This is a genomic window from Gordonia sp. YY1, assembly GCF_009872315.1.
GTDB lineage: Bacteria > Actinomycetota > Actinomycetes > Mycobacteriales > Mycobacteriaceae > Gordonia > Gordonia amicalis.
The window spans coordinates 114637-172307 of record NZ_WXYI01000004.1 but is presented as its reverse complement, the minus strand read 5'-3'; the positions used below and the strand labels follow the sequence as shown (position 1 = coordinate 172307).

The following is a 57671-nucleotide window of genomic DNA, read 5'->3' as shown; positions in this document are numbered from 1 at the left end:
TCGCTCCGCTGCGCGAACAGCTCGGCGGCGCACAGAAACTCAGCACCGAGGTCACCGCACGACGAAACGCTTACGAGGACAAGGTCTCCGCACTCGGCTTCTCACCGCCGACCAACGCAGAGGGCTTCTGGTCGCTGCGCGAGGAACTCATCGAAGAGGCCACCAAGATCGACGGCCAGCTCGAGGCCGGCCGCGCCCACTACGCCGAGGCGCTCGCCCGCGAGGTCGCCGCCCGCAGCCGGCGCGACACCGCGCAGGAAGAACTCGGCCGCGTCGAGCAGGCCGGTTCCGCCCTGCCGCGCACCGAACACGAGATGCGCCGCGTCATCGCGCACGCGCTGCAGATCGACGAGTCCGAGCTCAAGTACGTCGCCGAACTCGTCGAACTCGACCCCGACGAGGAACGCTGGCGCCTGGCCGTCGAGAAGGTCCTGCGCAACGCCGGCCTCCGACTGCTCGTGCCGGACAAGCACTTCCGCTCCGCCCTGCGCTTCGTCAACTCGCACGACATGCGCGGCCGGATTCAGTTGCACCAGGCCGAGACCCGCCCGATGCCCGACGTCGAGCCGGGCACCCTGGCGTCCAAGCTGCGTTCCGTCGACCCCGGCCATCCGTGTGCCGCCGAGGCGATGACGGTGCTCTCGAAGCTCGGCAATCACATGTGCGTCGACAACCCGGGGGAGTTCTCCCAGTACGCCAAGGCCGTCACCGACCAGGGTCTGCGCAAGGATTCGGCGAAGCTGGCCGTCAAGGACGACCGCCAGCAGCTGCGCCGGTCGCAGTACATCTTTGTCGGCGACGTCGAGTCCAAGATCTCCGCGCTGCGCGACGAACTCGCCTACGAGGAGCGCGCTTTCGACGACGCCCGTGAGGACTGCGCCGAACTCGACCGCGAACGTTCCGCCAAGGAACGACGCCGCGACGCCTATCGCCGTGTGTGTGAGCAGTTCACGCAGTGGAACGAGATCGACGTCGATTCCGTCGATGATCGCGTCGACCAGCTCACCGACCAGTACGACCTCCTCATGGAGGAGAACCCCGACGTCGAGGCCCTGCAGCGCAAGGCCGAGGACCTCTGGGAGCAGGTGCGCCACGCGATCTCGCAGGCCGCGCTGGTCAAGGACAAGATCGCCCGCCAGGACGAACGACGCACCCAACTGCTCGACCTCATCGACCGGCTGAAGCCCGAAGACGTTCCCGCACAGGCGGAGAAGACCCTCGACGGCTTCCGCGAGGACCTCTCGGCGACCCTCGACGTGCTCAACCCCGAGCCGTACCGCCAGGAGATCGTCAAGGCCGCCGGCCGCGAACGCGACCGCATGCGCTCCGATGCACGACGCTCCCGCGACGAGCTGGCCCGGATCCTCGACACCTACGACGAGGAATTCCCCGACGCCATCCCCAACGACAGCGACGACTTCGACGAACGCATCCATGACTACGTCGCCGTCTGCCGCCGCATCGACGAACGCGAACTGCCGTCGGCCTACGAGCGGATGCGCCGCCTGATCACCGAGCAGGCACCCGGCGCGATCCTTGGTCTGCACATGGCCGCCGACGCCGAGGAACGACGCATCGTCGAGCAGATCGAACGTGTCAACACCGGTCTTGGCGCGGTGGCGTTCAACAGCGGCACCCGCCTGCGGCTGGTCCCGGGCCGCAAGAAACTCGCCGCGGTCGAGGAGCTGACCGAGAAAGCCCGCCAGATCTCCACGCGTGCAACGGCGGTCAGCTTCGGCGACGAGCAGGCCATCCTCGAGCAGTACTCCGACATCCTGCTGCTGCGCGAACGCCTCGCCGGCAACACCCTGGAGGACCGCCAGTGGACGCGCGACGCCCTCGACGTGCGTAACCGCTTCGACTTCTACTGTGAGGAGCACGACGCCGAGAGCGGCGAGACCATCCGTACCTACTCGAACGCCGGCGACAACTCCGGCGGCGAGCAGGAGAAGCTGATGGCCTTCTGTCTCGCCGGTGCCCTGAGCTTCAACCTGGCCAGCCCCCACGGCAACGACAACCGGCCGATCTTCGCCCAGCTGATGCTGGACGAGGCGTTCTCCAAGTCTGATCCGCAGTTCGCGCAACAGGCACTAAGTGCGTTCCGCAAGTTCGGGTTCCAGCTGATCATCGTCGCCACCGTGCAGAACACCAGCACCATCCAGCCGTACGTGGATAACGTGGTGATGGTGTCGAAGGTCGAGGCCGGTCCGGATCTGCGGCCGATTGCGACCGCAACGTCGACGACTATCAAGGCGTTTTCGGAGTTGCGGCGGTCAGGGAGTCAGTTGCAGGTGTAGGACGGGGAAAGTCGGTCCGGTCCGGCAAGCCGGACCGTCGGTCAGAAACGAGCTGGCGATATCAACCCGCGAGCCTCGGCCGTCGGCTGCCGATGCTCAGTTAGTGCCTCCGACGTCCCAAAGGCTTGTGCGATATGACACCAGCGGTCCGGCCGAGTAGTCTTGCGAAGGATCGCGCAAAACGTTCGCCGCGTCCGCGAAAGACTTGTCGAGTTCCCCTGTGAAGCGGTCTATTTGCGCCTTCGACTTCGTTGCGGGATCGACGACCTTCGGGCTGGTGTGCCACGACGGGATCGGCACTACGCCCTCGGTCAAGTTCGGCCTAAGTGCATCGAGTCTCGCCCAGGCGTCACGAGCGACTAAGCCGTGAAGTAGCACGGCACGGAGCCGTGGAAGCCTGTAGACAAGCTCGGCCAGCGCCTGAGTCGCATCGTCCAGGTCGGCGGGCGAGTAGGAGGCGGTTCCATCAGACCCGTACTTTTGCGACGTAGTCGCGTACCACGGAAACGCATTCCACGCCTGAATGTCACAGACGTCGATGCCGTACTTGGCGAGAAACATCTTGTATCGCTCAGCTGAGCCGTCGACGTTCTCGATACACAGCATTCCCGAGCCGTTCATGTTCTCGGGGTTCGTCTTCGGTCCGGGGTCCTGCAGCAAGGCCAGGACCCGTGCATTTTCACCGCCATAGGTTGGCGCAACGTAGGGGATGAAGCGTTCTGGATGTTCGGCACGCAACCGGTCGACGAGCTTGTTGATCCGTGCGACGTGAGGTTCGTACCGCCGACGGAAGAGATCATCGCGATAAGGCCTACTCGAGCACCACTGCATCGCCGTTCCGTTCTCGTTTGTGCCATTGATTCGGTTCTGTCACCGTGGGACGCCATCCGACACACCTATCATCTTTGTGGGTCTGTCGAGCAGTATGTGGTTTCGTCCGGCACAGCTTCTCCGCTCCCTGTGCGCTCATGAGGACCGCGTCTACTGCGAGTTTCCTGCGCCGCGTCCGAGGTAGGGCGATTGAGCTGCTGGCACTGCAGAGCGGCCTCGCGATACAACCGATCAGGTGACTCGCGCTTTGAATCAGCTCGTCTGTCGGTCATCCCCAGTAAGGTCAAATGGGTTTGGTGACGGTGTAATTGAAGGAGGATGGTCGTATGGACGCCTTCGGTGTCCTCGACGAGGTCCTGGGTGACTATGAAAGCTTCGTCAAGGGTTTCCTGGAGATCAAGGACGATCAGGTCCGCGACCGGGTCGAGAAGGAGATCGAAGACGGCCTGCTCTGGCCCGAACCGTGGCTCGCCCTGAATCCGGCCTTCGAGCCCGGCGGCACGGTGGACGCGTTGGTCGAGCGCGGTCTCCTGCACGCTGACGCGAGCACGGTGTTTCGGGCCCGCACCGAGCACGATCCCGTGGGCGCCGAGATCACCTTCCACCGGCACCAGACCGATGCCTTCGAGATAGCCGCCCGTCATGAGTCCTATGTGCTGACGACCGGAACTGGCTCAGGCAAGTCGATGGCCTATATCGTTCCGATCGTCGACCGCGTTCTTCGGGAGGGCTCCGGCAAGGGTGTGCGTGCCATCATCGTGTACCCGATGAATGCTCTGGCCAACAGTCAGCACAACGAGTTGGAGAAGTTCCTCGGCAAGGTGAACCAGAAGGTCACCTTCCGTCGATACACGGGTCAGGAGAAGAAGGACGAGCGGGAGCAGATTCTCGCCTCGCCCCCGGACATTCTCCTGACCAACTACGTGATGCTCGAACTGATGCTTACCCGCCCACGTGAGCGCCAGGCGCTGATCAACAGCGCGGAGAATTTGTCGTTTCTCGTGTTGGACGAGTTGCACACCTACCGGGGTCGGCAGGGTGCCGACGTTTCCATGCTGGTGAGACGGTTGCGTGGTGCGGTCAGCTCGACTGCGATCCAGTGCATCGGGACGAGCGCGACGCTGGCCGGCCCGGGAACCCACAGCGAGCAACGCCGGCAGGTGGCAGAACTCGCGACTCGCATCTTTGGTGTCGAGATCCCCGCGGCAAACGTCGTGGGGGAGACCCTGCGTCGCGCGACAGAGGGCGAAGCTGATCCCGCCGTGCTCGAGGCACGACTGGGAGCGCCAGCCCCGGAGAGCTGGGAGGAGCTGCGACGTGATGCTCTGGCGATCTGGACCGAGGGTAAGTTCGGCCTGCACACGACCGAAGACGGCACGCTGGCCCGTCGGCGCCCGGTGAAGCTGAGCGACGCAGCCGCAGAGCTCGCTGGGGAGACCGGGGCGGAGGAGCGGGTCTGCCGTGTCAAGCTGCAGGAATTGCTTCTCGCCGGCTCACGTGCGCGGGACACACGTGGCCGTGCGCTGTTTGCATTCAAGCTCCACCAGTTCATCGGCAAAGGTGACACCGTCTACACCACGCTGGAGCCGCCGGCCACTCGGTTCCTCACGACGCAGTATCAGCGGAGCGCACCGAACCGTCCGACGGGACAGCCGCTCTACCCGCTGGCATTCTGCCGTGAGTGTGGCCAGGATTTTCTTGTCGTCGGTCTGGAACGCGGTGGAGAGAAGTTCAGTCCGAGGATCCTCAACTCCGATCTCGGTGAACAGCCCGAGGCCGAGGGTTTGCTGTACCTCCCGGATGGACCGTGGCCAGATGCTTCCGATCGGGCACTTCTCGAACTCGTTCCCGAAGACTGGGTCGTATCCAGTGGATCCGGTGACGTCCTGGACAAGGTCCGCCGCACACGCCTGCCGGAGCCCTATCGCGTCGACGAATACGGCACCATCACTGACGACGGGTTGCCTGTGGCGTTCTTCAGGCGACTCGACTTCTGCCCTTCCTGTAAGACCAGCTATGAGAGCACCCGCACCTCGGAGTTCTCGCGGGTCGCGAGCCTCGGTACCGAAGGCCGCGCCAGCGCGGTCACCGTGCTGTCGCAGTCGGTGGTGAGGGCGCTTCGCGGAGAGTTCGATCTCGACCCTGAGGCCCGAAAGTTCCTGGCGTTCAGCGATAACCGTCAGGACGCGAGTCTTCAGGCCGGCCATTTCAACGATTTCGTGCTCGTCGCTTTGATACGCTCGGCGCTCTATCGAGCGGCGCGGGAGCACGAGAAGGACGATCCGGACGAGCCGTTGACCGACGAGGTGCTCGGACCGAAGGTCGTGAAGGCACTCCGGGGGGACACTCTCAAGTTCTTCGCACGCGATGAGGACACCGCCGATGAACCCCTCCCACGCAAGCGCATTGCCCGCGCTCTGCGAGACGTCGTGACATACCGGTTGTGGGCTGATCTCAAACGCGGATGGCGCATCACCATGCCCAACCTGGAACAGACGGGGCAACTCCGCCTCACCTACGACGGTATCGAATCGCTCGCCGCCGACGACGAGAAATGGTCGACCTGCGGGGAGCCGCTCAGTAGCGCGGCCGCCACCACCAGATCGGAGCTTATGCACGTTCTCCTCGATGAGTTGAGGCGAAACCTGTGCATCGAGACGGAGTTCTTGACCGAGGAAAAGTTCGATGCGGTTCGGCGGACGAGCAGGCAGTGGCTGAAGGATCCGTGGGCCATAGCCGACGAGACGGGAACCTACAGCGGAACCGCCTACCCGGGAAGTCGGCCCAAGACTGCCGGAGCTGGCGCTGATCTCTTCATCTCCGGTTTGGGTGCATACGGTCGGTGGCTGCGAAGGCCCCAGCGATTCCCTGGATTCGACCACGCCATCAGGCCAAAAGATGCCCTGGCCCTGATCGAGTGCCTCATGAAGATGATGGCAACTGCAGGGATTCTGGTGAGAGTCGAGAATCCTCGGCGTCCCACCGGATACCGGGTCAGGTCGGACCTCATTCAGTGGTTGCCGGGGACCGGTCAGTACCGGGCGCCAGATCCGATCCGGGGCAACCAGACACAAGGCCGGGTCAATCCCTACTTTCGTAACCTGTACATCAAGACTGCTCAAGCTTTGGTCGGCCTCGAAGCGCGCGAACACACCGCGCAGGTAGAACCCTCGAAGCGCCAGGATCGGGAGAAAGAGTTCAGCGAAGCCGCGCTGCCCGTCCTCTACTGTTCCCCCACGATGGAACTCGGTGTCGACATCAAGAGCCTCAATGTGGTGGGCATGCGGAATGTCCCGCCCACGCCGGCCAACTACGCGCAGCGCTCGGGTCGCGCGGGCCGGTCGGGTCAACCTGCGATTGCGCTGACCTACTGTGCAACCGGAAACGCTCATGACGCGTACTACTTCCGCCGTAGTCAGGACATGGTGGCCGGCGCTGTTGCGCCTCCGCGGCTGGAACTGGGCAACCAGGATCTTGTGCGGGCGCACGCCCACTCGATCTGGCTCGTGAAGTGCGGCCTGGACCTCAAGGCGAGCATGGTCGACCTTCTCGATATCGACCAGCCCGGTCAGCCGCTTCGCGCAGAAGTGCTGTCCTCGATCGTCGCCGAGAAGAGCCGTACTGCGGCCGCCGCGGCGATCACCCAGGTGCTCGCAGCGTCAGATGAGGTCACTTCTGCGCCCTGGTGGACCGAGAAGTGGGTCGCTGCCACCGTCGCCGAAGCGCCCAAGCGGTTTGATCGCGCCGCCGACCGCTGGCGCAGCCTCTATCGCGAAGCACAGAACGAACTCGACGTGGCCAACCAGACCCTCAAGACCATCGGCGCATCCGAGGCATCGAAGCTGCGTGCTCGTGGCCGTATCTCTGAGGCGCGTGCCGCACTCGATCTACTCAAGGGCCAAGTCGACGACGTCTTGCAAGGCGACTTCTACACCTACCGCTACTTCGCATCCGAGGGCTTCCTACCCGGGTATTCCTTTCCGCGGCTCCCGCTGTCGGCGTTCATCCCGGCAGAACGACGGACACGCAACGGTGAAGGCGACTTCATCCAGCGCCCGCGGTTCATGGCGATCAGTGAGTTCGGGCCGGGGGCATTCATCTATCACGAGGGTGCCCGCTATCAGGTCGACCGCGTGAGTCTGCCCGCACGGGAGGACGGCAGCGGCGTCAACATCACCGAGATCAAACGGTGCAACCTCTGCGGTTATCTCCATGAGACCAGCGACGTGGATCTCTGCCAGCACTGCGGTGGCGGCTCTCTCGACACGATGACCAGCATGATGCGACTGCTGTCTGTCAAGACCCGCCGGCGTGACCGCATCAGTGCCGACGAGGAAGAACGACAACGCGCCGGGCACGAGATCGTCACGACCATTCGCTTTGTGCCGCACGGGGTCCGGGCCGGGCAGTTGACCAGTAGCGTGTCCGTGAACGACCGTGAGCTCGCCACGATGACGTACGGCGATACAGCTCTCATCCGGCGCATGAACGTGGGACTGCGCCGGCGAAAGGACAAGGACACTCGTGGGCACGTACTCGACACCGTCGAGGGCCGCTGGTGTGGTGAGGCCGACCTCGCCAAGAACGAGCACGGGGAGGTCCCTCGGTATCAGCGTGTGGTTCCCTATGTTGAGGACCACCGCAACGCGCTGCTCCTTCATCTTGATCCCTCCGTCCCCGCCGAGGTGCGTATGGTGGCCATGTACGCCCTCAAGCGGGGGATCGAGGCCATCTACCAGCTGGAGAGCAGTGAACTCGCGGTCGAGTCACTGCCGAGCAACACCGGTGACCATGCGTGGTCGCGGCTACTGTTCTTCGAGGCTGCCGAAGGCGGTGCCGGAGTGTTGCGTCGGCTCGCAACCGAGGACGGTGAGCTCCGGGCGGTCGCCCGAAAAGCGATCGAGATCCTGCATTTCGACCCGGACACCGGCAACGACCTGCGCCGCGCCCCGCACGCTGTCGAGGACTGTGCCCAAGCGTGCTACGACTGCCTCCTGTCCTACAGCAATCAATGGGACCACCAGCGGTTGGACCGGCACTGCGTCCTGCCTCTCCTGCAGGAGCTCGCCGTCGCAGGCGTCGCCGTCGGTGCCGGCGGTGAGGACCGGGATTCGCAGCTCGATCGTCTCACGGCGGCATGCGACAGCGAACTCGAGAAGAAGTTCCTCGTCCTGCTCGACGACCGGGGCTATCGGCTACCCGACGATGCTCAGCGCATTGTCGAAGGCTATTACGTACGACCCGATTTCACCTACCACGCCGACGGTATGGATGTTGCGGTGTTCATCGACGGACCGGTCCATGACTCCGCACATCAACAGGGCCGAGATGAACAGCAGCGAAGGCAACTGGAGGACGAGGCGGGCTGGCTGGTGCTGGAGTTCGGATACGCTGACGCCGCCGACGGTTGGCTACAAATCATCGAAGAGAACATCTCGATCTTCGGGAAGGCAAAGGGATAGGGCGTGACGGCACTTGATTACCCGGCGGGCAGTCTCGTTACCGCCCGGGGCCGGGACTGGCTGGTTCTACCGGGGTCGCCCGATGGCACCCTCTTGGTCCGGCCGCTGGGTGGACACGAAGACGAGACATCCGTCCTCCTACCCGACATCGACGACTTCGCTCCCGCCTCATTCGAGCCGCCCACCGTCGACGACCGGGGCGACGCGAGTCGCGCACGTCTTCTCCGCGAGGCGCTACGTCTGTCGTTCAATGCAAGCGGCGGCCCGTTCCGGTCCTTCGCCCGGCTGGCGGTCACTCCCCGCAACTATCAGCTGGTGCCACTGATGATGGCCGCCAAACAGGACGTCACGCGGTTGCTGATCGCCGACGGCGTCGGCATCGGAAAGACGGTCGAAGCCGGCCTGATCGCCGCGGAGCTTCTCGCCACCGGAGAGGTGCAACGACTCGCCGTGCTGTGCTCGCCACAGTTGGCGCCTCAGTGGCAGAGCGAACTCCGACACAAGTTCGGCATCGACGCGCAATTGCTGCTGCCCTCGACGGTGAACCGGCTGATGCGCAGCGTCCCATTCGGTTCCAGCGTGTACGAGCACTATCCGCACCTGGTGATCTCGACCGACTTCATCAAGCAGAAGACGCGGCGTGACGAGTTCGCGATTCATTGCCCCGAACTGGTGATCGTCGATGAGGCGCACACGTGCGTGCCGCATGCGGGGGTGTCGAGGTCGTCCCAGGCGCAACTCCGTTACGCGTTGCTGCGCAGACTCGCCGATGATCCGAGCCGGCACCTGTTGCTGCTCACCGCGACCCCACACAGCGGCGACGACGCCGCGTGGCAATCGCTCATCGGCCTCCTGGACGAGCGGCTCGCAGACCTTCCGCTGGACCTGTCCGGTCCTGCCCGCGAAGCTGATCGAGTCCTTCTGGCCAAGTACATGATTCAGCGTCAACGCGCCGATATTCGCGAGTACCTCCGCGGAGACTTCCAGGAGAACACGCCCTTTCCGGAGCGGGAGACCACGGAGACCGCCTACAAGCTGACCAGATCCTACCGTGACCTGTTCGACGACGTGATGGATTACGTCCGGGAACAGGTGCACGACCCCGCCCTGAGCGTCGTGCGTCAGCGGGTCCGCTGGTGGTCGGCGATCGCGTTGCTGCGCTGCCTGGCCTCCAGTCCGGCCGCAGCCGAACAGACCCTCCTCAACCGCTCCGCCATGGCCGGCGCCGACGACGAAGCCGAGGTCGACGCCTACGCCGAGCCGCGTGTCCTCGACACCGATCTCGATGACTCCGTAGAGGCCGAAGACGTGGCCGTCGGTGCCGACACCGGGGATACGGACGCTCACGACACCAAGGCACGCAAAGAGTTACGGCGACTGGCAGCCGCCGCAGCTGCCCTGAAAGGCCCACGCTCCGATGCCAAGCTCAAACGGGTGATCCCTCTCGTCAAGACGCTGATCGACGACGGCTACCATCCAATCATCTTCTGCCGCTACATCCCCACCGCTGAGTACCTCGCCGAGCACCTCGCAACGGCGCTGGCCAAGAACAAGGCACTCAAGATCGGCGCCGTGACCGGTACGTTGCCCCCGGAAGAACGTGAGGCCCAGGTCGGTGCCCTCACCGGCCACGAAGGTCCGCGACTGTTGATCGCCACCGATTGCCTCTCCGAGGGCATCAACCTGCAGGAGGGATTCACCGCTGTGGTCCACTACGACCTTGCGTGGAACCCCACCCGTCACGAACAACGCGAGGGGCGCGTCGACCGGTTCGGTCAGCAGGCGCCAACCGTGCGCACCGTCACCTACTACGGCGAGGACAACGGCATCGACGGCATCGTGCTCAAGGTGCTGATCCAGCGGCACGAGAACATCAAGAAAGCCCTGGGTGTTTCGGTGCCGATCCCGGTCGACTCCACCACGGTCATGAAGGCGATTTGGGAGTCGATGCTGTTGCGCGGACGAGACGCCGAACAGTTGACCTTCGACTTCGGCGCCGCCACCTCGGCCACACTCGCCGAACGGGTGGAGACCGAATGGGTCAACGCCGCCGAACGGGAGAAGGTCTCCCGAACCCGGTTCCGGCAGGCCGGCCTCAAACCCGAGAGTGTCGAGCAGGTGCTCGGGGAGATGCGCCATGCACTCGGCGGCCCTACGGATGTCGAATCGTTCACCCGCACAGCCCTGTCTCTCATGGGAGCGACCATCAGCGACGACGCGGAGGGATTCACCGCACTCGTCACCACGCTGCCCGCCGCCGTCCGCGACCAGCTCCCGCCCGGCAGAGATGGACGGATCCACTTCCATCGTTCGCTGCCGGTCCCGTCGGGTCACAGCGTGCTCAACCGCACCGACCCGACCGTGGAGGCGCTGGCGCGCTACGTCCTGGAAGCCGCCCTCGATCCACGGCTCGAAGCGGTCGCCCGGCCCGCGCGCCGTGCCGGAGTGATGCGAACGCGCGGCGTCAGCAAGGTCACCACGCTGCTCATGGTGCGGTACCGGATGGAGGTGACCGTTCCCGGGGCGAGCGCCACCGTCACCCAGGTTGCCGAAGAGGCCCGATTCCTGGCATACACGGTCGCCGGAGGTTCGCTCACGTGGCTGCCACGGGCCGATGCCGACGCACTCCTGTCACTCACACCGTCTGGCAACGTCGACGATGCTCTCGCCCGCAAGCAGCTCGGCCGGGCGCTCGAGCGGCTGCCCGAGCTCAACCGGCATCTGGCAGACACGGGCCGAGACGCCGCGAAAGACCTCGTGGCAGAGCACAAAGCCGTACGCAAGGCGTCGCACACCACCGGCAGGGCGCCCGTGGTGCGGTTCCTTCCACCCGTGGACGTGCTCGGTGTCTACGTGTTGCTACCGGAAGGACGTGCACAATGAGCACACTGTCGGTCCACCGGGCTGTCCGCGCCGTCGGCACCGCGTTGCCCGCCGAGGCGTTACCCCGCGCGGGTGACCAGCGGATGCCGGGCCAGCGGGCCGAGGACTACGAACTCCCACCAGGGATGACGCTCAGCGGCGCCATCGCCCGCGCCTGGGAGGCCATGGTTGCCGCCCATCGCCGGTGGATTGCCGCACTCGACCGTCTTCCGGCACACGACCCCGCGACCAAACTGACCCGCGACAAGTGGCTGCTACCACTGCTCTACGAACTCGGTTGGGGCCGGCCCGATGTAGTTGCCGGTGGACTTCCGGTCCCGCTCGGCCTCGGCGAGGAGCAGGCACCGCACTTTCCCATCTCACACCGGGTCACATGGGGTGACTCCGCCGATCCCACCGTCTGGGTCCCGTTGCATCTCGTCGGTGCCGGCATCGACCTGGACACCAGGACCGCGTCGGTGACCGCACGGGCACCGCAGGCCATGGTGCAGGACTACCTCAACCGCGAAGACCGGGCCCTCTGGGCAGTGTTGTCCAACGGCCACCAGCTGCGGCTGCTGCGCGACGCCTCGAGCCTTACGCGCCAGTCCTACGTCGAGTTCGACCTCGACGTCATCTTCTCCGATCAGCTCTACGCTGATTTCCGCCTCCTGTTCCTCACCGTCCACGCCAGCCGATTCGCGCCGCGGCTCGATGTCAAGGCTGCAAAGGTTGCAGCCGACGCCGAGGAGGCCGACGAGGCAGACGCGGAGCAAACCGAACCCAAGCTCGACAATTGCTGGCTGGAACGATGGCGAACCACCGCCATCGACGACGGCGCCCGCGCAATGCTGAACCTACAGCACGGGATCGCTGCAGCCCTCCAGCAACTCGGCACCGGGTTCGTCTCGCACCCCGCCAACATCGAACTGAGAGAGACGCTCGCCGCGGCGTCCGACGCAGACCGCGACCTGCAACGGGCGCTGTTGCGTGTCGCCTACCGGTTGATCGTGTTGTTCGTCGTCGAGGACCGCGGCCTGCTTCACAGCGCCGAAGCGCCGGCAGCCGCGAGGACTCTGTACGCCGCCTACTTCTCCACCGCACGGCTACGCAAACTCGCCGCGTCACCCATCGGCGGCTGGCACACCGATCTGTGGGAGTCGCACCAGATCGTCACCGATGCTCTTGCCGGAGAGGGACTTCCGAACCTCGGCCTCGGCGGGCTGGGAGCAAGTCTGTTCACCCGAGACGCATTGAGCATCCTGGACGGCGCGAGACTGCCCAACCGGGCCTTCCTCGCCGCGATCCGTGCTCTCTCGCAGATCGACGACCCCGTCACCGGCGTCCCGCGCCCCGTCGACTATCGAAATCTCGACAGCGAAGAACTGGGCGGCATGTATGAGGGCTTGCTCGCCTACACTCCTCGATACCACGCCGACGACCGCACCTTCACCCTCGAATTCGCTTCCGGAAACGACCGCAAGAAATCCGGTTCCTACTACACGCCGAGCGACCTCATCGCGCTCGTCCTCGACGAGGCCCTCGACCCGCTCATCGACGAAGCACTCCGTTCCGACGATCCGGAGAGCGCTCTCCTCGATCTCACAGTGGTCGATCCAGCGTGCGGCAGTGGTCATTTCGTTGTCGCGGCGGCTCGTCGTCTGGCGAACGCGCTCGCCACGGTCCGGACCGGAGACACCGAACCGGCCCCTGCTGCGCTCCGCGAGGCCACCGCCGATGTCATCGAGCGCTGCGTCTACGGCGTCGACATCAACGACCTCGCCATTGAGATCGTCAAAGTCGCACTCTGGCTCGAGGCATTTGATGCTGACCGGGCATTTCCCTTCCTGGACGCCCACTTCCGTGTGGGCAACACGCTGCTCGGCGCCACCCCGGAGCTCTTGCGCCACAACATTCCTGACACGGCATTCGTGGCCCTCGGGGATGACGACAAGGAATGGACCAAGAAGCTCAAGTCCCGCAACAAAGCAGAACGCAATGCCGACGCGGAGCAGCTGACGATCTCGTTCGGGTCAGAGAGCCTGGACGTCGAGACCCGTCAGTTCACCAAAGCGGCACGCGATGCCGACGCCGGCACAGCGGCCTCCGTAGCAGCGATGCGCGAACGAGCCGACGCGTGGCGGCGACTCGAAGAAGACCCCGATCTCGTCGCCACCAAACTCGTCGCGGACGCCTGGTGCGCGGCATTCGTTCAGCACAAGACGGAGACGTCAGGGCAGGGCATCACATATGGCACTCTGCGGCAATTGTCCGAGAGTCCGGAATCTGTACCGGACACTGTCATCGCCCAGATCAACAATCTGGCGCGACAGTATCGATTCTTCCACTGGCACCTGGAGTTTCCGGGGATCTTCACTGTCGATGGTGACGACAACGCGAACAGTGAGGCAGGATGGGCCGGCGGGTTTTCGTGCGTCGTGGGAAATCCACCGTGGGAGCGAGTGAAGATCCAGGACAAGGAGTTTTTCGCCAACGCGGGCCGCCGTGACATCGAGGGCGCGAAGACGGCAGCCATCCGCAAGAGCATGATCGAGGAACTCGAAGACACCGACCCGGACCTGTTCCGCGAATACCAAGACACTCTGCGGCAGTCGGATGCCACCGCTCACTTGCTTCTCAAGAGTGGGCGATATCCATTTACTGGGCGAGGGGACGTCAACACTTACAGTGTGTTCGCCGAGACCATGCGTACAGTCGCGGGTCCCGCCGGCGCAGCGGGGATCATCACGCCGACCGGGCTGGCCACCGACAAGACCACGTCGGAGTTCTTCGCGAATACGCTGAGTCACCATCGGCTGTATGCGTTCTACGACTTCGACAACGAAGCGAAGATCTTCCGCGATGTCCACCATTCGTACCGGTTTGCTGTAACCGTAATGAACGGGGCAGAGCGTCGAGTTCGACGCACCAAGTTCGCTTTTCTCAACCGGCATATCTCCGACGTCGCCGAGAAGCGGTTCCAGTTGGCGGCTAAAGAAGTTTTGGCGCTGAACCCAAACACTGGAACCCTGCCGATGTTCCGCAGTCGGACGGATGCAGACATTACTCTCGGCATCTACTCGCGCCATCCCGTGCTGATCCGTGACGACGACCCCGACGGAAACCCTTGGGGACTATCTTTCCTGGCAATGTTTCATATGGCGAATGATTCCGGGCTGTTTCACACGCCCGACGACTTGGTCGATGCTAAATTCAACGGCTGGTCGTATAAGCGGCACGGCAAGGAGTACGTACCGCTTTACGAAGCAAAGATGCTCAGCCACTACGACCACCGGTTCTCGACCTACAAGGGCGCGACACAAGCGCAACTCAATGTCGGCTCGCTGCCGCGCCTCACGGATGAGGAGCACGACGATCCACGCGTCGAACCGTTGGCGAGGTACTGGGTAGATCGGAGTGACGTTAACGCCAAGCTCGAGGGAAAATGGGATCGACGCTGGTTCTTGGGTTGGCGAAGCATCGCACGCGCGAGTGATTCTCGCACTTTTGTGCCCGCGGTCTTTCCCGCATCGGCAGTTAGCGGCAAGCTACCCGTGGCATTGCCTGCGGATCTGCTGAGTTCGCCTTTGCTTCATGCTACTTGGTCAACAATGATATTCGACTATGTTACGAGACAGAAGAGTAGTGGCGCTGACGTAGCTTTCTTTGTGGTGAAGCAACTGTCAGTTCCACGTCCTGGCATGTTTGCGGAGGCTGCTCCGTGGAGACGCAGTTCGGCGCTCTCCCTTTGGGTTCTTCCCTACGTTGTCGAACTCACCTACACATCGTTGCGTGTCAAGCCATACGCCGAAGATCTCGGCGACGCGGGGCCGCCCTTCAGGTGGGACCCCGAGCGTCGAGCTCTGCTCCGGGCCGAACTCGACGCTGGGTTTCTGCATGTTTACGGCCTCGGTCGCGCAGAGGCTGAGCACGTGCTGGATTCTTTTCCAGTCGTCCGGAAGTTCGAGGAGCGCGATCTCGGTGAGTACCGGACACGCCGTCTGGTCCTCGAAGCCTACGACCGGATGTCCGTAGCGATCGAGAACGGGGGCACGGGGTGGAAGTCCCTGGTAACCCCCGCCCCTGGACACGGACCACGCCACCCCGAATAGTCAGGAGAGGACGAAGGTTGCCCACACTCGCCATCGACAAGGGATTCCTCAAAGACCTGGGCAAGCTGGAGAAGCCGGTCTACAGACGCGTCACCGAGGTCTTCGACGAATTCGACGCCGCCACCCACACAGGCTTGCACCTGGAGAAGATCGCCAACGCCCGCAACCCGAACTTCCGCTCGATCCGCATCGACCAGTCGTGGCGGGGTATCGTCCTCGCTCCCAACCGTGGTGACGTGTACACCCTGCTCAAGGTGTTGCCCCACGATGATGCCTACGCGTGGGCACAACGTAGCAACGTCTCGGTCAATTCGGCGACAGGCGTCATCGAGATCCGCGACGAAGCCGAACTCGACCGCCATCTTCCCGAACAGCAAGAGCAGACGATGGGCGCGAGTGCGCCCATCTTCGCTGGGATCAAGGACGGCGAGCTGACTAAACTGGGTATCGACGAGAAAGTGCTGGCGTTCGCCCGGACCGTGACTAACCCGGCGCAACTCGATGCCGCGAAAACGTTTCTCCCGGAACTTCAATGGGACGTGTTGTTCGGTCTTGCCGCAGGTTACACACCTGAGGAGGTGTGGGCCGACCTCGGTGCGCACATCCTCAGTGAGCCTATCGACACCGAGGATCTCGACGCGGCGATCTTGCGCAGCAACGAGCGAGTCGTCTTGGTCAGTGGCCCCGATGAACTGATGGACGTCTTCGCCTACCCGTTCGCGACCTGGCGTGTGTATCTGCACCCCACGCAGCGGGCGGCCGTCGAAGCCGTATACAAGGGACCCGCACGAGTGACCGGCGGGCCAGGCACCGGAAAGACCGTCGTCGCGCTGCATCGTGCGTACACACTCGCCAAACGCGGAGCCGGCAAGGTGCTTGTCACGACCTTCACCTCCACACTGTCCGACAGCCTGCGAACGGGTCTGGACATGCTCGTCGACGACGACACGGCCGACAGCCGGATCGAGGTGTCCCACGTTGACCGAATCGCGCATCGCGTCTTCCGGAAGAAGCACGGTGCTCCACACATGATCACGTCCGATGACGAGACCGCGTTGTGGACGGAACTGATCGGAACGTTGGGGCTCAGCTTCAGCGCAGTCTTTCTCGCCGAGGAATGGCGTCAAGTGGTGTTGGCGCGCCGAATCTCCTCCGCGAGCGATTATCTCGCTGCCAAACGGACCGGCCGTGGCCGCGCTCTGGGTTCGGCCCAGCGCGCCCAGGTGTGGCAGGCGATCTGGGACTTCGAACAAACCCTTCTTCAACGGAGCCTCTGGACTCACGAGACGATCCGACGGGAGGCCACCCGTCTCCTCGAAACGGCGTCGGACAAGCCGTTTCGGCACATCGTCGTCGACGAAGCCCAAGATCTCAGTCCCGACCAGTGGCGACTCCTCCGCGCTTCGGTTGCCGAAGCTCCCGACGACATGTTCATTGCGGGGGATACGCACCAGCGCATCTACGACCATCGGGTCAGTTTTCGCGAAGTCGGGATCAAGATCGCCGGTCGCTCCACGCGACTGAACATCAACTACCGCACGACCGCGGAGATCCTCGGGTGGAGTCTGGGCCTGCTTCGGGGCGAGCCGATCGACGACATGGAAGGCGGCCTCGATTCGATCGCTGGCTGCAAGTCGTACGTACACGGTGGAAGGCCACGACTGAGCGGCCTAGCGAGCGCGGAGGACGAGGCCGATCACATCGCTGGCGCAGTTCGCGCGTGGCTGGACAAGGGAATAGGCCTGTCAGAGATCGGCATCGCGGTCCGCGCCAGATGGACCGCGTCAAAGATCGAACAGGCAATGACTACGGCAGGAATCGACTACATCGACCTGGCGAAAGCCGATGAGGACGACGACGCCGTGCGGATCGGGACCATGCATCGGATGAAGGGTCTCGAGTTCCGATGCATGGTTGTCGCTGGCGTCGGCGCGAAATTCGTACCCGCGGCGAATGCGGTGACCGCAGCCGAGGACGACAAGCAGACCCACGACCAGGACCTCGAACGGGAACGCTGCCTGCTCTTCGTGGCATGCACCCGCGCCCGTGAGGAACTACTCGTCACCTGGCACGGCCAGGCCAGTCCATTCGTCACCGCGCTGCAGAAGAGCTGAACAGGAGAACGCCATGACCCGCCTCTCGACCTTGCTCGACGAAATCGATTCGGGCGCCGTACTGCTTCCCGAGTTCCAGCGCGGTTACGTCTGGAACCGAGACCAAGTGCGCGGTCTGATGAGGTCGCTTTACCGCGGATATCCGGTGGGTGGGTTGTTGATGTGGGAGACCACCTCAGATGACATCACCGTGCGAGGCCGAGTCGGGGGCAGTGGAACGCGTCAGCTGCTGCTGGACGGTCAGCAGCGAGTGACGTCGATGTACGGCGTCATCCGTGGCACACCGCCCCCGTTCTTCGAAGGAGACGCCAACGCCTTCACCGGACTGCACTTCAATGTCGCCACCGAGGTGTTCGAGTTCTACACACCGACCAAGATGGCAGGCGACCCGACCTGGGTCAGCGTGACCGAGCTGTTCCGGAAAGGTCCGTTCGAGTACCTGACCGCGTTCCCCGACGTTGAGCGAGAGGTGCTCAACACCTATCTGGAGCGATTGAACCGCATCAAAGAAATCGAGAACCGAAACTTCAACCAGGAGAAGATCACCGGAGCGGGTAAGACAGTCGACGAGGTTGTCGACATCTTCAACAAAGTCAACTCTGGCGGTACGAAGCTGTCCAAGGGCGATCTCGCACTCGCCAAACTGTGCGCCGAGTGGCCGGAAGCGAGGAAAGAGCTGAGGGATGACCTGGAGCGATGGCGCAGAGCCGGCTTCAAGTTCTCCCTCGAATGGTTGCTGCGAAACGCCACTGCGGTTGCACGGGGCCGAGCGTTGTTTTCGTCTTTGAGCGAGGTGTCGGCTGACGAGTTCCAGCGTGCGTTGAACCTTTCGGTCAACTACATTGGCACCTTTCTTGATGCGACCTCCGGACGTCTCGGGCTCGATCACGACCGAGTTCTGATGGGGCGTTACGCAACGCCGGTCGTCTCTCGGCTCCTCCACACGAACGGAGGCGGATTCTCCGACAGCGTGCATCGGGACAAGGTTCTCTACTGGTACGTCCATTCCGCTCTGTGGGGACGGTTCAGCGGCTCGACCGAGACGGTGCTCCAGCAGGACTACGACACCATCGAGAGAGGCGGCGTAGATGCACTGATCGCCGCACTGGAGCGTGCTCGCGGCGGGAATCTGTCCATCGGTCCGGACGATTTCTCGGGGGCAACGAGGGGCGCGCGGTTCTATCCGCTGCTCTACATGCTGACGCGTGTCGACGGCGCACGAGACTTCGGCAGCGGATTGGAGCTCCGCGCCGAGCTGCTCGGAAAACTGACATCGCTGCAAGTGCATCACATCTTCCCGAAGGCATTGCTGCGCAAGCACGGATTCGAGCGAAACGAGATCAACGCGCTGGCCAACTTCTGTTTCCTGACTCAAGACACCAACATCAAGATCGGTAAGCGCGATCCTGCCGACTACCTACCCGAGGTACAGACAAAACACCCGGGAGTCCTGGAATCGCAATGGATTCCCACGGACCCCGAGCTGTGGCGAGTCGATCGTTACGCTGATTTCCTCGCAGCTCGCCGCGAACTGCTCGCCGAGTCGGCACAACGATTTCTCGAGAGCCTTCGCAATCCGGACGGGCCCCACGTAGAGGCGTCACTGCAGCGTCTCGATGTGGCTGAAGAAGTCGTCGACGATCCGCGCACCGCGCAAGTCCAGGCGCTGGTCGACGAGCTGATGCGCCGAGGGTTCGCAGCGCCCGTCGTGGACACCGAAGTCGCCGATCCCGTGACGGGAGTCGAACTTGCTGTGGCCGAGGCATTCTGGCCTGACGGACTCCAGGCGGGAGTCGGCGTACCGGTCGTCCTCGAGCTCGATCCCGAAGAGGCAGATCTGCCTCGGCTGGAGGAACTCGGATACCGAGTCTTCACGTCGGTGGATGCGCTGCTGGGTTTCGTGGAGAACGAGAGCCTTGCAGCGGTTGGCGGGGAGGTGGCGGAGGAACCCGCGCCATCCTCAACGGCCCCTGATCTCGGAGCTGTTGCCGATCGGTTCGCGGAGCGTATGACGGAGGTCTACAGTCGTGCCTTGGCAGAGGTTGGGTACAACGCCACCCAGTACCGTGCCATGCTCGCCCAACTCGGACCGCACGAGACCGCACGCCGGTTGTTGGCAGCTCCCGCGGTATCTGACGGTTTCGCTGTGCTGTGGGAGCACGGACGGATGGACCTCACCGTCGAGGCAGTCGTAGTCGAGCCAGAATTTGCCAAGCTTTTTTCCGAAGGGGAGTTGGCGGTGGCCAGACGACGACTCGACCAGTTCGGTTACCAAGCAAAATCTTAAGCTTGAACATAGTAGATCCAACAAGGCCGATCCGCCTATCGGAAGTGTGCCCACATTCGCTCTAGCGGGATGCGACGTAGCGACCTCAACGCGCGCTCGACGGCGGAGGCGACTACCCCGCCGACCATGCATTGCCTGCCTAAGACCGGAGCCCATGAACTAGTGCCCTGAGTCATTAATTGTCATTCGGTTGTTAGGCTGGGGAATGGCAACCCGGGGTCCGCGAGCAGTGGATGTTGTTCTGACCGATGATGAGCGCCGTGAGCTCGAAGGGTGGGCGCGTCGGCGAACGTCGGCCTCGGGTTTGGCGATGCGATCACGAATCGTTCTCGCTGCCGCTGATGGCGGGTCGAATACCGAAGTGGCACAACGACTCGGCCTCAACCGAGGTACCGTGCGGCGATGGCGAGGCCGGTTCGTCGAGCACCGCTGCGAGGGGTTGCTCGACGAACCCCGGCCCGGGCGACCTCGAACCGTCGGCGACGAGCAGATCAAAGACCTGATCACCGCAACTCTCGAGACCACGCCGAAGAATGCGACACACTGGTCGGCTCGGTCGATGGCTGAGCATCTCGACATGTCGCAGTCAACTGTTTCGCGTGTATGGAGAGCGTTCGGATTGGCTCCACACAAACAGGAGTCGTGGAAGCTGTCGAAAGATCCCATGTTCACCGAGAAGGTCCGCGACGTCGTCGGGCTCTACATGAACCCACCCGAACGTGCCCTGGTGCTCTGCGTTGACGAGAAGACCCAGATCCAAGCTCTCGATCGCACCCAGCCGATCTTTCCCATGCTCCCGGGCACCCCGCAACGGGCCAGCCACGACTACGTGCGCAACGGCACCTCCAGCCTGTACGCGGCGTTGGACATCGCGTCGGGCAAAGTCATCGGTTCGCTTCACTCACGGCATCGCGCAACGGAATTCATCGGATTCCTCCGCAAGATCGACGCCGAGGTGCCCGACGAGCTCGACGTCCACCTGGTCATGGACAATGCCTCCACCCACAAGACACCCGCGGTCAAGCGATGGCTGACCGCGCACCCGCGGTTTGTTGTCCACTTCACTCCCACCAGCTCATCCTGGATGAACCTCGTCGAACGCTGGTTCGCCGAACTGACCACCAAGAAACTCCAATGAATCGCCCCGGGTTTGTCGGAGGCTCTCGAACCTGTGAAGGATGGAGAGTATGGCAGCACCACGGAAGTACAGCGTTGAGCTGAAGGAGCGGGCGACGCGGATGGCGGTGGAAGCCCGCAAGGACCCGGCCACGCGGCCGGGGGCGCTCAAACGGATCGGCGATCAACTCGGTGTGCACCCGGAGGCGCTGCGCACCTGGGTCAAGCAGGCCGAGATCGATGGCGGCGTTTGACCGGGTACCACGACCAGCGAGGCTGAACGGATCGCGCAGCTGGAACGGGAGAACCGTGAGCTGCGGCGGGCGAACACCATCTTGAAGCAGGCATCGGCTTTCTTTGCGGCGGAGATCGACCGCCCACAGCGCTGATCGTGGAGTTCGTCGCCACTCATCGTGGCGAACACGGAGTCGATCCGATCTGCGCGGCCTTGCGCGATACGGCCGCCCAGATCGCTCCGTCCACGGTGCGAGCCCATCTGAGTTCTCGCCGAGTCGAGGCGCCACGGGTGGTCCGTGACCGCGAGGTCCTCGGCGAGATCCGCACCGTGCATGCCGACAATCTCGGCGTCTACGGCGCCCGCAAAGTCCATGCCGAACTACACAGGAAGGGTATCGGCGTGGCCCGCTGCACCGTCGAACGATTGATGAAAGCTGATGGGCTACAGGGGATAACGAGGCTGAAGACACCCACGACCACGCACAGCGAGGGGGCCGAAACTCCGCAGCCGGCAGATCGTGTCGAACGGCAGTTCACCGCGGCGGCGCCGAATGCGCTGTGGGTGGCCGACCTGACCTACATCCGCACCCACTCGGGGTGGGTGTATGCCGCGTTCATCCTCGATGTCTTCTCGAGGATGATCGTGGGCTGGCAGGTCTCGACCACCATGCACACCGACCTCGCCCTCGACGCCCTGGACATGGGGTTGTGGGCCCGCTCGCGTGCCGGCCAGGACGTGGCCGGGCTGATTCACCACTCCGACCGCGGAGTGCAGTATCGAGCCATCCGTTACACCGAACGCCTCGCCGAAGCCGATGCGGTGACTTCGGTTGGCTCCAAGGGCGATTCGTACGACAATGCGATGGCCGAGGCGTTCAACTCGCTGTTCAAGGCCGAATGCATCCGCAACCCAATAATGCGCCCTCGAGGTGGCTGGGGCGGTGTCGGCGAGGTCGAGATCGCCGTCGCCGAGTACATCGACTGGTTCAATCACCGCCGCCTGCACGGCGAGATCGGACACGTCCCACCCGTCGAGTACGAGACCACCTACTGGTCGACCCACACAGTCACCAGCTACCGTGAAAACCCGGTCCCGGCAACCGCTGGAACCAACTAACCGAGCCTCCAACAAAGCCGGGGCGATTCAGTGTCGCACCTCCCACGCGTCTGGCAACGGTTTTCCAGTACCGACCCACTCGTGGTAGGCGCCCGTCTTGCCGGGAGGAAGCGCACGTGCTCCATACGAGTCCCCGTCACGTCCCATGAAACCGCCGTCGCTCGAACCTATCCTGTCCAGACGAGTGCCTTCGGGGATGTTGTCAGACACGTGGTAATCGCCCTTGAAACCGTTGTTGGGCGGGTACGCCCAGCCCTTGCCGTCAACCCAGTAGCGGTCCAGGATCTGCTCCGGAGTGAGGTTGCGGTAAGGGTTGTTGGCGATCGCGTCGTCGATGACGTTCTTCGGTACGCCGCCGGCCTCCAGTGACTTGCGGAGGAAGTCCGGATCGACGGCGCGTTTGAGTTCGTCGTGAGGGGGTGTCAGATGGTCTGTGTAAGTCCAGTGCTCATCAGTGAGAGGAAGATGTATGAGCATGGCGTTAGACGATACGCAGCGGGGCCACGACGACGAGCGGTTGCCTGAGCTGGCCGAGCCGCGCTCGACTGCGGAGGTGGCCGAGGCTTTGCAGGCCTCAGGCATGGTCGATGAGCTGCTCGCTCAGATCGATTCCGGGCAGGTCCAGATCACCGGCGAGGGCGGGTTGATTCCGGGCCTGATCAAACTCGCCCTCGAACGCGGCCTCAAGGCCGAGCTGACCGATCACCTCGGCTATGAGAAGGGTGACCCGGCCGGGCGGGAGCTGCCCAACGCCCGCAACGGTTCGAGCCCGAAAACGGTGGCCTGCGAGGCCGGACCGGTCCAGCTGAACATCCCTCGCGATCGCGATGGCACCTTCACCCCGCGACTGGTGCCGAAGGGCTCGCGCCGGCTCGGCGGCTTGGATGACATCATCATCTCCCTCTACGCCGGCGGCATGACGCTGCGCGACATCCAGCACCATCTGGCCTCGACGATCGGCACCGACCTCTCACATGAGACGATCTCGAAGATCTGCGACGAGGTCCTCGACGCGGTCGACGAATGGCAGAACCGGCCCTTGGAGGCGTTGTATCCCGTCATCTACCTCGACGCACTGGTGGTGAAGGTCAAAGACGGAGCCCACGTTCGAAACAAGCACGCCCACATCGCGATTGGCGTTGACATGGCCGGGATCAAGCATGTGCTGGGGATCTGGATTCAGGCCGAGGAAGGCGCGAAGTTCTGGGCCGGGGTGTGTGCGAATCTGGCCAATCGCGGCGTCAAGGACGTCCTGATCGTCTGCTGTGACGGGCTGACCGGATTCCCCGAGGCGATCGAGGCCACCTGGCCGCTGGCCACGGTGTAGACCTGCGTGGTGCATCTGATCCGCAACTCGATGCGGTTCGTGAACTACAGAGACCGCAAAGACGTCGCCCGGGCGATCAAACCGATCTACACCGCCCCCGACGCCGACACCGCTCGCCGCGAGTGGGAAGCCTTCCGGGACTCCGAGCTCGGGCTCAAATATCCGAGTGCGGCATTGGCTTTCGATCGCGCCTGGGACAGATTCATCCCGTTCCTAGCGTTCCCGCCCGAGCTACGCAAAGTCATCTACACCACCAACTCGATCGAGTCGCTGAACTACCAGCTACGCAAGGTGATCAAGAACAGGGGACACTTCCCCAACGACGTCGCGGTCCGCAAACTGTTGTGGTTGGCGATCTGCGACATCGAGGACAAACGCGCCAGGCAACGCGAGAAAGAACGCGGCACGCCCGCCGCCACGCGCAGAGCTCCCGGACGACTCGTCGAGGGACAGGTCGTGACGAACTGGAAACAGGCCCTCGAGCAACTCGCCCTGGCCTACCCCGACCGCATCGAACCCCACCTCAGCTAGACCCACCAACAACCACAGGAACACCAGGAGTCACGTTCTTACACAGACATCTTGACAAGCTCCGTCGTGAGCCCAGGCGGGGATCCTCTCCAATGCCGCCGCAAGCTCGGCCGCCCGCACGGACCCTTTCGACATGTTCATGCCGAACATCGCGGCACGCGACCCCATCAGTGCGCCCAGATCACCAGCGGCAGCGCCGACCGGATCCAGCACGTACGCAACCGGTCGTAAGACGGGGCCGACTGCGGTCACCAGAGCGCGGATCACGCCAGCGATACGTGCCCCCGTTTGCGTTGCCTTAGCCACTCCTGCCGCGGTTGCCAGAAGGCTACTGAGCCCAGAAGTCACCAGCATCAACGCGACGCCCACCGCAGCCGCTACCAGGAGCTCGCACGTCAATTCCCGGACAAGGTCGGCGATCCTGTCTCGGGTCCCACGCACTTCTTGTGCGAATTGGTTGCACAGCTTGGCGGTGGCATCACACGACTCCGCAATCCCGCCGAGGTGCTGGTCGATCAGGGATGCTTGATCTTGCGCTGGGACAACCTCGGCCGACCGTTCGCCTGCGATCGGTTCAATCGCAGATCGAACCGTATTCTGCTGCTTGCGAAGTGAAGTCGCAGCACGTGTCCACGCCTCTCCCGCCTTCTCGAGCTTGTCGGGATCTCCATCAGGGAAGATTTCCCCTTCGATGAACTCCTTCAGCCTCTCCCAGTTGCTCGGTTCTCCTGGCCCGCCGAAGGACGAACCCGCCGACAGCGTTGGAATCTTATCGAGCCTCTTGAGGTTCCCGGTGGGTGTAGCCGGCGTGCACAGTCCGATCGCGCTGTTCACGTTCGAATGGTTGAGCGCCGAGGCGTCCAGTAGCTCGGCCATCTTGGCGCACGCGTTCCCCATGAGCGCAATTCCTGCCAAGAGACTCTGCTCGCCGTTGACCGTCTGGTCATAGGAGGCGGCGAAGCTTCGGCCGGCCCCATCTTGACCTGCCATCCGGCGACAAGACTGCAGTGAGGAGTACAGGTCGTTGACTGTTCGGCCGATTTCGGCATGGACTTCCAAGAACGCATTTGCTGCTGTCGAGAACGATGCTGGGCGAACCGCTATCGGTGGCGTCAAGGCCACATCTTTCGCTGATGCTCCTGTAAGCCGCTGAACGCCGAGTGAGACCGATTCGCCGCCCTTCTGATTTCGACGATCGCCTCGCGAATGTCCTTCACGCCCTCGCGCCACTGCGTGTGCGCATCACGATGGGCCACTGCGCCTGCGCCAGTCCACACAAGGTGAAGGTCATCGACTCGCTTGTCCAGAGTTTGAATTCGCTCGTCGACCGCTGTCGCGAACCGTGCGAGGTCTTCGACGAATCTCTCCACAGCTGCCAACTCGATGCGGTCGGCGTCGTCAGAGGTCACGGCAACCTCAACGGCATGTAACTAGGCGAGCTCTCAATAACTTTCGCACCCGACGTGTCGCTGGCCGCATACGTCTGAGTAGCCGACAGTAGTAGTTGTCCCGTGGTCGCAAGGCCGTTCAAGACATGGTCGACGCCTTCGCAACAGTGCGCCCACGGCTCTTCGTACGAGTTTGCGGCCGTCCCAGACCAGCTGACGCCGAACAGATCCTCGGCGCGCTTGGTGATCGTCGACCACTCCTCACTGATGTCGCCATACAGAGTGGCTACGTCCTGCGATACAGCGCGCAGCGTCGCGAGATTGGCTGCCAGTTCTACGATTTCCCCCCTTTGACCGCTTGGCATGCTAGCGGCGCTTGTGAGGATATCGAGGACGTTGTCCACAAGGGAGTCTTGGGTGAGCGGATGTTGCGATACTCGCGCTCGGCACAACGTCTGTGAGAGCAGCGGACCGGAAACATTGGTCATTACGCCGGACGTAGCACCGCCACCAAGAACTCCGAATCCGCGGTGAACGGGCGGACATCCCAGGCCGACAGCAACACGTCGGGGTCAAAGCCAGCCGACCTCGCGTCGTCGAGGAACTCGTCGAACGGATAGTCCCGGCCCGCCCCGAAACCGATGACCGCGCGACCGTCGTCGCGCAGATGCGCACGCAACCGCTTCAGCACGGTGACGCGGGTACTCGGCGCCAGGAAGGTCATTACGTTGCCTGCGGACACGATGATGTCGAACGGTTCATCGATGTCGCGGGCAGGTAGGTCGAGTTCGGCGAGGTCGTTGACCAGCCAGCGCGGTCCCGGGTGATCTTTCTCGGCTGCGGCAACAAGGACCGGATCGACGTCTACACCGACAACGTCATGACCCATTGCTGCCAGATATCCGGCGATGCGTCCGGCTCCGCATCCGGCGTCAAGGATGCGCGAGCCGCGGGCTGCCATCGCGTCGATGAAGCGGGCCTCACCGACGACGTCCTTTCCCTCACGCTCCATCGTGCGGAATCGCTCGACGTACCAGTGGGAGTGCCCGGGATCGGCGGCGACCTTCTGCATCCAGATGCTCTGTTCGACCATGCGTCGCATTGTCGCAAAGATGCCTACTGATCCTGAGGTGAGGGAGCTGGCGTCGCATGCGACCGGTCGCCGTCGCTGTCACGACGGCGACCGGGGAGCGCACGTGAGTCATCCATTCGGCGAATGCCGTCTCTAGGAGCAGGTGCACTGTTTGTGATGGGAGGAGGCGAGTCTAGGCCTTCGACGCGAGCTCCTTTTGGTACTTGCGCGTCATGTGGTCGACCGCCTCGAGCTGCTTGGCGGCATGGCCTTCCCGTACCGCGCGGGCGTGCTCGGCGGCGTCGAGCGTCGCCTGCGCCTGGCCCTGGAAGTGCGGGAAAACCTCTTGCGCGAAGAGTTCCGCGGAACGCTTGGTGTCCTGCGGGTTCGCCCAGTCGTGGCCCATCTGCAGCAGGCACCCGAAACCTTGGGACTGATCCCACAGACGCTGGACCTGGGCCCGGGCCTGTTCTGGGGTGCCGATGACGCCGATGCCGGCCTGGTTGATGAAGTCGATCATCTCGGTGAGTTTGTTTCCGGAGACAGCCATCTGGGGGAATGCGGCGACGTGTTGGAAGTAGTCGAACCACTGCTCGATTCCGTATTCGACCTGGCGGTACGCCTCGGCCTCGGTCTCGGCGATGTGGAACGGACCGGCGAGGGTCCACTTACTGCGGTCGACCGTGACGTTGTTGGCCGCGGCCCGTTCTTCCATCACGTTCCAATGGTGGCAGGGCGTCGAAGCCGTCGGCAGACAGCGTCGCGCCGATCGACAACAGGCCGAGACCATGGGTGCCGGCCAGGCGTGGGCCGGTGGGGGAGGCCACTGCCGCGACGACCACGTCGATCCCGTCCGCGGAGTACGGCGCGAGCTGCAGCTTGGCGTCGTAGAGGTCATGGGTGCGCGTCTTCGCAGACACTGTCTCGCCACGCAGGAGGCGTACGACGATGTCGAGGTTCTCCTGCAGGAGTTCCCGGGTGTCGGTGGGGTTGAGGCCGATCATCGCGGAGTCGGTGGGCAGGGAACCGGGTCCGACGCCGAAGATGGTGCGGCCGCGGGTGAGGTGGTCGAGCTGCATGATGCGGTCGGCCGCCCACAGGGGGTTGTGGTAAGAGAGCGAGGTGACGCCGGTGCCGAAGCGGATGCGCTTCGCCCGCTGTGAGGCGGCGGCGATCATGATCTCCGGCGAGGCGATGATCTCGCTGCCGGCGGAGTGATGCTCGCCGAACCAGGCTTCGTCGTAGCCGAGGTGGTCGAGGTGTTCGACCAGGTCGAGGTCACGTTCCAGTGCGGCGGTGGGGTTGCGGCCGGGTGCGTGGAACGGCGCCATGAAGTATCCGAAGCGAAGCCTGCTCATGCGAGTCTCCTGTCGATCTGTCGGCCGGCGGTCTGTCGGCCACGACGAAAGACTAGAAAGAGTGTGACTGACGCCACAGTGCACGAAAGTGGACGGTTTGCTTTGGGCCTGCTGCCGCAGCGCCCGTTGCATGGCGTTGCATGTGCTCCACATCACAATTGAACCGGTACAGTTCAGGGATCGCGTCCGGAGGAAGGAGCACGGGATTGGCCAGTCAGTCGGTCGTGCTACCCGTCGATGAGTACGAGCGGGTCTTCGCCATCCTGGATGCATGCTCGCAGGCAGAAACTCTCGAGGCGTTCAAGAACGTCTTGATGGGTGCGCTGCACGAGCACTACAACTGTCTGAACACGACGTTCTTCACCGGCCCGACCTTTGTCACCGCGTTTTCGGATCCCAACCCCGTGGTCACGGGGCGGATCATGCCGGTGATCGACGAGTATCAAGCACGGTGGTATCCGAAGGACGTCTTCGCGTCCGCGCAGTCGCGGGCGGCGTTGTCGAAGAACCCGGCGATCTCGGCGGACAAGCTCGGCGGACTCGCCAGCGACTCCGTCAGTTATCTACAAGACTTCCTGTATCGCAAGCAGTTACACAGTGCATCCGTGATGCATCTCGACCTCGCGAACGATTGCCACGGGCTGGTCGGGTTGTTCGACTCAGAGGGTAGGCAACCGGACCGTCTGCGGTTGCATGCCATGGGGCTGCTGTCCCGGCAGCTGTCGAACCTGGCGAAATTGCTTCCCGGGGAGCCGCTCCCGTCGTGGCGGGAGTGTCTGTCGCCGCGGCAGATTGAGCTGGCGGAGCTCGTTGCGGATGGGCATACGAACGAGGAGATTGCGTCGATACTCAACCTGGGAGTCGACACGGTGAAGAAATACGTCAGCCGGGTGTTCGCGGCAACGCGGGTCCGGAACCGGGCGGAGTTGGTGAAGTTGGTTTGTATGGAAGGGCTGGCAAGGGCTTCCATCTAGCTTGCAGGGGCCTCAAACTAGCCGTTTCGCCAAGTGTGTATGGCGAGTGTTTAAGGGATCGAGTCGATGGTCTGATCCAAGAATTGCTCGACTGACGAGCATACGGTCTCTACTGGCGGGCGATCCGCGTCGTACCGAACGATCGTCGTGACTACGACCGCGTCGCCAGACTGAACGATCATCGAGCATTCTCCGGGGCCCATAGATCCAGACAGCACACGGCGACCTTTGATTGCCGTATCTGCGAACCATGTCGACCCAGCCTTGTTGAGGTCTTTGTATCCATCTAATCCAGCCTCAGGACGTAACAAATTGCCGACGAAGTGAGACAACGACGAAAGTCGGTCGCCTTGAAACTTCCATGTGCAACCGCGTGCCGTCTGGTGGTTAGAAGCCGCGACGTCTTCGACTGTGCTGGAGTCAATATCGATCGTCTGAAGCGCGACGGCGGAGACCTGCGTACATGGCTCGTAAGGAGTGCCGTCATTGTTGTTGCTCCAGCGGTCGGGAAACCTGTTCTCGAACGGCAACGGGGTTCCCGCGTCATCTGTCTGCCGGATTCCGGTTGGCCCACCTGACGTCATTGAGGTGGAGGGGGAGGCCGATTCAGCTTCGCCGGTTGTGGTGCACGCCGCCAACGGCGGGAATGCAAGCGAGACCGCTAGGAGAAGCCCAACTACATTCCTCATTGGACTAGTTCTCAATACCTCGAGCGCCATCTCGATCGGCGTTCTCGATGGTTGAGGCCGCAATCTCGCACTGGGATCCGAGATCTCGTGCAAGTTCTGCCTGGGCGAACAATTCTTTCTTCAGTGATGTGACAGCCGTCGTTAGGCCGTTGTACACGGAGAGTCCTTCGACGCAGTCACCTAAGTAGTTGGCACGGCCGATGTTACCGAGATCTGAATTAGCCTTCGCGAGGTCAGCCGCCGCATCAGCCGCAACCGCAGCTCGTCGCTCCCATAACGCGCGCTCCGAGCTGAGTAAGTACTCGCTCCCGTGCGGACTCACCGGCATCGCCGGTGCCGGTTGTGGCAACAGCGAGTCGTCCGAGAACGGTGTCGTCACAGGTCCCCCTCACGCTCGCGCGCCCCGACGGCGCCCCACCCTCGCCGATCAGACTAGCGTGACCCGCTGATTCCGACACCTGACCCTGCTGGCTGTGGAGTCCGGAGCGGAGATTCCCACGAAAGCCAGTCAGCCGCCGACACCCCTCTTGCTTGCGTATGCAGGTGCGACCCACACCGACCAGGGGCCGACAGTAGTGCCGCATCGACGGGTGTGGCCACCGAGCCCAAGCCTGGTGGCCACACCCATCTACGACGCACTATCCCCGCCGACGCCCGCGCTTCCGGTTCGCGAGGTGGTAGGAGTCCCGCGACATCTTCGACGCATACCCCGCACCCTCGACCCTTGCCTGCGCACCCAGCACCTCGATGCTCCGCAGCTCCTCCTCGATCGCCATGAACTCCTCGGGCGAAGCAAGCGCCGACGCCCGTCGAAGCTGCGACGCCGACTCGCCCAGCATCTCGTTACCGGCATCCAGGTCGCCGGCCTCGAACGCCTCCGAGGCCCTGAGCTTCGCCGCCTGCCCCTCCTGGTACAGCCGCTCCGACTCCACCTTCGGATCCGGCACGCGACCCGACGCCTCATCACCCGGAACCACATTCACCGAAATCGGCAGCGACACCGTGTGTTCGGTGAGCGTCGCGGTCTCTACGTACCGCAGCTCGAGCGTCGCGATCTGAGCCAACCCGAACGCGGCCAGTCCGTCGACCTTCATCCGCAGCAACAGCTTCCGCTCTTCGAGTGCATAGAAGTCGCCGAGTTCGATCATCACCTCGCCGTCGGCGGTCTGGTGTGCCGGCAGGTCGTTGTACAGCGACAACTCCTGCACCTGCGGGACAAAACGCACGGTCAGCGTCACCACCTGCGCCGACTTCGACAACAGACCCTCGATCTCGCCGGCGATCGCCGCACCCGCCGCGTCCGGGTTGTCGGCGAAGACGTGGTTGCCGTTGCCGGCGCGCGCCATCGCCGACAGCAGCGTCTCGTCGTAGCCGCGCCCGTAACCGAGCGTGGACGTGACGATCCCGTCGCCAGCGGCCTTCGACGTAACACTTTCGAACTTGTCGACCTCGAGAAGGCTGCGGTTCACGTGGCCGTCGCTAATGATCAGCACGGTGCCGCCCTGGAACCCGGTCGTCTGGGCGCTGCGCCGCAGTTCCCGCAGGCCGAGCAGGTAGCCCGACGACAGATCCGTGCAGCCACCGGCAGCGATCGACGCGATCGCGTCCACCGCGCGCTGCTTGTCCGACAGGGGAGCGGCCGGCACGACGACCTGCGCGTCGTCGTCGAAGGTGACCACACCGAACACATCCGACGGATCCAGCTGGGCGACAACGCCGGCCAGCGCCTTCTTCGCACCCTCGAGCGGGCTGCCGGACATCGACCCGCTCCGGTCGAGCACCACCTGCACGGCAGTAGGGGTGCGTGTGGTCTCGGGTCCCGCGGGAGCCTGCAGCTCCAGCAGAACGGTCACTTCATCGGCGGTCTCGTGGGCCACCATCTCGACGTCCAGAGCAGCGGAGAGTTTCATCATTCTTCCTTCCTCCGTCTCGGCCTTCGATCGAGACGGCGACTTTGCGCGAATCTGAGAATAGACCTTTGCGCAGACATTCGCATAGCCTTTTGCTGTGACCACTCGTTCGACGCCGCTCACCGACTACCCACGACCGAACGTGGCCGTCGACATCGCGGTCCTCACCGTTTCCGACGGCGCGCTGAACGTGGTGATCCAGCGCGACGAGCAGGAGAGAGCCGCGTTGCCGGGGCGGTTCGTCCGAGAGCGACGCACCGTCGAGGAGACGGTGCGCGAGGTACTCGAACTGAAACTGGGGCTGTCGCCCGATCACGTCCGACCGCACCTGCTGGCGGTCTTCAGTGATCCTGACCGGGATCCTCGGGGATGGACGATCTCGGTCGCGCATGCCGTGGCCCTGCCGGCCGCCGAATTATCCGACGTCACGGGCGAACTCGCGCCGGTGACACCAACCGGTCAGCTGGCATCAGGGGAGCGGGTCCTTTACGACCACGCCGAGATCATTGCAGCGGCCACCGACAAACTCCGCGAACGCTACGAAGACCAGCCCGACCCGGACAACCTCCTACGGCCCCCGTACACGCTGTCGGAGCTGCGGGAACTGCATGAAGCGATCCTCGGACGGCGGCTGATGCGGGACTCGTTCAACCGACGCGCGCAGCCACTGCTCGCACCGCAGCTCGACGCCGAGGGCAAACCTGCGACGCGGGTCGGCGGCGGACGCCCCGCACGGCTGTACGCGAAAGACGCGCCACCGACCGCGACCTTCGGGTGGCGGTTGCCTAGCCCGAGGCCCGACACTCATTAGCGGCCACGCGACAACACCGGACGACGCCCAGGATTCGCAGCGTCGTGCGACCACTGAACAAAGGAACTCGATGACGGACTCCACGGGCTCGCTGCGTCGCGCCCTCGGTCTCCACGACGCGGTGCTGGTCGGGCTCGGTGCGATGCTCGGCGCCGGAATCTTCGTCGCACTCGCGCCGGCCGCCGCCGCTGCCGGGTCTTGGCTGCTGGTCGGCCTCGCGATCGCGGGCGTCGTCGCTTATTGCAACGCAACATCTTCGGCGCGGCTGGCTGCTCTCTACCCAGTCTCGGGTGGCACCTACGTGTACGGCCGGGAGCGCCTCGGCGAGTTCTGGGGCTACCTCGCCGGCTGGGCGTTCGTCATCGGCAAGACCGCGTCGTGCGCCGCGATGGCGCTGACGGTCGGGGTGTACGTGTGGCCGGAGAATGCCCACGCAGTTGCGGTTGCCGCCGTGGTCGCCTTGACTGCGGTGAACTACGCGGGAGTGCAGAAAGCGGCGTGGCTGACGCGGATCATCGTCGCGTTCGTGCTGGCGGTGCTGGCCGCGGTGGTGGTGTCCGCGTTCACGTCGGACGTCGCCGCCCCCGATCGTCTGACGCTGGGCTCTGACACCAGCGTTCTCGGCGTGCTGCAGGCGGCGGGTCTGCTGTTCTTCGCCTTCGCCGGGTACGCCCGGATCGCGACGCTGGGCGAGGAGGTCCGCGACCCGGCCCGCACCATTCCCCGCGCGATCGGCATCTCCCTCGGGCTGACCCTCGTGGTCTACGCGCTGGTCGCGACCGCGGCACTCAGCGTTCTGGGGGCCGATGAACTCGGCGACGCCGCAGCACCGTTGACGGCTGTCGCCGAATCCGTGGGCGTCGACTGGCTGGTCCCGGTGGTCCGCGTCGGCGCTGCGGTTGCCGCGATCGGCTCCCTGCTCGCACTCATCCTCGGCGTCTCGAGGACCGTGTTCGCGATGTCCCGCGACGGTCATCTGCCGCGTCCACTGGCCGCCGTGCACGCGCGGACGCAGGTCCCGCATCGCGCCGAGTTGGTGGTCGGCGGAGTGGTCGCGGTGGTCGCCGCCACCGCCGACGTCCGGGCGGCCATCGGATTCTCGTCGTTCGGCGTGCTTCTCTACTACGCCGTCGCCAACGCGTCGGCGCTCACGCTGACCCGCGACGAGAACCGTCCCGCGCGAGCCACCCCCGTGGTGGGTGTGACCGGGTGCGTGGTGGTGGCGTTCACGTTGCCACTCACCTCGGTGCTCGCCGGGGTGATCGTCCTAGCAGTCGGAGCCGGCGTGTACGCGTTTCGCAGTACACGCCGGCTCCGACAATAGGGCTCAGGAAGGAGCGTTCGTCACGGGTGGACGCCGCGCTGGTTCAGCCACACCTGCGGGTTGATCTTGTTGCCGTTGGCATCCCAGAACCTCGTAGTGCAGGTGAGGACCGGTGGACTCGGACGGTGATGACCATCCCCGGTCAGGCGCCCAAGAGTGATTCCACCGCGAAGACAGACCGCTCGCATGACTGAATCGGTGCCGAACCCATCAGCGATGTCGGATCAACTCGGTACAGTGCCTGCGACAAGCCAGGACCGACCGAGGATCTCCATGACTGAAGTGACCGCGAACCAAGTGGTTGAAGAACTCAGACTCACTCCACTTCAAGTGCTGACTGTGCGCTCGCTGCAGGCGCGCATGCTCATGGCTGACCTCGAAGCGGAACGTAAGGACCGGAACACCATTCAGAAGACGAATGACCTGCATCGCTTCGTCTTGCAGTCCTTCGTGGATGTCGTGCCGGTGGGTGGAGCCGACTGGCTTCCCGACGAGCTGGAGAACTTCGACCGTGGATCGATCGACGACAAGGTCGAACTATTCGTCAACCTCGCCGCTTCGCTCGCGCCGCAGGTCCATGTCCGATCAGCGGCGCTGGTGATCCTCGTCGAACTTCTGACGCTGGAACCCTGGACCGACGGGAACCGATGGGACAAGAAGACACGCGAGTCGAGCCTTGAACTCGCAGCCCAAGATCTTGGGGGGTTGAAAGACGGCGACCTCAAGTCTGCGAACGGTGAGTTGGAGAGCGTACGGAAGGCGTTGCGACTCAAGTCAATCAAGTGGGGTCGAGTGGTCGCCGCGACTGCTGTCGGCGCAGGAGTCGGCATCGTCACCGCAGGCTGGGCAGCCCCTGCGATCGGCGCCGCGATCGGAAGCACCATGGGTCTGACGGGGGCGGCCGCGACGTCGGCGGGCTTGGCGGCTCTCGGTGGTGGTTCGCTGGCAGCAGGCGGCTTCGGCGTCGCCGGCGGGACAATGCTCTTGACAGGAATCGGGGGCGTCGCCATTGGCGGTGCAGTCGCTGCCGGAACGGGATTCAGTCCGCTCGCTTCTCAGGCGATTGCCGCCGAAGCAGTGAAACTCGATCTGATCGCCAAATTGGTACTCGCAGACTCGCCCAACCGAGACGAGAAGGTGCGACGCGTGGTCGAAAGCCTGCAGGAGAACATCAACACCCTGACCGACCGAACCAGGTTGCTGGTGGAGAAGATCGACAGCCTGCGCGCCGAGAATGCTCAGACCAAAGCCGAGAACTCCTCGCTCAAAGCGCAAATCGAAGAGATGAAGGTCGAGCTCCGCGAACTTCGTTCCGCGACGACGACCCTGACTGTGGTGCGCGACCGGTTGCCAGCGATGGATGTGGAATGACTGACGACGAGATCGAGCTCAACCTCGATACCCAAGCGCGACGCCTCAGTGAGCTCGACGACATCATCGGCTCCGCACTCAAGGACGAGGAGTCGATGGTCGAACTTCCAGAGACGTCCCATCGCCAGTCGTATGACGAACTCACCGCGTACAACAAGCAACTCAGGACGCAACGGGGTTGGGAAGAGGTCGACCTCGACCAAGCCCTGACAGCAAGTCAGCGTGAAGCGTGGGAGAACTGGCTCACCAAGCACCGCCTCGAGTGGAGGACTTCGGACTATCTTGCAGTCGGCGCGGCCGGTCTGATCGGCCTACTGTGCTGCTGGTTCGACTCGACGATCGACCGCGCAGTGCGGGATCGACTGAAGGGTCTCAAAGATACTGCCACATTGCAGATGTGGGAGAGCGCCAGGAAACGGCTGCCCATCGACTACATGGGCCCCGGATTCGGGGGCCGCGCGCACCGCGTTAAGTCTGCCGGCCATGACCTTGCACGTCCGATCGAAGCGATCCGACAGGTGATGGAAGGTGAATTCCGTGGGGTCCGTTGGGTGGATGGAGTTCCGCAGGCGGTAGACCAAGTCGGACGCTTCAGAGGACCACTACCTACCACGGAGGCCGCGTCCCGGTTAGGCCAGCATCTACTCGCGGATGTGATCACGGAGATGAGCCTGCCGATTCCAGGGATGTCCCTGCTCTACGAGAGCGATTCGACCGCGCTTCGGGACTTTGCGCTCCACGCGTACAGCGGACTCGCTAATGGAACCGGCTGGAACATTCGGAACGGAATCGCCAACCCCTCGATGACGGTCATCGTCGTCGAAGTTCTCATGCGGACATATGTACATGGCGAAGCCCTGCACCGAACTGGAACCGCTGAACTCGACTGGCCAGGCCAGCGTCGCCGCACGGAACTGCTCCTGGCCGCCCACGGTCTTGTATCGGCCATCTCCTTGGGCAAGGTCACTGCCCAGATGGCGGCGCACGCGGCTACCGGAGATTACTTGCGCGCGCTGCATCCGTCTCACATCCGGCACGCGAACATTCCGGCGCTGCTCCGCACCGGCACTCTAGCCGCGACCGCCGTCAGTGACGCATATCGCGCATCACAAATTCCAAGCGCTCGATCATGGGACGAACTCGTCATGGCAACCGCTCAGCCGTGGCAACTCGGTCTAATCGATCGCGTTGAGCAACTGAGTGATACGGATGCCAACCTGATCGGACCATTGCAGGATCTTGCGTAAGGCCCGTAGCCTCGCGTGCCTGTGTCGACCGGTTGTCGACGATGTCCGCGCTCGGCACGTCTATCCCGTGCTTTGTGAATAATTGATGAAGCCAGACGGAGACTTGCCTCAAATGCTCTCGACCGCGATCACAAGATGATCGCGGTCGAGAGCTGGTGAACACACCGCAAGACGCTTGGCGCGAGCGATGCTCTCAGGCAGGAGCGTTCGTCACGGGTGGACGCCGCGCTGGTTCAGCCACACCTGCGGGTTGATCTTCTTGCCGTTGGCATCCCAGACCTCGTAATGCAGGTGGGGGCCGGTGGACTGGCCGCGGTTACCGACGGTGGCGATCTTCTGGCCGGCAGTGACGTGCTGACCGGGGCGGACGAAGCTCTGATCAACGTGGCCGAAGACGCCGGTGGTGCCGTCGTCCTGCTTCACGCGGACCCACTGCCCGAAGCCGGAGGCCGGGCCGGACTCGAGGACGACTCCGTCGGTCACGGCGTAAATGGGGGTACCGACTTTGTTGGCGATGTCGACTCCGTTGTGATTGGTGCCCCAACGCGGGCCATAACCCGACGTCACGGTGCCGCTGACAGGCTTGACGGCCTTGCGGATGCCCGGGTGGCCGGGCACGGCGGGAGTGAATACCGACGGCGGCAGGATGTCGCGAGCGAACTTGTCGAGCTCGGGCGGCAGGACCAGTCCGGCCGGCATCTTCACGCTCTCCGGCAGCGCGATCTTCGCCGGCTGAGGCGCGGGCTGGGCTGCAGCCTGTGCGGCGTTGCCAACGGTGAGGCCGATCGCGCCGACAAAGGCGACGAGCGCACCGGCTCGCACCGCCTTGCGGGTGCGGGTCTGCGTCGAGTGATGAGCGTTCATGGGGTGTAGAGGCACAGCTTTTCCGTCTCGGTAACGATTTGGTATCGGGCAGGACACGGCGAGGTTACCCACACGGACCTGAGCTGCTCCTTAGAAAGCGGGCTCAAGGTGGGCGAGCTCACTTCTGAGCGACTGATTGCCGAGGTCAACGTGGGCCCGGTCGCCTTTCGGGCGTCGTCGAGATGGCGTTTGTGCAGGTCGCTTCTCCACGTCGCTGGGCGATGGGTGCGGTGACCGGGTCGCAAGAACACGGGACGCGATCTCGACGGTCGGGCGGCGGCCGCGACGACGCGGTGGAACCGATGCTGTGGACAGCCGCCGCGAGGACCTGGGCCGGGTGATCTAGCATCATCCGGCACGGGGATGAAGGTCGGGGGATTCGATGACTGTCACGTATGCGGGTGAGGTGCGCGCCTACCTGTCCGGGTTCGGCGATCCGCCGAGGCTCTACGACGCCCTGCGCGAGGCGCACCTGTCGGTGCCGCTCGACGTCCACGGACGATTCTTCACCCTGGTCCAGGGCGGGCTGCCCTGGATGCTCGCGTTCACGACGCCCCAGCGTCTGCGCGACTTCGCCGACCTGACCGACCGCGACCCCGCCGAGGTCACCTACATCGACGTCCAGGGCCAGGCACTCATCGACGAGGTGCTCGACAAAGCCCCGGAACCGACGGGCCTCGTCGTCGACCCGATGACACCCACGCAGATGACTTTCCCTCCGCTGAAGGACTTCACCCCGCACTGTTACTACGACGACGAGGGCGAGATCATCCGATGACTGAGAAGCTGACTGTCGATCCGGACGACATCAAGAAGGCCGGCGAGGGAATCAACGGCGTGATCGACGGTCTCGGAGACACCGGCGCCGCGGCCGGGTACACCGCAGCGCTCGGCCGGGGATACGGGGATCTCGACCTCGACGGCAAGTCGATCGGTCACGCCGATCCCAAAGCCGGACTCGAGGAATACTGCGATCGCTGGGAATGGGGGGTTCGGGCGCTCGTCACAGGCGCGGCCGAACTGTCGCGCGGACTCGGACTCGGGGCGAGTCACTATGAGCGCGAGGAGAAGTGGGCCGAAGGTCAGTTCAAAGACATGGTGATGGACATCGCCGGTGACCCGAGCCTGACTGCCGAGGACATCAAGAAGATGTCGTGGGGCGACCTGTGGGATCACAACCGCAACGTGCTGACGAATCCGGAATGGTCGCTGAGCGACGCCGAGAAACAGCGTCACCTCGACTTCGCCGAGGAGAACCGCGAGAGTTTCTTGAATGACCTCGCGACCATCAAGCGTCACCAGATGGACCCGCGAACCCTGATCGAAGACACCATGGATGGATTCGAGAGAGATGGTTTTACGGCCGGCGAGCCCCCGGGCGACGAACGTACGGTTCGAGCGCCAGATTCAGCTGGGACACCGCATGACTGAGGTCGCCTGAATGGATCCATTCGGCATCATCGAGGGCGGAAGGGAATTCGTCGGCGGACTCGTCGACGGTGCCACCGATCTCGTCGGCAAGGGTCTCCGTGCAGTAGGGCTCGAGAAGATCGCGATCGAAGTCGAGGACTTCGGAGATGACATCGCGAATTCTATGGGCGCCATGCCCGACGAGAAAGAACTGGGAAGGACGAACGACCCGAAAGAACTCATCCTCGGGGATCCCGGCGCCATCACCGCAGCCGCTGGCACATTCGAGGGATTCGCAGGCAACTTCACGAAGGCCGGCGAAGGACTCCGCGGAATCTCGGCTGGCAACTGGGTCGGTGCCGGCGCTGACGGATTCCACGACGCCATGGGCCAGCAGGTTCCGCGGTGGTTCGCCGCCGCCGAGGCCGCGTCGAATGCCGCTGCAGCTCTGACGAAATGGACAGGCGTCGTCGAGTTCGCCCAGCAGAAGGCACGCGATGCCATCCGAATATGGGAGGAGGGCGAACGTCTACGCGACGAATGGAAAGCCAAGGCCGAAACCTACAACGCCGAACTCGACGACTATCGGAACGACCGCCGCGACACCCCGCCCGTCCATCCCGGACCGAACCCCTGGCCAGGGTATGAAAGCGAGGCACGACGAGTCCTGAAAGTTGGTCGTGATCACCGGAATTCGGCTGCACCAGGCACGAAGTCCGAACTCAGCGCCGCCGCGAACCTGGCACCGCCCATGCCCTCAGCCTTCGAACAGGCTCAGATGGAGGCCAAAGACGTCGGAACCGGCGCCGTCACGGCGTTCAATCATTTCGAGTTCGGACTCGTCGGCGCGGGGACCGAGATGTTCAAGTCGCTGTGGATGCTCGCCCCGCAGAATCCGTACAACGTCGCCAGACCGCATCAGTACGTACGCAACTCCGCCGGGCTGATCATTGGCATCACCAGCCAGATCGCCCACCCCGACGCCGCTGTCCGAAACTTTGTTGGTGGCGGATGGTCTACCGATCCGGCGAGCAGCTTCGGCACCCTGCTCGGAAATGTGGCGGCGACTGCCGCTCCGGGACCCAAAGGTCTGTCACTTCTCAAGCTCACCAAAGCGGCGCCCGACGTACCGACACCGTCCCCCAGGCCGCACGCCGGAACAGCTCCCGATGCGCCGGCGCCCACCGCCCCGACGCCTCCCACCCCGTCTGCGCCCCACTCGGCATCTCCCGACGGCTCGGCGCCCACACCCGGAGCCACCCCGTCCCGAGACCTGCCTCCCCATCACGGACCCGATCTATCCACTCACGAGAGACCGCTTCCACGAGAGCCCGACCCCGGTCCCACTCCTGCAACGCCAACCCATTCCGAATCGACGTCCACGGCGCCCGTGCCAGATCATGCTGCCCCGCCACCGGGTCCACCCGAACCCACACCCGCAGCGGGGCCACCGCACTCGCCCACACCACGTTCCGATTCCGCCACGCCCGATCAACCCGTCGGTGGCGGTACCTTCGACAGTCCATCACCGACCTCGCCACACTCAGGTGACCCAGCTCCTACATCCACACCGGCAGCCCCTTCGGCGACGCGAACAGACGCACCGGACGCGTCCACACCGGACGCGGGGGACACCACACCGGGCGGTAGGGGATCAGGTGAGGACGACCCGCCAGGTCCTGATCGCGGAGAAACGACCACACCCGCCGTCGAACACAGTCCCGGTGGCGATTCGCCGTCAACCAAGAACGACGGTGACGCCGGCGGACAGAACGTAGGGCATCACGACGACGCAGCTGCCCGCGAAAGCGACGTCACACCGACCAATGTTGACCACGCCCTGACCAATTCGGATGGCGACGGCACAGGGCAACCGGTCGTGCGCACCGACGAACCTTCAGGTCCCTATCCGTCCAAACCCGTCGACGACAACGCGTCGCCTGGACCGCACCCTGTTCGTCCGGATGCGGACACACCCGGGCCCAACGCGCGGCCGACACCGACGGTCCATCCCGAGTCACCTGTCGGGTCACACAACGGACCCGACGCCCCGACGAGGACTCCCTCAGATGGTCAGTCACCGAACGGGACGCCGGTCGTACCTGTCTCTGGACCGCACCCGGTGTCGGGGCCGCACGCTCCTTCACACGCCGTGCCGGACGCAGGCCAGCCGAAGCCCACCAGCGCACCGGTCAGTCCTGGTGCTGCCGCCAGAGCCGACACGCCTGCCGCACCTCCACGGGCCCCCGATCACACACCCGACCGCACCACACCGGCGCGGACCACCCCGGACAACGCCACCCCTGCACGCGATGGCGCTCGGCCGACTCCGTCGAACGCTCACAACGTGCCGGAACCGACTGGCCGGCACACTCCCGACCGCGACGCCGGGAGTCCCACCAACACGCGGATCATGCCGGACGACCGGCCGATTCCGCCGGCTGCGTTCCCGGACCGTCCGATCCCACCTGATCGTTCGCCCACACCGAATCACCGCGACACGACGCCGGATTCGCCCTCATCGCCGCGACACCCCGACCAGTCGAATGGTCCCGACTCGGATAAGCCCGAGATCGACCACGACACCCGTGAGCCCCACGACCCGGCGAACCCCGGGCGCACCGACGAAGGTGCTCCCGATCGTGCCGATACCAGCGAGGGCAACGAGGCGCCGACGCAATGCCGCAGCGACGGCGAACCGGTCAACGTCGCGACGGGGGAGTACTTCCTGCCGCTGACCGACGTCGAGCTACCAGGTGTGCTGCCGCTGCGCCTGACGCATCGGCACCGTTCGCGGTATAGATGGGGCCGCTGGATGGGTCCGACGACACCGTCGACCTTCGACGCGCGGGCCCTCGTCGGCGACGAACTCGTCACGATCGTCGACGCCGACGGCACTTTGACGAATTTCCCCAATCCCGAAGGTGATTCGGTGTCGCGGAGTGTCAACGCGACCGATTGGGAGCTACGGACGACCCCAACGGGCGGTTATCGGGTCACTCACATTCGCGACCGTCTGAGCTGGTTCTTCGTCCCGATCCCCGAACTCAACGGGGTCGATGTGCGCGCCGGGGACATCGCGGTCTCGGCGATGACCGACCGCCACCACAATCGGATCGAGTTCGTCTTCGACGAGCGCGGCCGACCGTCGGCAGTGGAACATTCGGCCGGCTACCGGATCGAGGTGCAGTGCGACGGCGCCCGCATCCTCGGCTACCGGCTGACCGCAGGCGTGGACGGTGTCCCGGTCGACCAGCAGTTGTGCACCTTCGACTATCACCAGGGCAATCTCGCGGCGGTTACCAACGCAGTCGGTGGCACAACGTATTTCGGCTACGACGACGCCGCGCGCATGACCTGGTGGCGTGACTCGCTGGGCATGGAGTACTGGAACCGCTACGACGACCTCGGACGCGTGACGATCCAGTCCGGCATGAACGGTGTGTGGTCGGGCCGATTCGAGTACCACCTCCGCCCAGATGGCCTCGGCTCGTACACGACCTACCGCGACGCCGTCGGCGCGACCACCGTATACGGCATCGACACCGACGGACGCGTGCGTCAGGAAGCCGACGCGGCCGGACGGATAACCTACACCGACTACAACGCCAACCGTCAGCCGCTGTCGATCACCAGTCCGGGTGGCGCGCGGACCATTCTGCGCTACAACGGTATCGGTGACGTGGAGTCGATCACGGCCCCGGACGGCAAGGTCACCGAGATCGCGTATGCCGGACCCGACTGTCCGGAGCGGATCGTCGAACCCGGCGGGATCACGACGCGGATCGCCTACGACGACAACGGCTTACCGACAAGCGTCGTCGACAACGCCGGTGCGGTCACCAGCTACACGTATGACGAGCACGGCGCGCTGACGTCGCGCACCGACCCTGACGGCGTTGTCGTACGTTATCGCAACAACGCTGCCGGGCTTCCGGCCGCGATCTCGGACACTCTCGGCCACACCACGCACGTCAGTTGCGACGGCTTCGGGCGTCCGACCGAGGTCGTCGATGCCGAAGGCGCACGGACCGTCGTCACCTACGACGCGATGGGTAACCGAACGAGTGTCACGGCGCCGGATGGCGGTCAGTCTCGATGGCAGTACGACGGCGAGGGCAACTGCGTCGCATACACCGATCCCGTCGGCGCGGTGACCCGTTGGGAGTACGGGCATTACGACCTGCCGGTCGCACGGATCGACGCCGACGGGTCTCGCACCGAGTTCAGCTACGACGCCACACGTCGCCTGGTCGCGGTCACCAACCCCGACGACCTGGTGTGGACCTACACCTACAACGCAGACGGGTCCCTGGCGTCGGAGACGGACTTCAACAACGCGACAACGACGTATATCTACGACGATGAGGGTCGACTGGAGTCACGCACGAACGCCGCGGGGCAGACGGTGTCGTTCACCTACGACGCAGTCGGTCGCCTGATCAGTGACCTCACCGCCGATCCGGTCAATCCCGACCTCGACGGCGAGACAACGGAATACAGCTTCGATGCCGCTGGTCGACTCGAGAGCGCGGCCGGTGTCTTTGGGCGCTGGCATACGAGTTACACCGCTGCTGGGCTGCCGCAGCTCACCGGTGTTGAGGACGCGCAGAGCGATTGGGTCATCGAGTCTGCCTGGACTGGTGCAGGACGCCTGGCCTCGCTCACGTCACCGACAGGTGTCAACACCCGGTACGGCTACGACCCGCGCGGGGTTCTCGACTTCCTGTCCAGCGCGGGACGCTCCTGCGACATCACTACGAGTCCGACAGGTCGTGAGCGGCGTCGGCGCTTCGAGGGCTCGGCCATCGACTCGACGTGGGATCCGGTGGGCCGCCTTATCGGGCGGACCGTCATGGCTGTGGCGGAGCGCCCGTCGGGCTTGAATCTCGGGGTCGGTGGAGCGAGCGCGGGGGAGAAGCGCCCCGATCGGACTGTCGCAGCTGCCGAGTACAGCTACCGTTCTGACGGCATCCTCACCAGTTTGACGTCGACACTGACCGCTGGTCGTACCGACTACCGGGTCGACGTGCTCGGGCGGGTGGTCGCCGCGACGAGTCCTGCGGGGTCGGAGCAGTTCTCGTACGACGCGACCGGCAACATCACCGAGTACGCATCCACGGGTGAGAGTAACCACGACCCCGAGGTGCGAGGCGCCAGCGACCCATCGCTCCCTGAGGTGCGAGGCGCCAGCGACCCCTTGCTCCCTGAGGTGCGAGGCGCCAGCCGAGCCTCGAAGGGCCGCCGCCGCTACTCCGGCACCCTCCTCGTCGACGACGGCCGCACCTCCTACCGCTACGACGCCGCCGGTCGGGTTATCTCGATGAGTCGTCGGCGGCTGTCACGCAAACCGGATGTCTGGCACTACGTCTGGGATGCCCACGATCACCTGCGGTCGGTGACCACCCCGGATGGCACGGCGTGGTCCTACACCTACGACCACGTGGGACGACGACTGTCGAAGACGAACCAGTCGACCGGCGCAACCACACGCTTTCACTGGCACGGCGAGCATCTCGTCGAGCAGATCGACATCGCGCCTGGTCCCGAGCAGGAGTTGCAGGCGACCACGTGGAGTTATTCGCCGGCCGCCTTCGTCCCGCTGGCGCAGACTTCCACATCCGAGCCGATCAGCCCGATCGAGGATGGGCCAGGGCCCGGTGGCACAAGTGGGCAGGACGGCGATCTCAGTCTGAATCTCGGCGGCAGGACTCCCGCTACGCAACCGGCGCTGCAGTGGTCGCAGTCAGAAGTCGACCGGGAGTTCTTCGCGATCGTGACCGACCAGATCGCCGCACCGACCGCGCTGATCGAACCGAACACAGGCGAAGTCGCCGGCCGATCGGTCAGGACTCTGTATGGCAAGACCGCATGGACCGGAGCATCAACACCCTGGTCGTACCCCGGTCAGTACTTGGACACCGAGACCGGACTGCACTACAACCGTCACCGCTATTATCACCCGAGCACCGGTCTGTACCTCAGTCCGGACCCACTCGGGCTGGCGCCGGCGCCGAACCCTTATGCCTATCCGCGTAACCCAACGATCTGGGCCGACCCTCTCGGATTGGCGCCGACCGGCTCTTGCGACGACTCGAGTAGGAGGCGCCGAGGTCGCGACGTCCATAGCGCCGATGACGCGCAACCCAACCGACCTCCGGATAGATCTCCGGAAGGTGCAGGACGTCGTGGCGCGTTCCGTCAGGCCAAGCGAGATTGGGGAATCCCGGTGTCACAGCATCCGTATGAGGTGCTCGAGAACCTCGATAGACGGGAAAATAGGCAGCCCGGTTACAGGTATAGGTTTAGAGTGAACGGTCGGACAATCGAAATCCGTGACGATGCTGGCGGACACGTCTTCGCAGATGATCCCCGCCAGAATCGGGGCCCACATTTCAATACCCCAGATGGCGAACACTATGACTATTGAGATCGAAATTGAGGATGCGAGCACGTGGAGAAACTTCACGCCACTAGAACGTGCTGATTTATTCGTCCTGGACATCAATGTCAAGCGCCGCAGTATTCACGAAGCGCGAGGTCATGAAGAGATCGCCGAGATGATCGTGGACCGGATGGGCGACAACCCAGAGTGGAAGTGGCAGCTACGAGTGTTCACCGTCCACGACGTGATCCCGAATCGTCTGGCTCGGCTGCGGCTTGAGCGTAGCGGGCCTTGGTCTCAGTTTCCGGAACTATTAGCGGACACGGGGATACAACGAGTCTCATTACTACACGACTATGACGATGGCACGACTCAAGCGCTCGGTTATGCTGACGTACCCCTCACGGTGGCGTACTTCGGAGCGGTTTCTCATGGGAATGCAATCGGTGTCGTCCGTCGTCGCGACACACCAAGCAGGGCCGTAGGAGCGTTTGGCCACGAACCCGTTGGCCGCGAGAAGCTCCTGTTTGAGTCGGTGAGACTCATCGAAAAGGGCGAGCTGGTTATACGTTCATATGGTGCATTTGACGATCGAGACCACGGGTTTCAGTTTTTCGGCGACTACGACACAGTAAGCGCGATGAAAGATGTTATTCAGAAGAATTAACTGCAGTTCGAAGAAGAAGCCGAACACCGGTAATCTGGCTCTTCCCGATTGACGGTTGGATCTGACCCCGGTAGTCGATGTGGCAGGTCCCCGATAGCCGGTCCAGGCAGTTCTAGAGCCAGTTCCTTCTAGCTGTCGGTCAGTCGATCTCGCAGCCCACGGGGTGATGCTGGTGGGTGCATCGGGCACTGTACTCGGCCGGCGTCTGGTAGCACAGCGCCGAGTGGCGGTGCCGGTGGTTGTGGTCGTCTTTGAAATCGCTGATCACCACGCGGGCTTCCAGCAGGGTGGGCCAGCAGTTGCGGTTCAGGCACTCGTCGCGGAGCCGGTTGTTGAACGACTCGATGAACCCGTTGTTCCACGGCGTGCCGGCGGGATGTAGGAGATCCCCACCGAGATGCCCCGAAGGGGACGATCGACTCCTACCTGCAACTCGATTCGGTGAACAAAGTTGGCCTCGATCAGATCCATGCCGACCTCGGGTACGGCTGGGCCTTCACAATTCGACCGACGTTGGTTGAGTTGGATGACGACCTCTTCACCTTGACCATTTGGGGCACCGGCCTCGAATTCGCGACCACCTCCGCCCATCGCTTATACCGCGAAGCGTGGGTGCGATTTTTTGTCGTACCGAATACAGACAGGACGGACCGAATCAGGACAGAAAGGGGAGCGAGGCTACGAGCGCTTCAGAGCTAGGCGTCGTTTCTCCACTTGAAGTTTATGGTGTCCGTTTGCGACGAGTACCCGCTGACCGAGCCCTGCTGATCCCGCGAGAGGATCACCTGCAGGCTCGGCGACGACTGCCGATCTTGCGCGTCGCACTGATCAGAGGGGTAGTCATAGCGCCGTCGTCGTGGGCCGACGATGACGGGTACACCACTCTCCGATTGAGTGGGTCCCCCACGTGCCCACGTGACTGACATATCCGGTTCGGAGCGGGGACCGTTCGTCGCCGATCGAAAATGCAGTTACTCAAGCGTTCAATGCGTTTGGGCACGAAGAAGCCGACCATCGTCGGGAGAGGTTGTTCGATGACGGATACCGATGGGGACCCTCAGTCCCGGCTTGATGGCTTGAAGCTACGACTAAACGAAGCCGTTCGACACTTCGAGCAGGTCGCTGGCGAGAAAGTCCGTCGAGCAGAGCTTCCTGGCGAGTTTCCGGACAGTCCTGGCGGGTTCTTGAGCGTTGACCCGGACGGCAGATATCGCTTTGAGATCAGAGAAAGGGGCGAACCTGCGGCTCTGATCGTCTCCGACCGAATCGACGAAGTCGTGCTCGGCGTTATGAGCGATGTCGCCAGCAGCCATGCTCAAAGCGCTGCGCTGCGACATCCGGACTATGAAAGCGTCAATGACGCTCGGAGACTATGGTTCCCGCGGTGGAGCCGACTGATGCACTCTCTGTCTCCCGAGTGGGGCAGGCACACCGATCTTGAAATCAGTGAGATCTTGAAGACGTACCCGTTCGACTGAACGTCTCGGCATGCCTAACACTCTGCAAGGGCGATGTATCGATTTAGTGCGTATCTCGGGAAGCCGTGCCCGCTACCGCGGGAGTCGGAGCATCGCTGGATCTGCTGTGGCCAGGATGACGCGGTCGTCTCTATTTGCCGACTGGCCGGCGCAGAGTCACACCCGCTGATAAAGCCCCGTCGGTCCCACGGGGAACGTCACGTGCGAGCTTGACGGCGGTTCCCGACCTTGCGCATCACACCGATCAGCCCGAGACCGACGCTGGGCGCGAGATCTCCGGCCCGGCTGAGGACCCCACGCCACCGCGGCAGTACTCGGAAGATCTGGCGGCTGTTCATGAGTTCCATACCGGCGCGAACGACCGCCGCCTCGTCGAGCGGTCGGGGCCCGGCAAAGAGCATCGCGGCACCCAGGTCTTTCGCGTGTGAGGTCACCATCTGCGTGTTCACGACATCCGGGCACAGCGCGCGAACCCGGATGGGCAGACCCGCGTGCCGCAGATCGCCCTCCAACGAGGTCGTATAAGACAGCACTGCTGCCTTGGTGGCGGCGTACAACGCCAACCCCGGCACCGGAGCAAGCGCCGATAGAGATGCGACGTTGAGGATGACCCCGCCACCGGTGTGGCGCATTTGCGTAATCGCGGCAGCCGATCCCGCCATCACGCCACGCACATTCACGTCGAGGATGGTCGCGATCTCGTCGTCGGAGTGCTCCCACGCCTCTCCCGCATAGAGAACGCCGGCATTGTTCACCCAGACTCTCAACTGCCCGAGTGCAGCAGCTTCCTCGGCTATCCGGCGATGCGACGAGATGTCTCGCACGTCCTGCTGCAGGCCGACTGCGCCGCTACCGATGCCGGCTGCGGCACTTTCTGCCGCTGCGCCGTCGACGTCGGTCAGGATCACCCGATGTCCCTCCTCTGCGAGACGACGGGCAAAAGCAAGGCCGATACCGCGACCGGCGCCGGTGACAACTGCTGTGGTGGGCATGCCGGGACTCTACTGTGCGTCCCTCGGCCCAGGCGTGGCATGTCTCGACCCGCCCACGTCCGGTGATGTTGTTGCAGAAGTCGCCAGAGCCTGAACGCCGAGCACTTATGGTGGCCCCATGGACACCGACGCCACTCGTCGTCTCGATGAACTCGCGTACATCGAGGCCATCAAGCAGCTCAAGCACCGCTACTGGCGGGCGTGTGATGCGAAGGACGTCAACGGCTTTCGATCCTGCTTCATCGCTCGCGGTGCACGCATCGACTACGGCCAGCTCGGCACCTTCGACGACGCGGAGCCGATGGCGAGGATCTTCGAGCAGGTCGCGCTGCACCAGGTCGACGGTCGGTACGTCATCTTCGACATGCATCACGGCTTCCATCCCGACATCACGCTGACCTCAGACACCACGGCGACGGGCCGCTGGACCCTGAAGTTCCGTCAGGTGAACCTGCTTGACCGCACCGAGACCGTGATGACAGGGGAGTACGACGACGAGTACATCGTCGAGGACGGCGAGTGGAGAATATCGGCCAGCACGCTCACCGAACGCTGGTCCCTGCGGCGACCGCTCGGTGACGACGCCACAGTGCACGCGGGAACCTTCCAGGGCTGACCTACCACTCGTCACGTGGCAACGTGGAACCCATGTCCGATCCCGAGCACACCCCCGACGGCCATCACGTCGTGATCAACGGCCGCAAGTGGCGTGCCACCGACCCGCTCATACCGGACGAGCGCCGATCCGAACTGCAGTCGATCCTCATGGCGTGGCGACGGGACGTGAAACGGACACAGGGTGCGCCCGAGTCGCGCGCCGGCGTCCAGGCGGCGAAAGTCGCGTTGGGGGAGCGAGGTACTCCCTGGTGGGAGCAGACCGACGATGAGCGTCGTGCTCGCTGGGAGAACGAGGTGCCGCGACCGAAGGACGCGTGACGCTCAGCGAGGAACGATCGACTCGGCCGCGTATCGTCCTGCGCGCTCGAATGTTTCGGTGATGTCCAGGTCGGGATCGATCCGCCAGTATCGCATCGTCGACAGGTAGATCGCCGCCACCATCTGGGCGAGGAACTCGACCGGATGGTCGGTGCGCACGTCGCCTTGTTCCAGGCCCGGCTCGATCAGACGCCGCACTTGAGCGGTGAACAGATGGCTGCGCTCGCCAAGGCCCTCCGACGCCGTCGCCAGACGCTCGATCTCTCCGGTCACCACACGCATGTAGTCGGGATCGGAAAGCGATGACTGCGCGAAGTCGATGAACACGCCGACCACGCGATCGTGGGTACTGACCGGTCGTCGCAGCATCGAGTCGACGACGCGCCCGAAGACGCTCATCAGCTCGGCGTACAACGCAGTGACGAGATCATCCTTGCTGGGGAAGTAGTTGAAGAAGGTCGCGCGGGAGACCTCGGCACGCTCCGCGATCTCCTCGACCGTCGCATCCGTGCCGCGGGTGGCGAGGAGGTCGCGAGCCGCGGTCAGCAGTCGGTCGCGCGTCTGCTGTTTGTTCTTCTCACGACGTCCGACGGGCGCAGCCTCGGTCATCTGTGTGCCTCCATCCGGTCGACGAGCCACCACTCCGTGCCCGTGCCGACCAATTCTTGCATTCGCCCACCGATTTCTGGATGGTCGTCTAAGTTTTGCCTCTAAGTCCACTGTGACGTAGGACACGGGCTTCGATACGCGACGTACTCGCTGCGTTCGTTCGGCGCTACTCAGCCGGCGGGAACAACGAGACGCGGTTCAACGAGGGGTGGTGAGAGCTCATGCGGGTCTGTCGGCCCCGGCGGGGAGGGGCCATCGCCAAGCGCTGGAGGGTCGGCGCCCGAGCCGGCAACGGTCGTGGAGTCGTTGCGCCGCCTGTTGTTCTGACTTCCAATCCAGTTGCAGCCCAGCACAATTAGCCACCCGAATTTTTCCCGAACATCCGCATATCCGACACGGTCGGGTCTACAGTCACCACGACGCCGACCACCGATCACGGCTTCCGCAGCACCCCGCGCGCGGCGTCATCTCCTATCGAAGGGATCGCAGTTGAAATCACCAGTTGCACTCAAACGCGTCGTACGCACGACCGCCGTCCTCGGCTGCGCGAGCGTCCTGACTCTCGGCACACTCACGGCATGCGCCGACGACAGTTCGGACAGCTCGAGCGCCGGAGAGACCAGCTCGCTACCCAGCAACGCGGCGACCGGCGACCCGATCAAGATCGGATTCATCACGCCCGAGGGCGGTGCGGTGACGACGCCGATGGTGCGCGAGGGAGGTGAAGCGGCCGTCGAATACCTGAACAACAACGGCGGCGGCATCGGCGGGCACAAGATCGACCTCGTGGTGTGCAAGCAGCAGGAGGAGCCGGCCTCGGCGACCAAGTGCGCCAACCAGATGGTCGAGGAAAAGGTCTCGGTCGTCGTGTCACCGCTCGGCGCGCAGGGTGCGGTAATGCTGCCGATCGTCGCCGGCGCCGGAATCCCCTACGTCGCACAGGCTCCGGTCTCACAGGCCGAGATGGCGACGCCCGGGTCGTTCATGCTCTCCGGCGGCATCGTCGCGGTGCTCGCCGGCCAGGCCGCCACCGCCGCAAAGGACGGCCTCAAGAAGGTCAGCCTCATCATCGGCGACTCCGGCGACGCGGCCGCGTCGGTCAAGGCACTCGGTGACCCGATGTTCCAGCGCGCGGGCGTGGCCCTCAACGTCGTCACGATCCCGACCGGTGCCGCGGACCTGACCCCGCAGATCACCGCCGGCCTCGCCGACAACCCCGACGCGGTGAGCATCCTCGGTGACACCCGCCAGTGCATCTCGGTGCTCAAGACGCTGCAGACCGTCGCACCGGACGCCAAGAAGTACCTGATCGCCAGTTGCCTCGACAAGCCCGTCCTCGACGCCGTCGGCAACGAGGCCGTGTCCGGCTCCAAGGCGTTCACCACGGTGAACCTCAGCTCCGACGACCCGAGCGTCACCCAGTACCGCAGCGTCATGGCGCAGTACGCCCCGGACACCGATCCGGCCGGCCTGGCCTACATCGGCTACCAGGTCGTCGCCGCGCTCGGGGAGCTCAACGGCCTCGACGGAACCGTCGACGCGCAGACGTTCAAGAAGGCGCTGGCCGGGGCCAAGGACGTACCGCTGCCGGCTGCTCCGGGAATCACCTTCACCTGTGACGGCAAGGCCTTCCCGCCGCTGACGTCGCTGTGCAGCAAGGCGATCCTGGTCAGCGACGTGACCGCCGACGCCAAACTCGAGAACACCGTCGCCACCAACACCAACTGATTCCGAACAGATCGGGGCCGCGTCCCGGCGCGGCCCCGATCGAGGAGTTCCATGACCGACCATCTCGCGTTCCTGATCCTCGGCCTCGGCAACGGGGCCGTTTTCGCCGCACTCGGTCTCGCCCTGGTGATGACCTTCAAGAGTTCCGGCGTGGTCAACATCGCCACCGGCGCCGTCGCCCTCTACGCCGCCTACACCTACGCCTTCCTGCGGAAAGGGGAACTCCTCAACCCCATACCCGGCTTCCCGACGACCATCGACCTGGGGTCGGATGTCGGAGTCGCTGCCGCGGTAGCGATCTCCGTGGTGATCGCGGCGATCCTCGGTGTCATCCTGTACCTGCTCGTCTTCCGCCCGATGCGGACAGCGCCCACCCTGGCCAAGGCGGTTGCGGCCATCGGCCTGATGATGGTGATCCAGGCGCTCATCGGACTACGCGTCGGGGAGAACACCCCGAGTGTCGGACCCATCTTCAAGGTCTCCACGTTCAAGATCGGCTCCAGCGCCGTGCCGACGGACCGCCTGCTGCTCGCGGTCGTCATCGTCGGTCTGGCAATCTGCGCCGGACTCGTCCTGCGCTACACCCGATTCGGCGTCGCCACCGAGGCCGCCGCCGAATCCGAGAAGGGAGCGCTGGTCACCGGGCTGTCGCCCGATCGCATTGCGGTCGCCAACTGGGCCCTCTCCTCGGCAACCGCCGGACTCGGCGGTGTGCTGATCGCTCCGATCGTGCCACTCAACCCCGTCGCCTACACGATGTTCATCGTGCCGGCGCTGGCCGCCGCACTCGTCGGCAACTTCACCGCCATCTCGGTGACCGTCGCCGCCGGACTCGTCATCGGCATGCTCCAGTCGGAGGCCACCAAGCTGCAGACGACCTGGGACTGGATGCCCGACGCCGGTGTGGCCGAGGCGGTTCCGCTGATCCTCATCATCGGATTCCTCCTCGTCCGCGGACAGCCCCTGCCCGGACGCGGAGCAGTCATCCGCCAGGACCTCGGCCGCTCACCCCGCCCCGAGCATCTGCTGGTCCCGGGGATCATCGCCATCGTCGTCGCCGTCATTGCTCTCCTCACCACCTCCGGCAGTCTGCGGCTGGCCGTGATCGCCACCATGATCTACGCGATCATCGCGCTATCCCAGGTGGTGGTCACCGGATACGCCGGACAGGTGTCACTGGCACAGCTGACCCTGGCAGGAGTCGGGGCGTACGCACTGAGCAGGCTGACCGACGACCTGAATCTGCCCTTCCCGATCGCACCGCTTCTCGCCGCCTGCGCCGCGACGGTCATCGGCGTCGTCGTGGGACTGCCGGCCCTGCGTGTGCGTGGTTTGCCCCTCATGGTCGCAACCCTCGCCCTCGCGGTCTTCTGCGAGGCGTTCTGGTTCCGAAACCCGTCCCTCAACGGCGGTCTGCAAGGCGCACCGGTGGATTCACCGTCGATCTTCGGCATCGACCTCGGCATCGGTGCGGGCGAGGGCTATCCGCGTCTCGCGTTCGGCATCCTGTGCCTCGTCGTCCTGACGGTCGTCGCCTACGGCGTCGCGGCGCTGCGTCGTAGTGGTCTGGGAGCGTCGATGCTCGCGGTCCGGGCCAACGAACGGTCGGCGGCCGCCGCCGGTATCAACGTCGGGGTCACCAAACTGGTCGCCTTCGCGTTCGCGTCGTTCCTGGCCGGCCTCGGCGGCGCGCTTCTGGCCTACCAGCAAACCCTCGCGACGGCCGGCACGTATGCGGTCTTCGCCGGCATCGGCCTCTTCGCGGTCACCTACGTCGCCGGCGTGACGTCGATATCCGGCGCGCTGCTGGCGGGAGTCATCGCACCCGGCGGCGTCATGTACTTCGTCGCCGACAAGTACGGCTCCTTCGGCGACTACTACATGCTCATCAGCGGAATCCTGCTGGTGCTCACCGTCGTCACCAGTCCCGACGGGCTCGCCGGGTACCTCCACAAGGTGCCGTACCCGGGTCATCGCGGCACCCCACGCCGGTTGAGCCGACACCGAGCGAAGCGAGGCGTCGCGTCGAAATCGTCGACGGAACAACCGGTCGCCGTGCCTGCGACGCCGACCACCGACGTCACGGCGCCGCCGACCGGGTCGACGATCCTCTCGGTCCGTGACGTCACCGTCCGCTACGGTGCGGTCACCGCGGTCCACGACGCCGGCTTCGACGTCCGGTCCGGTGAGATCGTCGGCTTGATCGGCCCGAACGGCGCCGGCAAGACCACACTCATCGACGCCATCAGCGGTTTCGCGACGGCAGACGGCTCGGTCACCCTCGACGGTGTCTCGCTCGACGGTCTGGCTCCGCACCGCCGCAGTCGTGCCGGACTGGGGCGTACCTTCCAGGACATCGAGCTCTACGGTGAACTGTCCGTCGCCGAGAATCTGGCGATCGCCGCACGACGCGCACCTGGCGACACGTCCGAGAACGTGCGAGATGTGCTGCAGATGCTCGAGATCGAGCAACTCCGGGACATTCCGGCCGCAGATCTGTCCCAAGGGCAGCGGCAGCTGGTGGCGGTCGCGCGGGTACTCGCCGGTCAGCCGCGCGTGGCCCTTCTCGACGAGCCCGCAGCCGGACTCGATAGCACCGAGAGCCGTTGGCTGGGAGAAAGACTGAGAGCTGCTCGCGCTCACGGTGTCTCGATGATCCTGGTCGATCACGACATGGATCTGGTGCTGAACCTGTGCGATCGGGTGATCGTGCTCGACCTCGGTACCGTCATCGCCGACGGCACACCCGATGAGATCCGGAGCTCGCCCGCAGTCGTCGGGGCCTACCTGGGCACACCGTCGTCGGCGATGGCCGGCCCAGAGGACGCCGGGACAACCGGGGAACCCGAAGGCGCACAGCCGAAGTCCGAGGTAGTGGGGGAGATGTCGTGACCGTGCTGGAATGTCGCAACCTCGACGCGGGCTACGGCCGCGGGAACCCCTGCGTCCACGGGCTCGACCTGTCCGTGAACGCGGGAGAGATCGTCGCCCTACTCGGGCCGAATGGAGCCGGGAAGACGACGCTGCTGACGACTCTCGCGGGGTTGCTGCCCCGACTCGGCGGGGACGTCACCGTCGCCGGGCAGGCGGTGCGCTCCGGCGATGCCCGTGCGGCGGTCCGCGCCGGTCTTGTGCTGGTGCCCGACGATCGTGCGCTGTTCCGCCGTCTGACGACCCGTCAGCACCTTCACCTGGCAACCCACCTGAAGGGCAGGACACGTGCCGAAGCGCTCGACAAGGTGCTCGCGCACTTCCCGTCACTGACCAAACGTCTGTCGGTGGCGGCCGGGGATCTCTCGGGTGGCGAACAGCAGATGCTGGCCATCGCGCGTGCGCTCCTGCAGAACCCGAAGGTCCTGCTCATCGACGAGCTGAGCATGGGTCTGGCACCCATCGTCGTCGAGTCGATCCTGCCGGTCCTGCGCGACGTCGCCGACACCGAGCAGACGGCGGTGATCCTCGTCGAGCAGCATGTCCGGCTGGCTCTCGGTATCGCCGATCGTGCCGTGGTGTTGGTCCATGGGGAAGTGGGTCTCGAGGACTCGGCAGCCGCGTTGTCGACGGACATCGAGCGGATCGAGGAGGCCTACCTCGGGACGGCACGCGCGTAGACGTTCGCGACCGCGCCTCGCGGAGCCGTTGACCGGCGTACCCGGCGGTGTCGCCTCAGGCGGTCTCGGGCGGGGGCCGGTAGATCGCGTCGGTGATGCGGTTGGCGATGTCGGCGTGAGTCAGAAAACGAGCGGGAGACATGAGTTCGGCGCACACCGCGCTGACCATGAACTCGACGGCGGCCTCGGCGTTGGGCGACAGGTAACGAGCCACGGGTGACTCGGTGATGAACGCCAGTGCCCGGTCGGTGACGATGTCGATCAGTGTCGGGTGTCCCTCGCGCCGGATCAACCAGGGTGTCAGCGACGCCGCGTCGTACCGTAGAGCAGCCTGGACCAGTTCGCTGTTGGCGTTGTAGTCGAGGACCTCGCGGACCAGCATGTAGATCGTGTCCCGCGGATCATCGGCAAATCGCAAGCGGGTCAACATACCCCGTTCCAGCGCATCGAGCTCGGACGATACGATGGCCGAGAGCAGCTGATCGCGGGAGGCGTACCGGCGGTAGATCGTCGCTCGGCTGATGCCGGCCTCCTTGGCTGTTCGCCGGAGACCCGGACAACCCGGGTGAGGGACGCGGCTGGTTGCTGAGCCTGGAGCACCGCCCGTCGGACAGACGGTCACGGTTGATCGTGCTGCGTGCCGATCGTCCCGGCGACGGGCCGGTCGCGGTGGCCACGCTCCGTCATCACGTGCCCATGACGTTCCATGGGGCGTACAAGGCGTCGCCCTGAACAGCGATCGGGCGAAGCAATGTCGTCAAGTCACCGTCCGGGTACGTCCCATTCCAGAGTCAGGGACGTCATTCCGGACACCTGTGCGACATGGTCCTCGATCACGGCATCGGACGGCACGCGGTAGTTCGGAATCCGCTTGTGCCATTCCTCGATGACGATCTCGAGTTCCAGGCGTGCGAGGTGGGAGCCGAGACAGCGGTGGCGACCCGCCCCGAATGCTATGTGGCGGTTCGGGTTTCGTCCGAAGACGATCTTGTCGGCGTCCTCGAACTCACGGCTGTCACGATTGGCGGCCGCAGTCGACAAAATGACGCGATCGCCCGCCTTTATCGGGCAGCCACCGAGTTCGGTATCGGTGGTCACCACTCGACCTGTGTTGACCACCGATCGCGCGCGAAGCATTTCTTCGGATACCTCGCGCGGTGTGACGGTGCCGTCGACGACCAACGCACGCTGGTCGGGATGCTCGGCCAGGTAGTGGAAGATGTATGCGAGTGCACTCGCCACCGTGTCGAGACCCGCCATCCAGAGCTGGAACAGCATCGACAACGCCTCTTCGTCCGACATCGGACGAGCGCTCTTGAGTGGTTCATTCACGATCACACTGATGAGATCGTCCTGCGGCTCTTCCCTTCGGGCCGTGATCATCCCGGCCAGATACCCCATCACTTTGCGACGCACGCCGGTCCGGACGGAGAAGTCCGGATCGTCTTCGGTCTTGGTGTGCATGATGACGTCGATCCAGTCGAGCAACATCGGCGCGTCGTCGATGGGTAAACCCATGATGTCGAGGAAAATTCGCGTCGGCAGGTCCTTGGCGAAGTCTGCTACGAACTCGATCCGTCCCTTGTCTGCAAGCGCGTCGATCAGTCCACACGCCAACCGGCGGATGTCGTCAGCGCGGTCGGCGATCGCCTTGGGGCCGAAGTGCGAGGAGATCAGTGCGCGATACTCGGTGTGCATCGGAGGGTCGATCTCCACCGGTATCCATCGCTTCTTCGTCTCGAAGGCTTCATCACTCTCGAACGCCTCAAGGGAGGTGCTCGAGAACGTCTCCCAGTCTTGGAACGCTTCGAGGACTTCGTGATAGCCGAGGACGTACCAGACCGGCCGGGGGGCCGCGGTTCGGTTCACCTGTACGGGACATCTGTCGCGCTGCACGTCCCACTGACCGAACTGGTCGAGGCGGATCGCCTCGTCGGTTCGATGATCAAACGTCGTTTCACAAGCGGAGGGTGAGACGGTATCGGACATCAGTGATTGCCTCGCAGTCGGGTGACACGGTCTTCGGTGGAGCCAAAGCTACCATCGGCATCGCTAACATAGTTACCCTAGTTGAAAGTTCGATCCGGTGCGCCGCTCCGCGACGCCTTCACATCCGATCCACCCAGAGGGAGACACAGTGAGACTACGACTCGACCGAGAGCGCTGTGTCGGACATGCGCAGTGCCATGCGACCGCTCCGGAGTTCTTTCCCATCGACGACGAGGGTTTCAGCGTCGTGGAGGACCAGTCGGTGCCAGACGACGAGCTCCCCGTCGTCCGCGCCGGGGTGAACGCTTGCCCTGAACGCGCACTCATCCTCGATGACGAGACCTGAACACCGGAACCCGGTCGGACCGATCTATGAAAGTACGATCGACGTCGGGAGCGACGAAGTACACTGGGTAAACCTTGTGACGTTCGGTGGCGATGAGAGGGGCCGCAGTGCGCGTGTTGATAACGGGGGTCAGCGGTCTCGTCGGCCGCACGACTGCTGCACGTCTGGTCGGGGCGGGTCACCAAGTTGTCGGAGTCAGCCGAAGCGCGCCGCTCGAGT

39 protein-coding genes, 8 pseudogenes and 1 other annotated feature (2 of these 48 only partly in view) are annotated in these 57671 nt (G+C 64.1%); of the genes and pseudogenes, 28 read left to right on the top strand and 19 right to left on the bottom strand.

What is annotated here, in order from left to right:
- A protein-coding gene (locus BPODLACK_RS07815; protein ID WP_201450600.1) for an ATP-binding protein crosses the window boundary here: on the top strand, positions 1–2297 show its 3' portion. Its footprint begins 1042 nt before the window's first position; the window shows 2297 of its 3339 coding nt (coding positions 1043–3339); the start codon falls outside the window, past its left edge; it ends in the stop codon at positions 2295–2297.
- Positions 2298–2393: 96 nt separating this feature from the next.
- On the opposite strand, the gene BPODLACK_RS07810 is transcribed toward BPODLACK_RS07815, so the two are convergent.
- On the bottom strand, positions 2394–3128 hold the full coding sequence (locus BPODLACK_RS07810) for a uracil-DNA glycosylase (protein ID WP_159405040.1): 735 nt from the start codon (positions 3126–3128) through the stop codon (positions 2394–2396).
- Positions 3129–3454: 326 nt separating this feature from the next.
- Between BPODLACK_RS07810 and BPODLACK_RS07805 the strand changes: the two genes are divergently transcribed.
- The 7 genes and pseudogenes from BPODLACK_RS07805 (at position 3455) to BPODLACK_RS07775 (ending at position 22435) form a co-directional block, all read left to right on the top strand.
- Positions 3455–8590 (top strand): DEAD/DEAH box helicase, encoded by a 5136-nt coding sequence (locus tag BPODLACK_RS07805; protein WP_159405039.1) that lies wholly within the window; start codon positions 3455–3457, stop codon positions 8588–8590.
- Positions 8591–8593: 3 nt separating this feature from the next.
- Positions 8594–11473, top strand: a complete 2880-nt coding sequence (locus tag BPODLACK_RS07800) for a helicase-related protein (protein WP_159405038.1) — start codon at positions 8594–8596, stop codon at positions 11471–11473.
- Positions 11470–15564 carry an Eco57I restriction-modification methylase domain-containing protein gene (locus BPODLACK_RS07795; protein WP_159405037.1) on the top strand — a complete coding sequence of 1365 codons (4095 nt, stop codon included), beginning with the start codon at positions 11470–11472 and terminating at the stop codon, positions 15562–15564. The genes BPODLACK_RS07800 and BPODLACK_RS07795 overlap by 4 nt, the downstream gene beginning before the upstream one ends.
- A gap of 17 nt (positions 15565–15581) precedes the next feature.
- Positions 15582–17678 carry a UvrD-helicase domain-containing protein gene (locus tag BPODLACK_RS07790; RefSeq protein ID WP_159405036.1) on the top strand — a complete coding sequence of 699 codons (2097 nt, stop codon included), beginning with the start codon at positions 15582–15584 and terminating at the stop codon, positions 17676–17678.
- 13 nt (positions 17679–17691) lie between these two features.
- The gene (locus BPODLACK_RS07785) at positions 17692–19965 is read left to right on the top strand and encodes a GmrSD restriction endonuclease domain-containing protein (RefSeq protein ID WP_159405035.1); all 2274 of its coding nucleotides are present in this window, start codon (positions 17692–17694) and stop codon (positions 19963–19965) included.
- Positions 19966–20170: 205 nt separating this feature from the next.
- Positions 20171–21100: pseudogene (locus tag BPODLACK_RS07780) on the top strand (IS630 family transposase); the annotation flags it as partial.
- Between the two features lie 52 nt (positions 21101–21152).
- Positions 21153–22435 (top strand): annotated as a pseudogene (locus tag BPODLACK_RS07775) (IS3 family transposase).
- Positions 21431–21559: a sequence feature (AL1L pseudoknot), on the top strand. Its footprint overlaps the pseudogene before it by 129 nt.
- 27 nt (positions 22436–22462) lie before the next feature.
- On the opposite strand, the gene BPODLACK_RS07770 reads toward BPODLACK_RS07775, so the two are convergent.
- Positions 22463–22912, bottom strand: a complete 450-nt coding sequence (locus BPODLACK_RS07770; RefSeq protein ID WP_236577633.1) for a glycohydrolase toxin TNT-related protein — start codon at positions 22910–22912, stop codon at positions 22463–22465.
- Here BPODLACK_RS07770 and BPODLACK_RS07765 point away from each other — a divergent pair.
- Positions 22905–24293: pseudogene (locus BPODLACK_RS07765) on the top strand (IS256 family transposase). The gene BPODLACK_RS07770 and the pseudogene BPODLACK_RS07765 sit on opposite strands and share 8 nt — an antisense overlap.
- A gap of 30 nt (positions 24294–24323) precedes the next feature.
- Here the strand turns inward: BPODLACK_RS07765 and BPODLACK_RS07760 are convergent.
- The 5 genes and pseudogenes from BPODLACK_RS07760 to BPODLACK_RS07740 all read right to left on the bottom strand — a co-directional run bounded on the left by BPODLACK_RS07760 (position 24324) and on the right by BPODLACK_RS07740 (position 28111).
- On the bottom strand, positions 24324–25352 hold the full coding sequence (locus tag BPODLACK_RS07760) for a WXG100-like domain-containing protein (RefSeq protein WP_236577632.1): 1029 nt from the start codon (positions 25350–25352) through the stop codon (positions 24324–24326).
- Between the two features lie 53 nt (positions 25353–25405).
- Positions 25406–25702, bottom strand: a complete 297-nt coding sequence (locus BPODLACK_RS07755) for a WXG100 family type VII secretion target (protein WP_159405034.1) — start codon at positions 25700–25702, stop codon at positions 25406–25408.
- Complete coding sequence (locus tag BPODLACK_RS07750; RefSeq protein ID WP_236577631.1) at positions 25699–26169, bottom strand: WXG100 family type VII secretion target; 471 nt, start codon at positions 26167–26169, stop codon at positions 25699–25701. The genes BPODLACK_RS07755 and BPODLACK_RS07750 overlap by 4 nt, the downstream gene beginning before the upstream one ends.
- Complete coding sequence (locus BPODLACK_RS07745; RefSeq protein ID WP_159405033.1) at positions 26169–26774, bottom strand: class I SAM-dependent methyltransferase; 606 nt, start codon at positions 26772–26774, stop codon at positions 26169–26171. Before BPODLACK_RS07745 ends, BPODLACK_RS07750 begins: the two co-directional genes overlap by 1 nt.
- A gap of 172 nt (positions 26775–26946) precedes the next feature.
- A pseudogene (locus BPODLACK_RS07740) lies at positions 26947–28111 on the bottom strand (LLM class flavin-dependent oxidoreductase).
- A gap of 206 nt (positions 28112–28317) precedes the next feature.
- Here BPODLACK_RS07740 and BPODLACK_RS07735 point away from each other — a divergent pair.
- Positions 28318–29085: a helix-turn-helix transcriptional regulator gene (locus BPODLACK_RS07735; RefSeq protein WP_159405032.1), complete on the top strand. Its 768-nt coding sequence runs from the start codon at positions 28318–28320 to the stop codon at positions 29083–29085.
- A 50-nt stretch (positions 29086–29135) separates the two neighbouring features.
- On the opposite strand, the gene BPODLACK_RS07730 is transcribed toward BPODLACK_RS07735, so the two are convergent.
- The 3 genes from BPODLACK_RS07730 to BPODLACK_RS07725 form a co-directional block, all read right to left on the bottom strand.
- On the bottom strand, positions 29136–29774 hold the full coding sequence (locus tag BPODLACK_RS07730; RefSeq protein ID WP_159405031.1) for a DUF3558 family protein: 639 nt from the start codon (positions 29772–29774) through the stop codon (positions 29136–29138).
- A gap of 4 nt (positions 29775–29778) precedes the next feature.
- Positions 29779–30153, bottom strand: a complete 375-nt coding sequence (locus BPODLACK_RS23520) for a hypothetical protein (RefSeq protein ID WP_236577630.1) — start codon at positions 30151–30153, stop codon at positions 29779–29781.
- Between the two features lie 259 nt (positions 30154–30412).
- The gene (locus tag BPODLACK_RS07725) at positions 30413–31684 is read right to left on the bottom strand and encodes a vWA domain-containing protein (RefSeq protein WP_159405098.1); all 1272 of its coding nucleotides are present in this window, start codon (positions 31682–31684) and stop codon (positions 30413–30415) included.
- 97 nt (positions 31685–31781) lie between these two features.
- Here BPODLACK_RS07725 and BPODLACK_RS07720 point away from each other — a divergent pair, with 97 nt between their 5' ends.
- Complete coding sequence (locus tag BPODLACK_RS07720) at positions 31782–32495, top strand: NUDIX hydrolase (protein WP_159405030.1); 714 nt, start codon at positions 31782–31784, stop codon at positions 32493–32495.
- 70 nt (positions 32496–32565) lie between these two features.
- Positions 32566–33819 carry an APC family permease gene (locus BPODLACK_RS07715; RefSeq protein ID WP_159405029.1) on the top strand — a complete coding sequence of 418 codons (1254 nt, stop codon included), beginning with the start codon at positions 32566–32568 and terminating at the stop codon, positions 33817–33819.
- Positions 33820–33839: 20 nt separating this feature from the next.
- Here BPODLACK_RS07715 and BPODLACK_RS23515 read toward each other — a convergent pair.
- Positions 33840–33939, bottom strand: a pseudogene (locus BPODLACK_RS23515) (M23 family metallopeptidase); the annotation flags it as partial.
- Between the two features lie 153 nt (positions 33940–34092).
- Here BPODLACK_RS23515 and BPODLACK_RS07705 point away from each other — a divergent pair.
- Positions 34093–35190: a cell division protein ZapB gene (locus BPODLACK_RS07705; protein WP_159405028.1), complete on the top strand. Its 1098-nt coding sequence runs from the start codon at positions 34093–34095 to the stop codon at positions 35188–35190.
- On the top strand, positions 35187–36437 hold the full coding sequence (locus BPODLACK_RS07700) for a hypothetical protein (protein ID WP_159405027.1): 1251 nt from the start codon (positions 35187–35189) through the stop codon (positions 36435–36437). The genes BPODLACK_RS07705 and BPODLACK_RS07700 overlap by 4 nt, the downstream gene beginning before the upstream one ends.
- A 210-nt stretch (positions 36438–36647) precedes the next feature.
- Here BPODLACK_RS07700 and BPODLACK_RS07695 read toward each other — a convergent pair whose 3' ends face one another.
- Positions 36648–37301 carry a M23 family metallopeptidase gene (locus BPODLACK_RS07695; protein ID WP_159405026.1) on the bottom strand — a complete coding sequence of 218 codons (654 nt, stop codon included), beginning with the start codon at positions 37299–37301 and terminating at the stop codon, positions 36648–36650.
- 382 nt (positions 37302–37683) lie between these two features.
- Here BPODLACK_RS07695 and BPODLACK_RS07690 point away from each other — a divergent pair, with 382 nt between their 5' ends.
- The 3 genes and pseudogenes from BPODLACK_RS07690 to BPODLACK_RS23825 form a co-directional block, all read left to right on the top strand.
- Positions 37684–38079: an SseB family protein gene (locus tag BPODLACK_RS07690; protein WP_024497988.1), complete on the top strand. Its 396-nt coding sequence runs from the start codon at positions 37684–37686 to the stop codon at positions 38077–38079.
- Complete coding sequence (locus BPODLACK_RS07685) at positions 38076–38732, top strand: hypothetical protein (RefSeq protein ID WP_159405025.1); 657 nt, start codon at positions 38076–38078, stop codon at positions 38730–38732. Before BPODLACK_RS07690 ends, BPODLACK_RS07685 begins: the two co-directional genes overlap by 4 nt.
- A 10-nt stretch (positions 38733–38742) precedes the next feature.
- A pseudogene (locus tag BPODLACK_RS23825) lies at positions 38743–39408 on the top strand (WXG100 family type VII secretion target); the annotation flags it as partial.
- A 60-nt stretch (positions 39409–39468) separates the two neighbouring features.
- On the opposite strand, the gene BPODLACK_RS23505 reads toward BPODLACK_RS23825, so the two are convergent.
- Entirely contained in the window at positions 39469–39687 is a 219-nt protein-coding gene (locus tag BPODLACK_RS23505) for a hypothetical protein (RefSeq protein WP_236577628.1), read from the bottom strand.
- 1371 nt (positions 39688–41058) lie between these two features.
- Here BPODLACK_RS23505 and BPODLACK_RS23500 point away from each other — a divergent pair.
- Both BPODLACK_RS23500 and BPODLACK_RS07675 read left to right on the top strand, forming a co-directional pair.
- Positions 41059–45141, top strand: coding sequence for an RHS repeat-associated core domain-containing protein (locus tag BPODLACK_RS23500; protein ID WP_236577627.1), 4083 nt, complete (start codon positions 41059–41061; stop codon positions 45139–45141).
- On the top strand, positions 45131–45763 hold the full coding sequence (locus BPODLACK_RS07675) for a hypothetical protein (RefSeq protein ID WP_024497985.1): 633 nt from the start codon (positions 45131–45133) through the stop codon (positions 45761–45763). Before BPODLACK_RS23500 ends, BPODLACK_RS07675 begins: the two co-directional genes overlap by 11 nt.
- 139 nt (positions 45764–45902) lie before the next feature.
- Here BPODLACK_RS07675 and BPODLACK_RS07670 read toward each other — a convergent pair.
- Positions 45903–46139: pseudogene (locus tag BPODLACK_RS07670) on the bottom strand (integrase core domain-containing protein); the annotation flags it as partial.
- Positions 46140–46797: 658 nt separating this feature from the next.
- Here BPODLACK_RS07670 and BPODLACK_RS07665 point away from each other — a divergent pair.
- A complete protein-coding gene (locus BPODLACK_RS07665; protein ID WP_159405023.1) occupies positions 46798–47241 on the top strand; it encodes an Imm63 family immunity protein in 444 nt (147 codons plus the stop codon).
- 197 nt (positions 47242–47438) lie between these two features.
- Here BPODLACK_RS07665 and BPODLACK_RS07660 read toward each other — a convergent pair whose 3' ends face one another.
- The gene (locus BPODLACK_RS07660) at positions 47439–48233 is read right to left on the bottom strand and encodes an SDR family NAD(P)-dependent oxidoreductase (RefSeq protein WP_159405022.1); all 795 of its coding nucleotides are present in this window, start codon (positions 48231–48233) and stop codon (positions 47439–47441) included.
- A 118-nt stretch (positions 48234–48351) separates the two neighbouring features.
- Between BPODLACK_RS07660 and BPODLACK_RS07655 the strand changes: the two genes are divergently transcribed.
- Both BPODLACK_RS07655 and BPODLACK_RS07650 read left to right on the top strand, forming a co-directional pair.
- Entirely contained in the window at positions 48352–48849 is a 498-nt protein-coding gene (locus tag BPODLACK_RS07655; RefSeq protein ID WP_159405021.1) for a nuclear transport factor 2 family protein, read from the top strand.
- 32 nt (positions 48850–48881) lie between these two features.
- A complete protein-coding gene (locus BPODLACK_RS07650; RefSeq protein WP_159405020.1) occupies positions 48882–49169 on the top strand; it encodes a hypothetical protein in 288 nt (95 codons plus the stop codon).
- 3 nt (positions 49170–49172) lie between these two features.
- On the opposite strand, the gene BPODLACK_RS07645 is transcribed toward BPODLACK_RS07650, so the two are convergent.
- Positions 49173–49778, bottom strand: coding sequence for a TetR/AcrR family transcriptional regulator (locus BPODLACK_RS07645; RefSeq protein WP_024497977.1), 606 nt, complete (start codon positions 49776–49778; stop codon positions 49173–49175).
- Between the two features lie 489 nt (positions 49779–50267).
- Between BPODLACK_RS07645 and BPODLACK_RS07640 the strand changes: the two genes are divergently transcribed.
- From BPODLACK_RS07640 to BPODLACK_RS07630, 3 genes are read left to right on the top strand one after another with little or no spacing between them, the layout of a single operon-like run.
- Entirely contained in the window at positions 50268–51506 is a 1239-nt protein-coding gene (locus BPODLACK_RS07640) for an ABC transporter substrate-binding protein (protein ID WP_024497976.1), read from the top strand.
- Between the two features lie 51 nt (positions 51507–51557).
- Complete coding sequence (locus tag BPODLACK_RS07635; protein ID WP_159405019.1) at positions 51558–54398, top strand: branched-chain amino acid ABC transporter permease/ATP-binding protein; 2841 nt, start codon at positions 51558–51560, stop codon at positions 54396–54398.
- Positions 54395–55117 (top strand): ABC transporter ATP-binding protein, encoded by a 723-nt coding sequence (locus BPODLACK_RS07630; protein ID WP_159405018.1) that lies wholly within the window; start codon positions 54395–54397, stop codon positions 55115–55117. The genes BPODLACK_RS07635 and BPODLACK_RS07630 overlap by 4 nt, the downstream gene beginning before the upstream one ends.
- Positions 55118–55172: 55 nt before the next feature.
- Here the strand turns inward: BPODLACK_RS07630 and BPODLACK_RS07625 are convergent, their stop codons facing one another.
- Both BPODLACK_RS07625 and BPODLACK_RS23890 read right to left on the bottom strand, forming a co-directional pair.
- Complete coding sequence (locus tag BPODLACK_RS07625) at positions 55173–55535, bottom strand: TetR/AcrR family transcriptional regulator (RefSeq protein ID WP_236577639.1); 363 nt, start codon at positions 55533–55535, stop codon at positions 55173–55175.
- An 84-nt stretch (positions 55536–55619) separates the two neighbouring features.
- Positions 55620–55739 (bottom strand): annotated as a pseudogene (locus BPODLACK_RS23890) (hypothetical protein); the annotation flags it as partial.
- Here BPODLACK_RS23890 and BPODLACK_RS07620 point away from each other — a divergent pair.
- Complete coding sequence (locus tag BPODLACK_RS07620) at positions 55700–55849, top strand: carotenoid oxygenase family protein (protein WP_236577626.1); 150 nt, start codon at positions 55700–55702, stop codon at positions 55847–55849. The pseudogene BPODLACK_RS23890 and the gene BPODLACK_RS07620 sit on opposite strands and share 40 nt — an antisense overlap.
- A gap of 30 nt (positions 55850–55879) precedes the next feature.
- Here BPODLACK_RS07620 and BPODLACK_RS07615 read toward each other — a convergent pair whose 3' ends face one another.
- Positions 55880–56986 carry a cytochrome P450 gene (locus BPODLACK_RS07615; RefSeq protein WP_159405017.1) on the bottom strand — a complete coding sequence of 369 codons (1107 nt, stop codon included), beginning with the start codon at positions 56984–56986 and terminating at the stop codon, positions 55880–55882.
- 268 nt (positions 56987–57254) lie between these two features.
- On the opposite strand from BPODLACK_RS07615, the gene BPODLACK_RS07610 reads away from it, so the two are divergent.
- Positions 57255–57452, top strand: coding sequence for a ferredoxin (locus BPODLACK_RS07610; RefSeq protein WP_159405016.1), 198 nt, complete (start codon positions 57255–57257; stop codon positions 57450–57452).
- 92 nt (positions 57453–57544) lie between these two features.
- A protein-coding gene (locus BPODLACK_RS07605) for an NAD-dependent epimerase/dehydratase family protein (protein ID WP_236577625.1) crosses the window boundary here: on the top strand, positions 57545–57671 show its 5' portion. The gene runs 2558 nt beyond the window's last position; only the first 127 of its 2685 coding nucleotides appear in the window; the start codon lies at positions 57545–57547; its stop codon lies beyond the right edge, outside the window.

Coding starts and splice junctions, on each gene's coding strand:
- BPODLACK_RS07810 (WP_159405040.1), bottom strand. CDS start 3,128: ATGCAGTGGTGCTCGAGTAGGCCTTATCGCGATGATCTCTTCCGTCGG.
- BPODLACK_RS07805 (WP_159405039.1), top strand. CDS start 3,455: ATGGACGCCTTCGGTGTCCTCGACGAGGTCCTGGGTGACTATGAAAGC.
- BPODLACK_RS07795 (WP_159405037.1), top strand. CDS start 11,470: ATGAGCACACTGTCGGTCCACCGGGCTGTCCGCGCCGTCGGCACCGCG.
- BPODLACK_RS07785 (WP_159405035.1), top strand. CDS start 17,692: ATGACCCGCCTCTCGACCTTGCTCGACGAAATCGATTCGGGCGCCGTA.
- BPODLACK_RS07770 (WP_236577633.1), bottom strand. CDS start 22,912: ATGCTCATACATCTTCCTCTCACTGATGAGCACTGGACTTACACAGAC.
- BPODLACK_RS07750 (WP_236577631.1), bottom strand. CDS start 26,169: ATGACCAATGTTTCCGGTCCGCTGCTCTCACAGACGTTGTGCCGAGCG.
- BPODLACK_RS07745 (WP_159405033.1), bottom strand. CDS start 26,774: ATGGTCGAACAGAGCATCTGGATGCAGAAGGTCGCCGCCGATCCCGGG.
- BPODLACK_RS07730 (WP_159405031.1), bottom strand. CDS start 29,774: ATGAGGAATGTAGTTGGGCTTCTCCTAGCGGTCTCGCTTGCATTCCCG.
- BPODLACK_RS07725 (WP_159405098.1), bottom strand. CDS start 31,684: ATGAAACTCTCCGCTGCTCTGGACGTCGAGATGGTGGCCCACGAGACC.
- BPODLACK_RS07715 (WP_159405029.1), top strand. CDS start 32,566: ATGACGGACTCCACGGGCTCGCTGCGTCGCGCCCTCGGTCTCCACGAC.
- BPODLACK_RS07705 (WP_159405028.1), top strand. CDS start 34,093: ATGACTGAAGTGACCGCGAACCAAGTGGTTGAAGAACTCAGACTCACT.
- BPODLACK_RS07700 (WP_159405027.1), top strand. CDS start 35,187: ATGACTGACGACGAGATCGAGCTCAACCTCGATACCCAAGCGCGACGC.
- BPODLACK_RS07695 (WP_159405026.1), bottom strand. CDS start 37,301: ATGAACGCTCATCACTCGACGCAGACCCGCACCCGCAAGGCGGTGCGA.
- BPODLACK_RS07690 (WP_024497988.1), top strand. CDS start 37,684: ATGACTGTCACGTATGCGGGTGAGGTGCGCGCCTACCTGTCCGGGTTC.
- BPODLACK_RS07685 (WP_159405025.1), top strand. CDS start 38,076: ATGACTGAGAAGCTGACTGTCGATCCGGACGACATCAAGAAGGCCGGC.
- BPODLACK_RS07675 (WP_024497985.1), top strand. CDS start 45,131: ATGACTATTGAGATCGAAATTGAGGATGCGAGCACGTGGAGAAACTTC.
- BPODLACK_RS07665 (WP_159405023.1), top strand. CDS start 46,798: ATGACGGATACCGATGGGGACCCTCAGTCCCGGCTTGATGGCTTGAAG.
- BPODLACK_RS07660 (WP_159405022.1), bottom strand. CDS start 48,233: ATGCCCACCACAGCAGTTGTCACCGGCGCCGGTCGCGGTATCGGCCTT.
- BPODLACK_RS07655 (WP_159405021.1), top strand. CDS start 48,352: ATGGACACCGACGCCACTCGTCGTCTCGATGAACTCGCGTACATCGAG.
- BPODLACK_RS07650 (WP_159405020.1), top strand. CDS start 48,882: ATGTCCGATCCCGAGCACACCCCCGACGGCCATCACGTCGTGATCAAC.
- BPODLACK_RS07645 (WP_024497977.1), bottom strand. CDS start 49,778: ATGACCGAGGCTGCGCCCGTCGGACGTCGTGAGAAGAACAAACAGCAG.
- BPODLACK_RS07635 (WP_159405019.1), top strand. CDS start 51,558: ATGACCGACCATCTCGCGTTCCTGATCCTCGGCCTCGGCAACGGGGCC.